We start from the raw sequence: 56,709 nt of genomic DNA, 5'->3' as shown, positions 1-56,709 counted from the left end.
CCCGGTGCTGGATGTCGACGGTGCGCGGCAGGTCGGCGAGCACGGTCTGCAGCCGGTCGGCGTCGGCGGCGGCGAAGTACCGGCCGCCGGTGGTGTCGGCGACCTGCTGCAACGATCCCTCGTCGGCGACGAGGTAGCCGCGCCCACCGCCGCCGCCACCACCGCTGCCGCCGCTGGGACCCGCGTAGCCGCCGAAGCCCCCGAACGCGCCGTCCGAGCTGCGCCCCAGCTGCGCGGCCGAACACACCATCGACGACGGCTCATCGGTGCCGAAGCCGATCGGGTACACGCGCACCCCGCGCTCGGCGGCCGTCTTCGCCGCGTCCTCCGGGGTGACGCCGGTGGTGTTGGCGCCGTCGGTGAGCAGCACGACGATCTCGGGCGCGTAGGTGCCGGGCGCCCGCGGTGGCGGCGGCACCGTGCCGGGGGCGGGATCGGACGGCGCGACATCGGGGTCGATCTCGGAGATCGCGTCGACGGACTTGAGGATCGCGGAGCCGACCGTCGTGCCGCGGCCGGTCGTGAGGCCGTCGAGCGCCCGGGTGATCGCGTCGCGGTCGGTCGTGGGTGCCACGGCGAGCTCCGCAAACCCGGAGAACACGACGAGCCCGATGCGGGTGCCGGAGTCCTGCTCCTCGACGAAGCGGCGGACCGCCTCCTGCGCCGCGGCCAGCCGGTTCGGTACGACGTCGGTCGAGCACATCGAGCCCGAGACGTCGAGCGCGACGATGACGGCCGACTGCGACACCGGCACGTCGACCCCGACGGTCGGCCGCGCGGCCCCCAGGCCGAGGAACGCGAGCGCGGCCAGCACGAGGGCCAGCGCGGCGTGCCGCTTCCAGCCCGCCCGGCGCGGCGCGGCGGCCCGCACGAGCGCGAGGCTGGAGTAGCGGACCGCCTGGCGGCGCCGCCTGCGCAGCTGCCACAGGTACAGCGCGAGCAGGAGCGGGACGAGCACGAGCGTCGTCAGCAACCAGGGCCACTGCAGACTCACGTCACACCACCCGCCCGGTCCAGGCCAGCGACAGCCCCGCGCCGGCGACCGCGAGGAGCACGGCGGCGAGCGCGAACAGCGCGGTCACCTCGATGTGCTCGGCCTGCACCGTCCACTCCAGCTCGACGGCGTCGTACACCGCGGCGAGCGCGGCCGGGTCGGACGCGGCGAAGTACCTGCCGTCGGTCCGGTCGGCGATCTGCTGCAGCAGCGGCTCGTCGAGCCTCGTCGCGATCTGGAAGCCGTCGATCTGCAGCACCGTGCCCGCGGGGCTGCCCAGCCCGATCGGGTAGACCTTCACCCCGGCCGTCGAGGCGATGTCGGCGACCTGCAGCGGATCGGGCTGCGCCGTGTTCTCCCCGTCGGTGAGCAGCACGACGGCCGCGGACCCGTGGTAGCCCAGGTCCGGGCCGGACGGCTCGGGGCCGCCGCCCGGGTCCGACCCGGGCACGACGACCGGTTTGCCGACGATCGCGCCGAGCGCCGTCTGCAGGCCGCCGCCGAGCGCGGTCCCGCCCTGCGGGCTCAGCCGGTCGATCGCGGCGACGACGCTCGCGCGGTCGGACGTCGGCTGCTGGGTGACCAGGCCCGTGGCCCCGAAGGCGACGATCCCGATGCGCACCGCCGCGGGCTGCCGTTGCACGAACCCGCGCGCCGCCGCCTTCGCGGCCTCGAGCCGGGTCGGCGCGATGTCGGTGGCGGCCATGCTCCCCGACACGTCGAAGGCGAGCACGACGGTGCCCTCCCGGCGCGGCTGCGGCACCGTCGCCTCGGGACGGGCGAACCCGACCAGCAGCACGACGAGGGCGAGCAGGAACAGCAGGACGGGGACCCGGCGTCGCCACGGCGACCGCGGCGCGGGCGCGACGAGCCCGACCTCGGCCAGCGCCGCCCGCCGCGACGCCCGCGCCTGCTGCTGCCGCAGGTACGCGACGACGACGAGCGGCACGAGCAGCAGCCCGAGCAGCGCCCACGGCCAGGCGAAGGTCATCCCCGACATCAGCGTCGCCGCCTGCGCAGCTGGGCGATCCGGAACATCGCGCGGACGAGGTCCTCGTCGGTGCCGACGGTGTGCAGGTCCAGACCGGCCGAGCGCAGGTCGGCGGCCAGCGCGGCCTGCCGTTGCTCGGCGACGGCGCGCAGCCGGGCCTGGAACTCCGCGTCTCCGGTGTCGACGAGGATGACCTCACCGGTCTCGGCGTCCTCGACGTAGACCATCCCGGCCGCGGGCAGCTCGAACTCGCGCGGGTCGACGACCTGCACGGCCACCACGTCGTGGCGCCGGGCGAGCAGGCCGAGCGGGCGCTGCCAGCCGTCGTCGGCGAGGAAGTCGGAGACGACGACGACCAGGCTCCGCCGCCGCAGGATCCCGGTCGCGGCCCGCAGCGCGCCCGCCAAGTCGGTCCCGTCCGGTGCGCCGTCGTGCGGCCGCAGCAGCCGGGACAGGATGCGCAGCACCTGGTTGCGCCCGCTCCCCGGTGGGATCGTCTCGCGCAACGCGCTGTCGAAGAGCAGGGCGCCGACGCGGTTCCCGCCGCGCGAGAGCAGCTGCGCGAGGACCGTCGCCACCTCGGTGAGCACGAGGTGCTTGCGCCGCTCGATCGGCCCGAACTCCATCGAGGCCGAGCCGTCGAGCACCAACCAGGCGGTGACCTCGCGGTCCTCCAGGTACTCGCGGACGTGCGTCACGTCGGTGCGGGCGGTGACGTTCCAGTCGATGTGGCGCAGGTCGTCGCCGAGCTGGTACTCGCGCAGGTCGGCGACGTCGATCCCGGTGCCGCGGAAGGCGGTCCGATGGTCACCCTGCAGCCGCCCGTCGAGCCGGCGCAGCACCCGCCACTCCAGCCTGCGCAGCACGCGCTCGGGGGTGAGCGGGCGAGGGCTCGTCACGGCGCCGGGGCCGTGCGCCGCACGGGCTCGACCTCCGGCTGCTCGACGGCGGCCAGTACCCGGTCGAGCAGGTCGTCCGCGGAGACGTCGTCGGCCAGCGCCTCGTAGGAGAGCACGATGCGGTGGCGCAGCACGTCGCGCGCGAGCTCCCGGACGTCGCCGGGCAGCGCGTAGTCACGCCCGCGCAGGAACGCCAGCGCCTTCGCCCCCAGCACCATGTTGATCGACGCCCGCGGGCTCGCCCCGAAGGAGACGTAGCGCGCGAGCTCACCGAGCCCGGCTGCGGACAGGTCGCGGGTGGCCGCGGCGAGCGTCACCGCGTACTCGATGATCTGCGGGTCGACGTAGACGGCCTCGGTCGCGCGCTGGTGGGCGCGCAGCGTGTCCAGATCGAGCACCGCGGTGGTGGACACGGGCGGCGTCGTCATCCGCTCGACGACGACGAACTCCTCCGTCGCGCTCGGGTAACCGACGAGGACCTTGAGCATGAAGCGGTCGAGCTGGGCCTCCGGCAGCGGGTAGGTGCCCTCGGACTCGATCGGGTTCTGGGTGGCCATCACGAGGAACGGGTCGGGAGCGGGGAAGCTCTCCCGTCCGATGGTGACCTGTCGTTCCTGCATGACCTCCAGCAGCGCGCTCTGCACCTTGGCCGGAGCGCGGTTGATCTCGTCGGCGAGCAGCAGGTTGGTGAACACCGGCCCGAACGAGACCTCGAACCCGCCCTCGCGCTGGTTGAAGATCCGGGTGCCGACGACGTCGGCCGGCACCAGGTCGGACGTGAACTGGATCCGCTGGAACTCCCCGCCGACGGCGTTGGCCAGCGCCTTGACCGCCATCGTCTTGGCGAGGCCCGGGACGCCCTCGACGAGCAGGTGGCCGCGGGCGAGCAGCGCGACGAGCATGCGTTCGAGCAGCGCGTCCTGCCCGACGATGGTCTTCTTGACCTCGTAGAGCGTCTGCTCCAGCGGCCCGCTCGTCTCCTCCGGCACGGCTCCCCCTATTGCTGCGGTCCGCCGGCGCCCCCGGCGGCGGTGGCGATCGGGACGGCGAACCCGATCCCGACGAAGAAGTCCTGGTCGGACGGGTTGGCGAGCCCGGTGACGATGCCGACGACCTGCCCCGCCCGGTTCACCAGCGGCCCCCCGCTGTTGCCCGGGTTGACCGCGGCGTCGAACTGGATGAGGTTCGTCAGCGTGACCCCGCCGGGTGCGGTGATCGTCCGGCCGAGCGCGGAGACCACACCCGCGGACAGACTGTCCTGGAGCCCGAGCGGGTTCCCCACCGCGAACACGGCCTCGCCGACGTCGGGCGTCCCCGCGAGCACCGCGGGCACGATCACCTGCGGGAGCTGGGCCACCGCCAGCACCGCGATGTCGTTCTCGGGCTGGGCCGACGCGACCGCGGCGTCGGACTTCGTGCCGTCGGCGAACGTGACCTGCACGCGCGAGGCCCCCTCGACGACGTGCAGGGCCGTCAGCACCTGGCCCTTCGCGGAGACGACGACGCCGGTGCCCAGCAGGCCCTCGACGGACGCCGGGCCCGGCCGCTCGGAGGTCACGACGACCAGCGACGGGCCGATGGTCCGGTAGGCGATCGAGGCGTCGGCGGGCGCGGCGGCGGCGTCCTGCTGGGCCTTGGTGAGCCCGTTCTGCACGGCCTGGTCGACGTCGGCCCTGGTCAGCGGCGGTGGCCCGGCCGGGACGAGCCACCAGGCCAGCAGCGCGGCCACGACGACGAGCACCACTGCCGCACCCGCGTACCACCAGCGCCGACGTGATGATCTTCCAGCCGTGGGCGTGGGTGTGTCGTCGATCGGGGTCGGGGGCTCGACCGGCGGCACTTCACACAGGGTACGCGGCGAATCCCCTGGTGGATGCGACGTTCGGGCGACGTCCGGGCGCTCCGGGACAGCGGTCCGGACCGGCGGGGAGATCCCCCGCCGGCCCGGAACCCGGCCGTCACCTGCAGGTTGATCTTCAGGCGGCGTGAGCGTCTCCGGCTCCCCCGAGCTGTCGGCGCGGGCGATCACGTCGATGTGCACGTCGTTGCCGCAGTGGTACCGGCCCGGCGGGCCGATCACCCCCGCGGAGATCGGGCGTCGCTACGCGCGGATGGCGCTGGACATGCTCCGGACGACCGACGCCGACGCGCTCCTGGCCCGGCTGCACTCCGCGGGCTGAGCCCGAGGAGCCCGCGGGTCCGGACCGCTCAGCCGGCCGGGGACCAGCCCAGCGCCGGACCGAGCTTGGTCGCCATGTCGGTGAGGATCTGGACGTAGTCCTCGGGCTCGAAGCTGAACGGCAGGGCGAACACGACCTCGTCGACGAGCTGGAAGGCCGCGTGCGCCTGCAGCTGCTCGGCGATCCACTCCGACGGGCCGACGACGTCCCGGGCGAACAGCATTCCCGCCGGCCCCTGCGGGCGCGCCGTGCGCGGGGTCCGCGCCGCGGCGTACGCCTCGTACTTCGCGCGCTGCTCGGACGTCGCCGAGTCGGTCGGGACGACGACGAGCCCCTGCGACACCCGCGCGGCCTCGCCGTCGGGATGCGCCTGGCGGAACGCCTCGATCTGGCTCCGCTGGATGGCCGCGAACCCCGCCGCCTCGTTGCCCTCCGCACGGACGACGCTGCTGGTCAACAGGTTCATCCGCAGCCCGCCGGCCCTGCGTGCCGAGCCGAGGCTCGCCGCGCCGTACCACATCCGCGACCGCAGCCCGGGCGAGTGCGGCTCGACCCGCTCGGAGTAGACCTCGAACCCCTCGGTGCCGGAGAACGTGCTCGCGCGCTCGCCCGCGACGAGCCGGAGCAGCCGGACGAGACGCGCGTCGCCGAAGTCCTCGTCGACCCCCGGGTACAGCGCCTCGCGGACCGCGTCGAGGTTGCGCGGCGGGCCGACGCTCACCCCCGGGTTCAGCCGACCGCCCGAGAGCAGGTCGACCGTCGCCAGGTCCTCCGCGAGCCGCAGCGGGTTCTCCCAGCCCAGCGGCGTCACCGCGGTCCCGAACTCGATCCGCCGGGTGCGCTGTGACGCCGCCGCGAGGACGGCGACGGGCGAGGAGATCCCGTACTGCAGATGACGGTGCCGGAGCCAGGCGCTGTCGAACCCGAGCTGCTCGCCCAGCTCGATCGTCCGCAGCGTGTTCTCGTGTCCCGGCCCCGGGTCGGCGCCGTCGAAGAGGCCGATGGTGAGGAAGCCGAGCCTCGCCAGCGGCCCTCGTGACTCAGTCGTCGCCCTTTCCTTCCTGCAGGCCGGCCGAGATCAGGTCCATGACCGACGAGTCCGCGAGCGTCGTGACGTCGCCGACCTCACGATTCTCCGCCACGTCACGCAGCAGCCTACGCATGATCTTGCCGGACCGGGTCTTGGGCAGCTCCTCGACGACCATGATCTGGCGCGGCTTGGCGATCGGCCCGATCTCCTTGGACACGTGGTCGCGCAGCGCCTTGATGGCGTCGGCCCCCTTCGCCTCGTCCTGGGCGACCCCGCCGCGCAGGATGACGAACGCGACGATGCCCTGGCCCGTCGTCGGGTCCGACGCACCGACGACCGCCGCCTCCGCCACCGTCGGGTGGGAGACCAGCGCGGACTCGACCTCCGTCGTCGAGATGCGGTGTCCGGAGACGTTCATGACGTCGTCGACGCGGCCGAGCAGCCAGATCGCGCCGTCGTCGTCGTACTTCGCGCCGTCGCCCGCGAAGTAGTAGCCCTGCTTCGCGAACCGCGACCAGTAGGTCTCGCGGTAGCGCTCCTCGTCGCCCCAGATGCCGCGCAGCATCGCCGGCCACGGCTTGTCGAGCACCAGGTACCCACCGCCGCCGGGCCCGACCGGCTCGGCCTCCTCGGTGACGACCTCGGCGCTGATGCCCGGCAGCGGGCGCATCGCCGAGCCCGGCTTCGCCGCGGTGACGCCCGGGAGCGGCGAGATCATGATCGCCCCGGTCTCGGTCTGCCACCAGGTGTCGACGATCGGGCAATTGTTGCGGCCCACGTTCTCCCGGTACCAGATCCAGGCCTCGGGGTTGATCGGCTCGCCGACGCTGCCCAGCACCCTGAGCGAGGAGAGGTCGTACTTCTCCGGGATCTCCTTGCCCCACTTCATGAACGTGCGGATCAACGTGGGCGCGGTGTAGTAGATCGTGACGCCGTACTTCTGCACGATCTCCCAGTGCCGGCCCTCGTGCGGGGTGTTCGGCGTGCCCTCGTACATCACCGACGTCGCCCGGTTGGCCAGCGGCCCGTAGACGATGTAGCTGTGCCCGGTCACCCAGCCGATGTCGGCCGTGCACCAGTACACGCTCTCGCCCGGCTTGTGGTCGAACACGACGTGGTGGGTGTAGGCCGCCTGGGTGAGGTAGCCGCCCGAGGTGTGCAGGATGCCCTTCGGCTTCCCCGTCGTCCCCGACGTGTAGAGGATGTAGAGCGGGTGCTCGGAGTCGAACGACTCGTACTCGTGGGTGTCGGGCTGCCGGTCGACGATGTCGTGCCACCACACGTCGCGGCCCTCGGTCCACGGCACGTCGGTCTCGGTCCGCTTCACGACGAGCACGTGCTCGATCGTCGGGGTGTCGGCGACCGCCTGGTCGGTGTTCTCCTTCATCGGCGCCGGCTTGCCGCGGCGGTACTGGCCGTCGGAGGTGATGAGCAGCTTCGCCTCGGCGTCCTCGATGCGCGAGCGCAGCGCGCTCGGCGAGAACCCGCCGAAGACGACGCTGTGCAGCGCGCCCAGCCGCGCGCAGGCCAGCATCGCGAACGCGGCCTCGGGGATCATCGGCAGCTGGATCGCGACCCGGTCGCCCTTGCCCACGCCCAGCTCGGTGAGCGCGTTGGCCGTCCTGCAGACCTCGCGCTGCAGGTCCGCGTAGGTGATCGTGCGGGTGTCGCCCGGCTCGCCCTCCCAATGGAACGCGACCTGGTCGCCGTGACCGTCCTCGACGTGCCGGTCGACGCAGTTGTAGGCGACGTTGAGCTGTCCGCCGACGAACCACTTCGCGAACGGGGCGTCCCACTCCAGGACGGAGTCCCACTTCTTCGACCACGTCAGCCGGTCGGCCTGCTCCGCCCAGAAGGCCTCGCGGTCCGCGTCGGCCCGGTCGTACCACTCCGCCGTCGCATTCGCCTGGGCGGCGAACTCCTCGCTCGGCGGGAAGGTGCGGTCCTCGTGGGAAAGGTTGCTCAACGTGGCGCCGGACTCGGCCATTTCCTCAGGTCCTCCTCGTGGCTCCGGGCGTCGCTCCGGGCGCAGCGGGCCGCGGACGACGTCACCGTCATCGGGCCGAACGGTAGTGCGCGCGGGCGCGCGACGCACCGTCGGTTACGACAGGGGCGCACTGCCCGTCGGGACAGGGACCCGCACCGCGTGACCCGTTCGGCCCGGGCCGGGTGACAGCATGTGCCGGTGGCACCGTCCCCGACCGCCGACCCGCTGGCCCCCTTCGTCACCCTGCCGGGTGTCTCCGACGCCGTCGGCCGGGTCCGCGACGCCGTCGTCGCCGTGCACAACCATCCTGCCAACCGGCGGGGTTTCCCCGCGAACGCCGCCGAGGGCGCGCTGCGCGGGGCGCGGGCGTCGGCGGCGATCGACGGGGCGCCGCTGACGCCGACGACCTCCGACCTGGTATCCGACCCGTTGCTCGCCGGGGCCGTTCGGGTGGCCGACGAGCACGCCCGGCTCGTACCGGTGTGGAAGTCCTCCCCGTTGCAGGCGCTCGCCCGGCTGCACGTCCTGGCCGCCGCCGACCTGGTCCCCGTGCCGCGGCATCCCGATGAGCTCGGCAGGCCGCGCCCCGGGACCGGTGACCGGCTGTCGCTGCTGGCCGACCTCGTGACGGGTGCGACGGCCGTGCCCGCGCCCGTCCTCGTCGCCGTCGTGCACGGCGAGCTGCTCGCACTCGCGCCCTTCGGTACCGCCGACGGGGTGGTCGCCCGGGCCGCCGCGCGGCTGGCCGCCACCGCGTCGGGGCTGGACCCCAAGTCCCTCGTGGTGCCGGAGGTCGGGCACCTGCGCCGGCTCGCGGAGTACCGGAGCGCCGCGGCCGCGTTCGCCGCAGGCGGCGCCGAGGGCGTGGGAACCTGGGTGCTGCACTGCTGCGCGCAGTGGGAGGCGGGCGCGCGGGAAGCGACGTCCATCGCGGAGTCGCGGGCCTGAGACCCGGCACGGTCCGCCGGCCACGCACCGGTTCGGTCCGGTCCACCAGGCACCGGTCCGGTCCGCTGACCAGGCACTGGTCCGTCGGGGTCCGGACATGAGAAAGGCGGCACCCTCGCGGGTACCGCCCTCCTCGCACGACCATCCAGGATCCAGGCGTGCACTACGTGTCGTGCTCCGGCCTCGGCGTCCGGCGTCCCGGTACGCAGGCCCACGACGACATGCCTCCCGCGGCGTGCTGTGCGTGGAGTGCCCGGCGCTCGTGCCCGGAGCCCGTTCGGGGGGGACGGTTACTTCTCTGCCGTACCGCCCCTGGCCGACCGGGGTCCGTGACCTCATTTGTAGTGCGTGACGGCAGGCACATCAAGGGTCGGATCGGGTGCACCGTGAGACGAACTCCGGGTGACGAAAGGGGGTCCTACGGAACCCGGTTGGCGGCTGCACCGCACACGCTCCGGTCAGTATCAAGGTATGTTCGCGCTGTTCAGCGCCGGGTCCGCAGCCACGACCGGCGGCCGATCAGCCCGACTCCCGCGAGGGCGACCGCGCCGACCCCGACCGCCGCCACCGTCGTCGCGCGCGGCACCCGCAGCCGCGAGCCGAGCGTCACCGGATCGGCGAACGTCAGGATCGGCCAGCCACGTTCCTCCGCCTCCCGGCGCAGCGCCCGGTCGGGGTTCACGACGGTCGGATGGCCGACCGCGGCGAGGAGCGGGAGGTCGGTGATCGAGTCGGAGTAGGCCCGGCAGTCGGCCAGCCGGTACCCGCGCTCGGCGGCGATGGTCCGCGCCGCCTCGGCCTTGTGCTCGCCGTAGCAGTAGTAGTCGATCTCGCCCGTGTAGCGGCCGTTACGCACCGTCATCCTCGTCGCGAAGCAGCGGTCGGCCCCGACGAGCGCGGCGATGGGCTCCACGACCTCCAGCCCCGACGCCGAGAGGACGACGACCTCCTGGCCCGCCGCGTGGTGCTCCGCGATCAGGTCCGCCGCCTCGGCGTAGATCAGCGGCTCGACGATCTCGTGCAGGGTCTCGGCCACGATGGACCGCACCTGCTCGACCTCCCAGCCGGCGCACAGTGCGGTGATGCGCTTGCGCAGCATGTCCATCGTGTCGGCGTCCGCGCCCGACGCGAGCACCATCATCTGGGCGTAGACGCTGCGCAGGACGGCCCGCCTGCCGATGAGCCCGTGGCTGCGGAACGGCCGGCTGAACGCGAGCGCGCTCGATCCCGCGATGATCGTCTTGTCGAGGTCGAAGAAGGCCGCCGACGTCGGCACGTGAGGAGGCGGTCCCGGCACGTCGCGGGAGCTTGCCAGATGAACGTGACGACCCCGCGTCACGCCGCGCGGCACCGTCCGCCGACGGGGTGAAGCACATCCCCGAGAGGAACACACATCGGGGCCCGAATCCGGCTACGATTGACCCGGCCCGCGCGCCGGGCCCGTGGTTCAGCTCGACCCCCCGGGGCTGAACCCAACGACGACCCCCGCCACTCCCCCCTGGCGGGGGTCGTCCCATGTCCGGGCGAGCCGGCGCAGCGATCCCGTTGCGGCGCAGGCGGGGATCCGTGCACCGCGGTGTGGCGGGCCGCCCGGGCCGGTGGTCCCCGCGGCATCGTGCCAGGCGCCACCGACGATCCGCCCGTCCACACGCACCTCGCCGACGATCAGTCCACAACTCCACAGAGCTGTCCACAGTCGTCTGTGCATCGCCCCTCACGAGCCGTCGCGGCCGACACGCTTGGCGACGAACAGCGCGCCGCCACCCGACGGCGCCGACGGGAGGTGCGGAGCCATGGACGCGCGACGGGCACTGGTGATGGTCGACGATCCCGACCTGCTCGACGCCGTACTGCGGCTCGCGGCCGCTGCGGGTGCCGAGGTCCACCGCGCGATCGACCCGACCGACGCCCGCCGCCAGTGGGCCGCGGCCTCGATGGTCGTGGTCGATGTCGCCGCCGCGGAGCGGTGCGCCCGGTTCCCGTTCCCCCGCCGCGACGGCATCGTGCTGGTCACGGCCGGTACGCCGCCGCCGCACGCGTGGCAGCTCGGGTTGCGGGCGGGCGCGGCCAACATCGTCGAGCTGCCCGAGGGCGAGCTGTGGATGGTCACGGCGTTCACCGAGGCCTGCGAGGGCGGCGGGCCACCGGGAGCCGTGCTGGCCGTCACCGGCGGGTGCGGCGGCGCTGGCGCATCGACCCTCGCCGCGGCCGTCGCGTTGCGCGCCGCTCGCGACGGGCGCCGGACGTTGTTGCTCGACTGCGACCCGCTCGGCGGCGGTCTCGACCTGCTCCTCGGCGCCGAGGACGTGCTGGGGGTGCGCTGGCCCGAGCTGTCGGTGATGGACGGTCGGGTCCCCGCCGCCGCGCTGCACGAGGCGCTCCCCGCGATGGGCGACCGCACCCTGTCGGTGCTCTCGTGCGACCGGACCGGGCCCGGCCCCGGAGCCGCCGGGCTGCGTGCGGTGATCGACGCAGGCCGGCGCGCGGGCGACACCGTGGTGTGCGACGTGCCGCGCCAGCCCACCGAGGCCGGCGCGACCGCCCTGGCCAGGGCCGACCTCACCGTGCTCGTCGTCCCGGCCGACGTGCGGGCCTGCGCCGCGGCGTCCCGCGTCACGGCGGTGCTCGCGGAGCACGCCTGCGCGGTCGGCCTGGTCGTGCGCGGCCCGAGCCAGGGCATCACCCCCGACGACGTCGCCCGCACCCTCGACGTACCGCTCCTGGTCGCGATGCGGACGCAGAACGACCTGGACCGCCGCCTCGAGCGCGGGCTCCCACCCGCCGACCGGGGCCCGCTCGCCGACGCCGCCGCCGTCCTGCTCGCCGAGCTGCAGGACCGTGCCCGGCTCAGCCGCAGCGGGTGGACGTCGTGACCGCGCTGGTCGACCGCGTCCGGTCCCGGCTCGCCGAGGCGGGAGGTGAGCCCACGGCCGCGGCCGTGGCCGCCGCGATCCGGGCCGAGGCCGGTGGTGTCGTCTCCGACCTCGACACCCTCGCCGCCCTGCGCACGCTGCGCCAGGAGTTCGTCGGCGTCGGCCCGCTCGACGGTCTGCTCCGCGATCCCCGCACCACCGACGTGCTGGTCAGCGGCGGCGCCGTCTGGGTCGACCGGGGCACCGGGCTGGAGCGCAGCCCGATCACGTTCCCCGACGAGGCGGCCGTCCGGCGGCTGGCCCAACGCCTGGCGCTCGCCGCCGGCCGCCGGCTCGACGACGCCAGCCCCTGCGTCGACGGCTGGCTGCCCGACGCGGGGGTCCGGTTGCACGCGGTGCTCGCGCCCGTCGCCGCCGACGGGACGTGCCTGTCGCTGCGGGTCCTGCGGCCCGCTGCCCACGATCTCGGCTCGCTCGCGTCGCTGGGCACCTTCGACGCGACCGGCGAGGCGCTGCTGCGCTCGGTGGTCGCGGCCCGGCTGGCGATGCTGGTCTCCGGCGGGACGGGCAGCGGCAAGACGACGATCCTCGCCGCCCTGCTCGCCGCGGCCGATCCCGCGGAACGGCTGGTCACCGTCGAGGACGCGGAGGAGCTGCGGCCGCGGCATCCGCACGTGGTGCGGCTCGTCGCGCGGCCCGCGAACATCGAGGGCGCGGGTGGGGTCGCGCTGCGCGACCTCGTGCGCCAGGCGCTGCGGATGCGCCCCGACAGGCTGGTCGTCGGCGAGGTGCGCGGCGCGGAGGTCTGTGAGCTGCTCGCGGCACTCAACACCGGGCACGACGGCGGCGCCGGCACCGTGCACGCCAACTCCGCCGCGGAGGTGCCGGCGCGGATCGAGGCGCTCGCCGCGCTGGGTGGGATGAGCCCGCCGACCGCGCACAGCCAGCTGGGTGCGGCGGTGCAGGTCGTGCTGCACATGAGCCGCCGCGACGGGCGCCGGGTCCTCGACGGTGTCGGCGTGCTCGACCGTCGCGACGGCCTCGTCGCGCTGTCCCCGGCGTGGACCCGAGCTGCGGGCTGGGGTGAGGGACGCGCCCGGCTGGGCGCGTTGCTGGCCGAACGCGGGACGGTGCCGCCGTGGTGAGCGCGGCGCTCGCCGCACTCGCGGCCGCCGCCGCGGTGCTGCCGTCCGAGCACCCGACGGCCCGGCTGCGTCACGTGCTCGGCGGTTCGTCGCAGACGGTGGGCCGACGGCTGCCGCGGCCCACCCCCGCGCTGTGGGCCGTCGTCGCCGCGGCGGTCGTCGCCGGTGTCGTCGCAGGCCCCGGCGGCGCGCTCGCGGGGACGGTCGCGGGCTCGACCTGGCTGCGCAGGCGCAGCCGCCGACGTGCCGACGCGGCGGCCGCCGTCGCCGGGCTCGAGCTGGCCGAGGCGTTGGCCCGCATCTGCGACGAGCTCAGGGCCGGAGCCCATCCGGGCGCCGCGCTCGCCGGGATCGACGCCGACGGTGCCGCCGCCCGCGCGGCGCTGCGGCCCGCCCTCGGCGCGGCCGAGCTGGGTGAGACGGTGCCGACCGCGCTGGCCCGCGCGGCCGCGCCCGCCGGGCTCGCCGCGGACGTCGACCGGGTCACCGCGGCGTGGACGCTCTCCGACCGGCACGGCGTCCCGCTCGCCACGGTGCTCGCGGCGGTGGCCGCCGACCTGCGGTGGCGCGTCGAGTTCGGCAACCGGGTGCGTGCCGAGCTCGCCGGCCCGCGTGCGACGGCGACGGTGCTGACCCTGCTGCCGCTGCTCGGGTTGGCATTCGGCCAGCTCATGGGGGCCGACCCGCTCGGCGTCCTGCGCGACGGTCTCCTGGGCACCCTGCTGCTCGGCTGCGGAACTCTGCTGACGGCCGCCGGCGTGGCGTGGTCGGAACACATCCTGCGGGCGGCGGTGCCCCGATGACCGCGCTCGTCGCCGTCGCGCTGCTGGTCGGCGCGGCAGCCCTCGTCGCCACCGACCCGCATGTCGGCCGCGCGCGGCTGCGCGCGCTGGGGCGACGCGATCCCGTGCTGCGCACCGCGCCGTCGCCCGCGCCGCTGCGCCTGCGCTGGGCCGTCGCCGGGAGCGTCTCGGCGGGCGCGGCGGGCCTGCTCGTCGGCGGTGCGGTCGCCGGAGCCGTGGTGGCGCTCACCGTCGGGACCGGGCTGGTGGTCTTCGCCCGGCGCAGCGGCGCGCCCGCGGCCGACGAGAGCGCCTCCGCACTCGCCGCCGGCTGGGAGCTGCTCGCCGTGTGCCTGGAAGCCGGGATGCCCGTGTCGACGGCCGTCGAGGCCGGGGCCGCGCAGCTGGACGGACCGAGCGGGCGTGCCCTGCGTCGGGTCGCGGGACTGCTGGAGCTGGGCGCCGATCCGGCTGAGGCCTGGCAGGCCGTCGACGGCAGACCTGCCCTCGTCGCCTTCGCCCGCGCGGCCCGGCGGTCCGCCGCGACCGGCGCCGGCATCGCGCACGTCGCGCGGACCGAGGCACAGCGGCTGCGCGCCGAGACCGTCGACTCCGCCCGCGCCCGCGCCCAACGTGCCGCGGTGACGATCACGGGCCCGCTGGGGCTGTGCTTCCTGCCCGCGTTCCTCGTGCTCGGCATCGCCCCCGTCGTCGTGGGGCTCGCCGGCGACGCCCTGGCCCGGTGGTGAGCCGTGCACACGCCCGACCCGTCCGGTCGGTTCCACACCCGAGAAGGAGAACACCATGTCCCGACTGATGTCCCGCGCGATGTCCCGCATGCTGCCGCCCCCGCGGGTTCCCGTGCGGTTCCGGACCGCCCTGCTGCGCCGGGCCCGTCGGCTGCTCGCCGACGACGCCGGGATGAGCACGGTCGAGTACGCGATCGGCACCTTGGCCGCGGCGGCGTTCGCCGCGGTGCTCTACAGCGTCGTGAGCGGGGAGAACGTCGTGACCGCGCTGACCGGCCTCGTCGAACGCGCGCTGTCGACGACGGTCTGACCGGCCGCAGACCCCCGGACGACCATGGTGCGGTGACGGTCGAGGCCGCGCTCGTGCTGGGGGTTCTCGTCCTGGTGACGCTCGCGGCCGTCGGTGCCGTCCTCACCGTCGTGGCGGCGGTGCGCTGCACCGACGCCGCTCGTGAGGCCGCCCGGTTGGCCGCACGTGGCGAGCCCGAACGGGGTCGCGCCGTGGCGGGCCGGCTGGCTCCGCCGGGAGCCGCCGTCGAGATCACGACCTCCGGCGACGAGATCCTCGTCGTCGTGACCGCGGCGCCCGTCCGGCCGCTCCCGCTGCAGGTCGGCGGCCGGGCGGTCGCGGTCGCCGAGCCGGAGTCCGGTCCCGTGCCCGGCCCCGCCGGCGACGAGGAACCGCCGGCCGCGGGCTCCGGCGGAGCCGACGCGGTGCCCGGTCCGAACCCGAGCGGTGCGGGACGCGAGGCGGGCGCAGGCCTGCTGATCCTCTCCGGCACCGGCCTGCGTCGGCCGCGTCGACGGCGTCGGATCGCGCGACGGGCCACGCGGCGGGCCCCGCGACGTCAGGCGGTCGGGACCGGGACGAACCCGGCGCCGCGGCGGCCACGAGACGACGCCCACGCCGCCCGGCGGGCCGTGGGCTGCGCACCCGGCGGCGTCGGCCGCGGCCGCCCCGGCGTCCCGGCCGACGACTCCGGCGTCGCGACCGTCTGGGGCGCGGCCGTCGCGGCGTTGCTCCTTGCGATCGCGGCGGTCGGGGTCGACGTCGGATCGGCCGTCCTCGCCCGGCATCGGGCCGAGGCCGCCGCCGACCTGTCCGCGCTCGCCGCAGCCACCGACGCCGCGCTCGGCGAACGGTCGGCCTGTCCCCGCGCGGAGGCGGTCGCCGCCGCGATGGGCTCGACGGTGCGCCGGTGCACCCTCGACGGGTGGGACGCGGTCGTGGAGGTGACCGTGACCAGGGCGTTCTCCCTGTTCGGTGGCTCCGAGGCACACGCGCGCGCCCGCGCCGGTCCCGTCGAGCGCCCGGACGGTGGGCTGTGACGCCGCTGTCCGTGACCGGCATCCGGCCCAGCGCCCGAGGTCGGTGGCGTCCGTTTCGCCGCGCTCCGGTCGGCGGAAGCACGCCCACCGACAGGGCCAAGGCGCGCGCCGAGCGGTCGACCGCTCCGGACGAGCGGGGGCCCCGGACCGGTACGCGCGCCGTTATCCCACGTCCGGCGCCGGATTGCCACCCGGCGACACAGGAAGCGGCGCTCGTCGTTGCACGTGCACCGATCGGCGACGACGGGTGGCGACGACCCGGTCCGGCTGACCTACTAGACCACGTCAGGGTGACGGCACGTCGCCGGAACCCCGACGCCGAGCACGCTCCCCAGACCGCGGTGGGGCCGGAGCGCCTTAGAGCCGACCCCCATTCGGCTCCACCGCATACAGGGCCGCTGCCGGCCGGTCCGGCCCCCGACGGGTCGGCCGGCGGCGGCCGTCACGCTCGGCGGTGGTCCCGGCCGGGTCGCCGGGCGTGCTCAGCCCCGCAGGGCGCCCAGCACCAGGTCCAGCACGACGACCGCCCCCGCCTTGTCCAGCGGGTTGTTGCCGTTCCCGCACTTCGGGGACTGGACGCAGGACGGGCAGCCGGTCCGGCACTCGCACTCGGCGATCGCGGCCCGGGTGGCGGCGAGCCACCGCTGCATGACGCCGTGCCCGCGCTCCGCGAGTCCCGCGCCACCGGGATGCCCGTCGTGGACGAACACGGTCGGCAGCCCGGTCTGGGGGTGCAGGGCCGTCGACATGCCGCCGATGTCCCACCGGTCGCAGATCGCGAAGAGCGGGAGCAGCCCGATCGCGGCGTGCTCGGCGGCGTGCAGCGCCCCCGGGATCCGTGCAGGGACGATCCCGGCGTCGGCGAGGGCCGCGTCGTCGATCGTGTACCAGACCGCGCGGGTGTCCAGGGTCTGCTCGGGCATGTCGAGCGGCACCGTCTCCAGCACCCGGCCGTCGAGGGCCCGCCGCTGGTAGCCGACGACCTGCGTGGTCACCCGGGTCTCGCCGTAGCTCACGCCGACCGGCCCGTGCTCGGACCGGCACAGCTCGGCGACGATCTCGACGTCGGCGGTGGACCGGGCGTCGGTACGCCAGTCGGGGTTGTCGGGGTGGACGAGCGCGAGCCCGGCGTCGAGGTCCAGCGAGTCGACGACGTAGCTCTCCCCACGGTGCAGGTACACCGCGCCGGGGTGTGCGGTGGCGGGGGCGGAGCCGGCGTCGACGGTGCCCAGCATCCGCCCGGTCCCGGCCTCGACGAGCGCGATCTGCCCGAGCCCGGACCCCCGGATGTCGACCGACGACGCAGGCCACTCGCTGGCCGACGGCCAGAACCAGCCGGTGGGCCGCCTGCGCAGGACACCGTCGTCGACCAGCGCGTCGAGGACCGCCTCGGCGGGCGTGCCGGCGAAGACACCGTCGAGGTCGGCCGCCGTGAGCGGGAGCTCGGCCGCCGCACAGGCCAGGTGCGGCGCCAGGACGTAGGGGTTGGCGGGGTCGAGCACGCACCGTTCGACGGGCGCACCGAGCAGCGCGTCAGGGTGGTGGACGAGGTAGGTGTCCATCGGGTCGTCGCGGGCCACGAGGACGACGAGGGCCTCCTCCGCCGCCCGCCCGGCACGCCCCGCCTGCTGCCAGAACGACGCTCGCGTCCCCGGGAACCCGGCGACGACGACCGCGTCGAGCCCGGCGATGTCCATCCCCAGCTCGAGCGCGTTGGTCGAGGCGACGCCGAGCAGCCGGCCACCGGCCAGGGCGGCCTCCAGCTCGCGACGCTCCTCGGGCAGGTAGCCGCTGCGGTAGGACTCAACGCGGCCGACCAGCTCGGGCGCGGCCTCGGCGAGCAGCCGCCGCGCCCCCATCGCCGTCAGCTCCGCACCGCGCCGCGACCGGACGAACGCCAGGGTCCGGGCGCCCTCGACGACGAGGTCGGCCAGCATCCGCGCGGCTTCGGTCCCGGCGGCGCGGCGCACCGGCGCCGCGTTCTCCCCCGACAGTTCGGGCAGCAGCGGCGGTTCCCAGAGCGCGACGGTCCGCGCGGAGCGGGGCGAGCCGTCGTCGGTCACGGCGGCGACGTCGCGGCCGGTGAGCACCGTCGCGAACGGCCCGGGATCGGCGACGGTCGCGGAGGCGAGCACGATCGTCGGCCGCGCGCCGTAGCGGGCGGCGACCCGCAGCAGCCGGCGCAGCAGCAGCGCCACGTGCGAGCCGAAGACCCCGCGGTAGGTGTGGCACTCGTCGACCACGACGTAGCTGAGCCGGCGCAGGAAGGTCGCCCAGCTCGCGTGCCGGGGCAGGATCGACCGGTGCAGCATGTCGGGGTTGCTGTATATCCAGCGCGCGTTGCGCCGGGCCCAGTCGCGCTCCTCGGCCGGGGTGTCGCCGTCGACGGTCGTCGCCCGCACATCGGGCACGTCGAGCGCCTCGAGGGCGCGCAGCTGGTCGGCGGCCAGCGCCTTGGTGGGCGAGAGGTACAGCGCGGTCGCGCGGCGGTCGGCGACGAACCGGGTGAGCACGGGCAGCTGGTAGACCAGCGACTTCCCCGACGCCGTCCCGGTGGCGACGACGACGTCCCGGCCCGCGTGGGCGAGCTCGGCCCCCTCGACCTGGTGCGTCCACGGCCGGTCGATGCCGTGGGCGCGCAGGGCGTCGACGACGACGGCCGGCACCCACCCGGGCCACGCCGCCGGCCTGCCGGGACGCGCGGGCAGCTGCACGCTGTGCCGCAGCGGCGAGACGACGTCCCCGACGTCGGACCCGGCGAGGACCCGCGCGAGCAGCCGGTCGCCCCGCCCCGTGCCGGCTCCCACGGCGCGCGACGCGTCCGTCACCGACACGGCATGCTCCTCCCACCACTGCGACCCCGAGGGCACGACATCCGCCGAGCCTGACACACCGCACCGACAGTCGGACGCGCGCTCCTGACCGCGAGTTCTCGATCATGAACCCGGCGAACTCGTGATCGAACCGTTACCACAGGTGCGATACGGACAACCCTTCGCGGTGCACGTGACAGGTCACACCTACACTCTGAACGCCCGTCGTCGCTGTCACCAGGGACGACGAGCATGACGCCAGGGATGTCGTCAACGTTTCCCTGGTACCTAGAGTCCGCACGAACCAGGAGAACGCATGCCCTCGTCCACCCTCGCAGCGGGCCTCGAGCTCGGCGCGAGCGACCGCGTCGTCGTCGGCGTGGTCGCGGTGGTCGCACTCGCTGCCCTGGCCATCGGCTACGTACTGCTCCGGGAGGTTCTGGCCGCAGGCCAGGGCACCGAGAAGATGCAGGACATCGGCCGAGCGGTCCAGGAAGGTGCCGCGGCTTACCTCAACAGACAGTTCCGCACGCTCGGCATTTTCGTCGTGATCGTGTTCCTTCTGCTCTTCGCGCTCCCCGCGGACGGCATCGGCGAGCGCATCGGTCGCTCGATCTTCTTCATCGTCGGCGCGGTCTTCTCCGCGACGATCGGCTATCTCGGCATGTGGCTCGCCACCCGCGCCAACATCCGCGTCGCCGCGGCCTCGCGCGAGGCGGGCGGCCGCGAGAAGGCCACCCGGATCGCGTTCCGCACCGGCGGCGTGGTCGGCATGTTCACCGTCGGCCTCGGCCTGTTCGGCGCCTCGCTCGTCGTGTTGTCCTACGCCGGTGAGGCCCCCAAGGTCCTCGAGGGCTTCGGGTTCGGCGCCGCGCTGCTCGCGATGTTCATGCGTGTCGGCGGCGGCATCTTCACCAAGGCCGCCGACGTCGGTGCCGACCTGGTCGGCAAGGTCGAACAGGGCATCCCCGAGGACGACCCGCGCAACGCCGCGACGATCGCCGACAACGTCGGTGACAACGTCGGCGACTGTGCGGGCATGGCCGCCGACCTGTTCGAGTCCTACGCGGTGACGCTGGTCGCGGCCCTCATCCTGGGCAGCGCGGCGTTCGGCCTGCAGGGCCTGCTGTTCCCGCTGATCGTCCCCGCGATCGGCGTGATCACCGCGGTCATCGGCGTCTACATCACCAGGGCCCGTCCCAACGAGGGCGGCCTCAAGGCGATCAACCGCAGCTTCTACATCTCGGCGCTGATCTCGGCCGTGCTGTGCGTCGTCGCGGCGTACCTGTACCTGCCGGGTTCGTTCGGCCAGCTGGGCAACAACGGCCAGAGCACCCCGACCGACACGACCGTCGTCGCGGCCATGGGCGGGGCCGACCCGCGCATGATCGCGTCGATCGCGGTGATCATCGGCATCGTGCTCGCCGGCGTCATCCTGTGGCTGACCGGCTACTTCACCGGAACCGAGGACAAGCCGGTCAAGACGGTCGGCCAGTCGTCGCTGACCGGGTCGGCGACGGTCATCCTCGCCGGCATCTCGATCGGTTTCGAGTCGGCCGTCTACACGGCGATCGTCATCGGCGCGGCCGTGTTCGGCGCGTTCGCGCTGGCGACGGCGTCGATCACCGTGGCGCTGTTCGCCGTGGCACTCGCGGGCACCGGCCTGCTGACCACGGTCGGCGTCATCGTCGCGATGGACACCTTCGGCCCGGTCTCCGACAACGCGCAGGGCATCGCGGAGATGTCGGGCGACGTCGAGGGCGACGGCGTCGGCATCCTCACCGAGCTCGACGCGGTCGGGAACACGACCAAGGCCATCACCAAGGGCATCGCGATCGCGACGGCGGTGCTCGCCGCCACCGCGCTGTTCGGGTCCTACCGCGACGCGATCACCCAGGCGCTGTCGAAGGCCGGCGCCGCGGCGTCCGACGTGGGCACCGCGTTCGCCTTCGAGGTGTTCTCGCCGAACACCCTCGTCGGTGTGATCATCGGTGCCGCGGTCGTGTTCATGTTCTCGGGCCTGGCGATCAACGCCGTGACCCGCGCCGCGGGCGCGATCGTGTTCGAGGTCCGGCGGCAGTTCCGCAGCGACCCCGGGATCATGGCGGGCACGACGCGTCCGGAGTACGGCCGCGTCGTCGACATCTGCACCCGTGACTCGCTTCGCGAGCTGGCCACCCCCGGTCTGCTCGCGATCTTCGCCCCGATCGCGGTCGGCTTCGGCCTCGGTGTCGGCCCGCTGGCCGGCTACCTGGCCGGCGCCATCGCGGCGGGCACCCTGATGGCGATCTTCCTCGCCAACTCCGGTGGCGCCTGGGACAACGCGAAGAAGCTCGTCGAGGACGGCAACCACGGCGGCAAGGGCTCGCCCGCCCACGAGGCGACGATCATCGGCGACACCGTCGGTGACCCGTTCAAGGACACCGCAGGCCCGTCCATCAACCCGCTGATCAAGGTCATGAACCTGGTCTCGGTGCTGATCGCCCCGGCCATCGTGGTGTTCTCGGTCGGCGACTCGGCGTCGGGTCCGCTGCGCGTCGTCATCGCGCTGGTCGCGGTCGCGATCATCGTCGCGGCGGTCGTGGTCTCGAAGCGCCGCTCCACGGCCATCGCGGACACCCCTGTGGAGGACCCGGTCGGCTGATCGCCGAGGGCGTCGTCGTCCGTTGACGGGACGGCGTCGCCGCAGGTCACGACGGAGGCCATCCACCCCCTTTCGGGTGGGTGGCCTTCGTCGTGTCCGGAAGTCCCAGTAATGTCCGCTGCCCGCGGCGCGCCCGGGCGTCGGAGCTCCCCCGGAGGACGTGATGCGCACGAGACCGAGCAGCTCGGTCCCTGCCGCGCGCGTCCGTGGCCGTGGCAGGTCGCCGCGGCACCGTCGCCGACCGCCGCCGCCCCATCCCCCGAGACCCGAGAGAACGGAGCATCCCGTGCGCCGTACCCCCCGATCCCTGCGCGTCGCGGCGGTCGCCGTCGCGGCGGCGCTGGCCACGGTCGTCGGCGGCTGCAGCAGTGGCCCGAGCGACGCCGACGTCGCCTGGGCCGACGGACTCTGCAGCTCGATCCTGACCTTCACCGACGCGGTCAAGACGCAGCCGAACATCGACAGCTCGAACCCCGACAAGGCCATCCAGGGGCTGAGCGACTACCTCGGTACGGCGAGCACCGCGGTGCAGGGCTCGATCGACTCGATGGGGAAGCTCGGACCCTCGCCGATCGACGGTGGCGACGCCGTCGTCACCCAGCTGAAGTCGACGCTGACCTCGGTCAAGTCCTCGTTCGACCAGGCCCGCCAGCAGCTGCAGAACGTCGACACCAACGACCCGTCGGCGCTGACGGGCGCGCTGACCGATGCGTTGAGCCCGTTGCAGCAGCTGTCGAAGCTCGACACCAGCGGCCTCAACGGCAACGCCGACATCAACGCTGCCGCCGCCAAGGCCGCGAACTGCCAGAAACTGCAGCAGACCGGCTGACGCACGGGCACGACCGTCGACGGGCGGGCCGCGGACGCTCGCGGCCCGCCCGTTCCCGGGTGCGGGAGACTGGGCCCGGATGCCCGCACCAGCCCACCGGGGGAGTTCCCGAATGCCGCGCCGTTCCCGCCCGCTGACCACCGTCGTCGCCACCGTGGCGTTGGCGTTCACGGTGCTGCTGGGCGGGTGCTCGAGCGTCGTGTCGGGGACGGCGGCGGCCGATCCGTCGCCGCAGCCGACCCAGGGCCCGGGCGCCGACCCGGTGGCGTGGGTCGACAAGGTGTGCGGCTCGCTGATCCCCATGCTCGACGCGGCGCAGAAGACACCGAACCTCGCCGGCGTCAACGACCTGCCGACGATCAAGAAGTCGTTCAGCGACTACCTCGGGGCGGTCCTTTCCGGCGTGCAGCAGGGCCGCAGCCAGCTCGGCTCGGTCGGCAGCTCACCGGTCGCCGGCGGCAACGAGACGGTCACCAGGATCGACGGCCTGCTCACCCAGTTCGAGCAGAGTCTGGGCGAGGCCAAGTCCCGCGTCGACGGCGTCGACCCCAACGACGTCAACGCCTTCCAGGGCGCCCTGACCGACGCCACGACGTCGCTGGGCAAGCTCTCGACGAGCGGGGCGAGCCTGGGCGACACGAGCGGCTACGTCCGGCTGAACAAGGCGGCGGAGGCGGCCCCGAACTGCCAGCGGCTCGGCAGGTGAGCACCGACCGCTGACCGGGTGCGGCGGGCCCGTCCGGCGCGCCGACCATCGAAAGATCGAACGCATGTTCTACCGTGCGCCCCGTGGCTCAGCTGTCGCTGTTCTCCGCGGAGGCCCGCCCGGTGCGGCGGGCCGATCTCGCCGGCCTGCTGTGCGGGCCCGGGCGCATCGCGCGCTTCGGCAGCGGGACGACGGCCCGGCTGAGCCTCCAGGTCGCCGACGCGGGGCGCGCCCGCGCCGTGCGCGCCGCCGCCGCGGCCACCGGCGTCCGGCTGGAGGCCACCCCGGCCGACGACGGGACCGTCGCCCTCCGCTCGGCCTTCCGGTGCGACCTGGTCGCGCTGGCGAAGGCCTGGGCGGGTTCCGACGCCGCCGGCGGCGCCGCCGCCGCCGCCGACCGCAAGGTCGTCCCCGACGACTTCCAGCTCGACGGCTCCCTGCTTCGGTTGTGGGCACTGGCCGCGGGCCGGGCGGACGAGCGCGGCGGCTACCTGCTCGCCCTCGACCCGCTCGCCCCGCACACGCACCGACCGCTGGCCGCGGCCGCGTACCGGGCGGGCATCTCCCCGGCCCGCGTCGGCGGCGACGACCATCCGGCTCTGCGCATCTCGGGAGCTGCCCGGGTTCGCAGGCTGGTGGATCTCGTCGGCCCGGTCCCCGACCCCGTCCCGGTGGGCGACTGGCCGCGGTGGTGGGGCCGGGCCTCGTGATCGGTGTTGACGGCCTGGTTACGCTGCCGTCCGTCGTCACGCATCCGGACGTGACAGATGCAACACGCCGGGTGAGTGTGCGAACGTGGCGAACAGTGCCGGTGTTGTAGGGATACTGGCGAACCCGACCCGCTCATGTGTCGGGTGATCGAATGGCCGCAGCGTCGGCCGACGGTCGGACCGCGCTCGGCGGTACGGCCGGTGACGATGGAGTAGGACCAAGGTGGCAACCCGAACGACGCGTTCGAAGGCAGGAGCCGACGACGGCTCGGCCCCCGCCGCGGCCGGCAGCCGTCGCAACGGCACCCCGACGGCGACGACGACGGGTCGTCCGACCCGGCGGCTCGTGATCGTCGAGTCGCCGACCAAGGCCAAGAAGATCGCGCCCTATCTGGGCAAGGACTACGTCGTCGAGTCGTCGGTCGGACACATCCGCGACCTGCCGCGCGGCGCCGCGGACGTCCCCGCCAAGTACAAGGGCGAGTCGTGGGCGCGGCTGGGTGTCGACGTCGACAACGAGTTCCAGCCGCTCTACATCGTGACGCCGGAGAAGAAGGGCAAGGTCTCCGAGCTGCGCGACGCGCTCAAGTCGGTCGACGAGCTGCTGCTCGCGACGGACCCCGACCGCGAGGGCGAGGCCATCGCCTGGCACCTGCTCGACACGCTCAAGCCGAAGGTCCCGGTCCGCCGGATGGTCTTCCACGAGATCACCGAGCCCGCGATCCGCGCCGCCGCCGAGAACCTGCGCGACCTCGACCAGGACCTGGTCGACGCGCAGGAGACGCGCCGCATCCTCGACCGGCTCTACGGCTACGAGGTCTCCCCCGTGCTGTGGAGGAAGGTCATGCCGAAGCTGTCGGCGGGCCGGGTGCAGTCGGTGGCCACGCGGCTGATCGTGCAGCGCGAGCGGGAGCGGATGGCGTTCGTCTCCGCCTCGTACTGGGACATCGCGGCCACGCTCGACGCCGGCGCCGAGGCGAGCCCGCGGACGTTCGGGGCGCGGCTGGTGGCCGTCGACGGCAACCGGGTCGCCACGGGCCGCGACTTCGGCGCGGACGGACAGCTGAAATCCGACGCGGTCGCGCTCGACGAGGCCGGCGCGCGCCGGCTGGCCGAGGCGCTCGACGGGGTCGATCTGACGGTCTCGTCGGTCGAGTCCAAGCCGTACACCCGCAAGCCGTACGCCCCGTTCATGACCTCGACGCTGCAGCAGGAGGCGGGCCGCAAGCTGCGGTTCTCCGCCGAGCGCACGATGCGCACCGCGCAGCGCCTGTACGAGAACGGCTACATCACCTACATGCGTACCGACTCCACGACGTTGTCGGAGTCGGCGATCAACGCGGCCCGCACGCAGGCCCGCGAGCTCTACGGCGACTCGTACGTCTCGCCGCAGCCGCGCCAGTACACCCGCAAGGTCAAGAACGCGCAGGAGGCCCACGAGGCGATCCGGCCCGCCGGTGAGACATTTCGCACACCGGGCGAGGTCGCGCGCGAGGTCGACGGCGACGACTTCCGTCTCTACGAGCTGATCTGGCAGCGCACCGTCGCGTCGCAGATGGCCGACGCGCGCGGGACGACGATGAGCGTCCGCATCGTCGGTACGGCCGCAACGGGCGAGGAGGCCACGTTCGCCGCCTCCGGCCGCACGATCACCTTCCCCGGCTTCCTCAAGGCCTACGTCGAGACGGTCGAGGAGGGCACCGACGGGCAGGCCGACGACGCCGAGTCCCGGCTGCCGAACCTCGCCGAGGGCGCGGCGGTCACCGCGACCGAGCTGAACCCCGACGGCCACTCGACCAACCCGCCGGCCCGCTACACCGAGCCGAGCCTGGTCAAGCAGCTCGAGGAGCTGGGGATCGGCCGGCCGTCGACGTACGCGTCGATCATCAAGACGATCCAGGACCGCGGCTACGTCTGGAAGAAGGGCTCCGCCCTGGTCCCGTCGTGGGTGGCGTTCTCGGTGATCGGCCTGCTGGAGCACCACTTCGGCCGGCTCGTCGACTACGACTTCACCGCCGCGATGGAGGACGAGCTCGACGCGATCGCGTCCGGCAACTACTCCCGCACCGACTGGCTCACGAGCTTCTACTTCGGGGCCGACGAGGGCACCGAAGGCTCCGTCGCCCGCGCCGGCGGGCTGAAGAAGCTGGTCGGGGTGAACCTCGAGGAGATCGACGCCCGCGAGGTCAACTCGATCCCGATGTTCACCGACGCCGAGGGCCGCGACGTCGTCGTCCGCGTCGGTCGGTACGGACCGTACCTGGAGCGGCTGGTCGAGGGCGCCTCGCAGCGCGCGAACCTGCCCGACGACCTCCCGCCCGACGAGCTGACCGCGGAGATCGCCGAGAAGCTCTTCTCGGTGCCGCAGGAAGGCCGCTCGCTGGGCACCGACCCGGTGACCGGGCACGAGATCGTCGCCAAGGAGGGCCGCTTCGGGCCCTACGTGACGGAGATCCTGCCCGAGCCGGAGGCTCCCGCCGAGGGCACGACCACACGCAAGAAGGCCCCGGCCAAGCCGAAGCCGCGCACGGGCTCGCTGCTCAAGTCGATGACGGTCGAGTCGGTGACGCTCGACGACGCCCTGCGGCTGCTGTCGCTGCCGCGACTGGTCGGCACCGACCCGGAGAGCGGTGAGGAGATCACCGCGCAGAACGGCCGGTACGGCCCGTACCTGAAGAAGGGGACGGACTCGCGCTCGCTCACCGACGAGGAGCAGATGTTCACCGTCACCCTCGACGAGGCGCTGGAGATCTACAAGCAGCCCAAGCAGCGGGGACGTCGCACGGCCGCGGCGACCCCACCCCTGCGCGAGCTGGGCGAGGACTCCGCCACCGGCAAGAAGATGGTCATCAAGGACGGCCGCTTCGGCCCCTACGTCACCGACGGCGAGACCAACGCGTCGCTGCGCAAGGGCGACAGCGTCGAGGAGATCACCGACGAGCGGGCCTCCGAGCTGCTGGCCGACCGTCGGTCCAAGGCCCCGGTCAAGAAGGCCCCGGCACGGCGCAAGACGGCCGCGGCCTCGAAGACGACGACCACCAAGAAGGCCGCGGCGCGGCGCACGACCCCGGTCGAGTCCTGAGGTTCGGGCGGCTCGGCCGGCCGCTCAGGCGAGCAGGGCCTTCACGGCGGCGGCCACCCGGCCGCCGTCGGCCCGGCCCGCCGCGGCGGCGTTGGCCTTCTTCATGACCTGGCCCATCTGCCGCGGCCCGGGCTTCGCGCCCAGCTCGGCCTCGGTCTCGTCGACGGCCGAGCGGGCGATGACGGCGAGCTCGTCGTCGGTGAGCTGCGTCGGCAGGTAGCGGGCCAGCACGTCGGCCTCGGCGAGCTCCTGCGCGGCGAGCTCGGCGCGGCCCCCCGCGGTGAACGCCTCGGCCGACTCCGCGCGCTTCTTCGCCTCCTTGGCGATGACCTTGAGCACCTCGTCGTCGCTGAGCTCGCGGGCCTCGGTGCCGGCGACCTCGGCGTTGCCGATCGCGGTCAACGTCATCCGAAGGGTGCTCTTGACCAGCTCGTCGCGAGCCTTCATGGCGGCCGTCAGGTCGTCACGGAGGCGCTGCTTGAGTTCGCTCACGCGCGTGAACGTACCCTGCATCGTGTGAAGAGCTGGGCGCGAGTCGCACTCGGGGCGACGACGACCGGGGCCGCCGGCCTCGCCTACGCGGCGGGTGTCGAGCGGCGACGTTGGACGCTGCGCGAGGCCACGTTGCCGGTGCTCACGCCCGGTGCGCGACCGATCCGGATCCTGCACGTCTCGGATCTGCACATGATGCCGGGCCAGACGTCCAAGCAGCGCTGGGTCGCGGAGCTCGCCGAGCTCGAGCCGGACCTGGTCGTCGACACCGGCGACAACCTGGCCCACGAGAAGGCCGTGCCGAGCGTGCTGGCCGCGCTGGGCCCGCTGCTCGAACGGCCGGGGCTGTTCGTCTTCGGCAGCAACGACTACTTCGGCCCCTCGCCCAAGAACCCGGCCCGCTACCTCGGCCGCAACGAGAAGCGCAGCCACGGCGACCCGCTGCCGTGGCGCGACCTGCGCGCGGCACTCGTCGAACGCGGCTGGGCCGACGCGACGCACTCCCGCGTGTCGCTGGACGTCGACGGCGTCCGCGTCAGCGCCGCGGGTGTCGACGACCCGCACCTCGGCCTCGACCGTTACCCGCGCATCGCCGGCCGGGTCCACGACGCCGACCTCCGGCTGGGCCTCACCCACTCCCCCGAGCCCCGGGTGCTCGACGGTTTCGCCGCCGACGGCACCGACCTCGTCCTCGCCGGCCACACCCACGGCGGCCAGCTGCGGATGCCGGGCTACGGCGCCATCGTCACCAACTGCGGGATCGACCGCTCGCGGGCCCGCGGGGCCTCGCGCTGGGGCGTCCACACCTGGCTGCACGTCTCGGCCGGGCTGGGCACCTCGCCGTGGGCGCCGGTGCGTTTCGCGTGCCCCCCGGAGGCCTCGTTGCTGACGCTCGTGCCCCGTCCGGTCGCTCACGTTGCCCCGCAGGGAACCCCCGCGTCGGCGGCTGTGGACGTCGGGTAGAGTTCACGACGGCTCGCGAGACAGCGGCGGGCACTCGGGGTGTGGCGCAGCTTGGTAGCGCGCTTCGTTCGGGACGAAGAGGTCGCAGGTTCAAATCCTGTCACCCCGACTTCGCAAACGGCCAGGTCAGAGCATCGTAGGATGCTCGCGGACCTGGCCGTTCGTCGTGGGTCGGGTGTGTCCGACGTGGGGCGTCAGCGGCCGGGAGCGACCTCCAGAGCGAGGTCGGCCGGCGTCGGCTCCGCGTAGCGGAAGTCGCCGTCGGGCAGGTGCCAGACCGCGGCAGTACCCGAGCGACCGTGAGCCGCATGCGGAACAGCCGCGCCACCTCGAGCGGAGTTGTACTGCCAGGCATCGACCGCCATCCACGGCTGGTCCGGGCGGCGCCGCAGCCGGCCGGTGAAGTGCGCCCGCAGCGACCAGGGTCGCGGCCGCCCGACGACACCCATCGTCGTGAGGTGGCGGACCGCGGCCGCGGGCAGTCCGGCCAGGTCGGCGTCGGTCACCGGTTCCGCACGGGCCGGCGCGCCCGGGAGCCCCGCGGCCGCCACCCGGCGCCGGAACGCCCGGGGTGGCCGCCGCGACGGACCCCCAACGGTCACGATGCGCGGCGCGCGGCATCCGTGGCGATGGTGGCGAGGGCGGCGCGCATGATGTGGCCGACGAACGGGCGCACGAGCGTCCAGTACCGGGCGAACCGGTGCGCGCTGTCCGGGTCGCCGACCGAGGTGCGGGCCTCGTACGAGACGAGCGAGCGCGAGGTTCCGTAGGACCGGAGCGAGAAGTTCGCGGCGATCCTGCCCCAGTTCGGCTCCGCGAAGGCCGCGAACGCCTCCGGGGTCATCCCGGAGACGTCGTACCACTCGATCTGCGGCTGCCAGAACCTGCCGACGGCGCCCAGCACGATCTCGCGTTCGGCGATCTCGCCGAGGAACAGCCACCCCGGCAGCGACGGCCCGCCGCGCAGGGGCAGGTGCACCGGCGGTGGGGCGGCGGCCGGGCGCCCGCGGAGCCGACCGAACCGGTCGGGCAGCCCCCGCACGGCCATCGCCGCGTCCATGAGCGGCGAGTGCACCTGCGCGAGGTCCAGCGCGCACAGCGCCTCCCAGGTCGCGGCGCGGTCGGCCTCGACGACGGTGTGCTCGACGATCGTCCAGTCGAAGCTCGGCAGGTACCGGTCGATGAGCATCTCGGTGGTCGATGTGGACGTGGTCGTGGTCACTGTGGGTCTCCCTCCCCGGCGAGCCTCGAGGACCCTCGACGAACCTTGACGAGGCTCGACGGTCCTCCGCGGACCCACGGCGACGTAGGGTCCTTGGTCTCCCCTCGGGGGATCCTCGGGCCCGCCGCCGCGACCCGCGCCGGTCAGCACAACGGGAGCGGCGCGAACGTGTGGTCGCGCCAGATCCGCTGCGACTCCGTCTCCGGGTACGGCACGACGGCAGGTTCGACGTCGAACAACTGGACGAGTCCGTCGTCGAAGGTGGGCCAGCCCGGGTCGCCGGTCGTCGCGAACGCGATCCAGGCGGCCCGCATCCGGACCGACACGGCCTCGGCGGCCGCGACGTCGCCGACCAGCGCGGCCGGCTGCCCGCTCGTCAGGTTGCCGAAGACGAGCGGCACGTCGAGACCGTGGCAGGCGCCCAGCACTCCGTCCAGCGTCAGCTCGTAGAAGTAGGTGCCGGGGTTGCCCGAGCCCAGGTGCAGCGACGGCATCCGGAAGAGCCAGTCGCCGAGGACCCACTCGTGGAGCGCGACGGGGTCGTCGACCGCCGGGTAGGGCAGGGGCGCGAACACGTCCGCCGCGGCGGCGGCCTGCTCCGGCGACGGCGGGTCGAGCGCGGTGAACAGGCGGTGCTCGTCACGGGTGTGGCCGACGAGGAGGGCGACGTCGTGCCGTGCCTCCCACGGCGTGGTGGGCAGGACCTCGCCGTCGACGACCGGCGCGTAGAGGATCGACCGGTGCGCGGCCGCGCCCCACCTGTCGACGCGGGTGCCGATGTCGGCGGTCACCGCATCGCCCGCCGCCGCGAACAGCTCGGGGTCCACCGTCGTCAGGTCGGCGACCGTCGCCTCCATGCCGAGCTCGGCGGCGCAGGCTCCGGCCATGTCGCGCGCGAGCTCCGGGGTGAAGAAGGTCCCGGGCATGCTCTGCACGATCGCTCGTCGGAACAGACCCGCCGCCCGCGGCATCGCCAGCAGCGCCGCGACCGATCCGCCGCCCGCCGACTGCCCGAAGACGGTGACCCGCCCCGGGTCACCACCGAACCCGCGGATGTTGTCCTGCACCCATTCCAGCGCGGCGACCTGGTCGAGCAGGCCGCGGTTGGCCGGCGCCCCGTCGACCTGACCGAACCCCTCGAGCCCGACGCGGTGGTTGAACGTCACGAGCACGACGCCGTCGCGGGCCAGCCGGGTGCCGTCGTACTCGGGCAGACCGGACGTGCCGATCGCGTAGCCGCCACCGTGGATCCACACCATGACGGGCAGGCCCGCGTCGCGGCCGGGGTCGGGCGAGAAGACGTTGAGCGTGAGCCAGTCCTCGCCGCCGGTCAGCTCCTGCATCCCGAAGGCCCCGGCCTGCGGCGGCGACGGACCGAACCGCACCGCGTCGCGTATCCCGTCCCAGGCCGCGGGTGGTGCGGGGGCCGCCAGGCGCAGATCGCCGACGGGCGGTGCCGCGAACGGGATCCCGCGGAACACCGCCACCGCCGACCCGACGGGGCCACGCAGCCGTCCGCCGGTCGTCCGGACCTCGATCACGCGTCGCGACGCTAGCGGGACCCGCCCGGCCACCCCAGCGAATTTCGGCCGGTCCCGGCCGGGACCGCCGGGTGCGGCATGGCGTGATCAGTGGGGTACCGGTCGTTGACGCCACGAACCGCGGCGGGCGACCGTGGGGACGTGCCCGCCCACCGGATCGTCGTCCCGCTCTTCGACGGCATCCAGCCGCTCGACGTCACGGGCCCCTACGAGGTCTTCATGGGCGCGACCGAGTGGCTGCGGGTCCGTGACCGGGCGCCCGGCTACCGGGTCGTGCTCGTCGGGGCCGACGGCGCACCGGTCCGCGCCGAGAGCGGCATGCGCCTGCTGGCCGACGAGCAGCTTCCGGCTCCCGGCCGGGTCGACACGCTGCTGGTCCCGGGAGGTCGCGGCGCGCGGACGACGCCCGCCGACGACGCGCTCGTCACGTGGATCCGCGCCGCGGCGCCGCGCGCCGAGCGCGTGCTCTCGGTGTGCACGGGAGCGTTCCTGCTGGCCAGGGCCGGCCTGCTGGCCGGACACACCGTCACGACGCACTGGCGGTACGCCCGTGCCCTGGCCGCGGTCGACCCTGCGGTCGAGGTCCACGCCGACGCCATCCACCTCCGCAGCGGCCGGGTGTGGACATCCGCGGGCGTGACGGCCGGCATCGACCTCGCGCTGGCCGTCGTCGAGGCCGACCACGGCCCGGACGTCGCGCAGGCTGTGGCCCGCGAGATGGTCGTGTTCCTGCGCAGGCCGGGCGGGCAGAGCCAGTTCGCCGGCCCGGTGTGGACGGCGCCCGCGGGTCGTCCGACCATCCGCGCCGCCCAGGACCTCATCCACGGCGACCCGACCGCCGACCTGCGTGTGCCCACCCTCGCCCGCCGCGTCGGGATGAGCGAGCGGCACTTCAGCCGCGAGTTCACCCGAGAGCTCGGCAGCCCACCGGGCGGCTACGTCGAGCAGGTCCGCGTCGAGGCCGCGCGCGGCTTCCTGGAGACGGGGTCCGCGCCGGTCGCGGCCGTCGCCGCACGCGCGGGCTTCGGTTCGGCCGAGTCGATGCGCAAGGCGTTCCTGCGGCGCGTCGGCGTCGCCCCCGACCACTACCGACGACGCTTCACCACCGTCCACTGAGCAAGGTCCCACCATGCAGGTCGCCGTCCCGCTCTTCCCCCGCATGACCGCGCTCGACGCCATCGGCCCCTACGAGGTCCTGCAGCGCGTCCCCGACATCGACGTCGTCTTCGTCGGCGAACGTCGCGGCGAGGTCCGCACCGAGAACGGGATGCTCGGCCTGAGCGTCGACGCCACCTTCGCCGACATCCCGTCGCCCGACGTGGTGGTCGTCCCGGGCGGGATCGGCAGCCGGGCGCTGCTCGCGGGCGGGCCGCTCGTCGACTGGGTGCGCGCAGCCCATCCCGGCACCCGCTTCACGACGTCGGTCTGCAGCGGCGCGCTCGTCCTCGGCGCGGCCGGCCTGCTCGACGGGCTGACCGCCACCACCCATTGGGGGGCGTTCGACGTGCTGGCCCGGTTCGGCGCGACGCCCGTGACCCAGCGCGTCGTCGAGCACCTGCCCGAGCGGATCGTGACGGCCGCGGGGGTGTCGGCGGGCATCGACATGGCGCTGCGCCTGCTCGAGCTGCTGGTCGACGACGTCGCGGCGCAGGCCGCGCAGGTGTTCATCGAGTACGACCCGCAGCCCCCGTTCGACGCCGGGCACCCGAGCAAGGTCTCCGACGAGGTCCGGGCGCGGCTCGCGGAGTACCGCACCGTCCGCTCCTGAGCCGGGGCCGGGCGTTCGGCCCTGGCCGGGCTGCGCCGCGACGCCGTACGGTCGGGCTCAGGGCGCCGCTGCGGCGCCCGGCTGTTCCGCGAGCGTCGTTGCCTCCGACGCGCAAGCCGGCCAGGGGGTCGACATGAGAGTCGGGGTTCTCGATGTCCTGGGGCCGCCCGCCCGACGGCCGGTCGACGTCGGCTACCAGGTGCTGATCACCAAGCAGTACGCGAGCATCACCCCACAGGCGATCTCGGTGTGGTGCAGGCGGATGGGCCACAGCGTGCACTACGCCACCTACTACGGCGTGGGCCGGCCGGACCGGTTGCTCCCCGACGACCTCGACGTCGTCTTCGTCTCCTGCTACACGCAGGTCAGCCATCTCGCGTACGCGTTGGCGAAGATCTACCGCGCGGCCGGGGTCCGGACGGTCATCGGCGGCCCGCACGCCAGGGCGTTCCCGGTCGACTGCCTCCGGTTCTTCGACCTGGTCGTCGGGGAATGCGATCCGGAGCTGATCGCCGACATCATCGCCGGGCAGTTCGACCCGGGCTCGATCGTCACGTCGGAACAGCCGTTCGACGACGTGCCGACCGTCGAGGAACGGATGCCCGAGATCCGGGCGTCGGCGTTCTTCCTGGGCCGCAGGCCGCTGATGCTGTCGGCGGTGCCGATGCTCGCGAGCACGGGCTGCCCGTACCGCTGCGACTTCTGCATCGACTGGAACAGCACCTACCGACCGCTGTCGGCCGACCGGCTCGCCGCCGACCTGCGCTATCTCTCGACGCACCTGCCGGGGCGGCTCGTCGTGTTCCACGACCCGAACTTCGCGGTGAAGTTCGACGAGGTCTTCGCGACGTTGGAGGCCCAGCCCGCCGCGGGGCGGCCGCCCTACATCATCGAGAGCTCGCTGACCGTGCTGCGCGGCGACCGGCCACGGCGGCTGCGGGAGACGAACTGCGCCATGGTGGCGCCGGGCGTCGAGTCCTGGACCGACTACTCCAACAAGGCCGGCGTCGGGCGCACGGCCGGGATGGAGAAGGTCGAGAAGGTCGCCGCGCACTTCGCCGAACTGGCGGAGAACGTGCCGTACCTGCAGGCGAACTTCATGTTCGGGCTCGACACCGACCAGGGCGACGAACCCGTCGAGCTGACGAAGCGGTTCATGGACCTGGCGCCGTTCGCGTTCCCGACGATCAACATCCCGGTGCCGTTCGGTGGCACCCCCCTGCACCGGGACCTGACCTCGAGCGGCCGGATCCTCACCGAGATGCCGTTCAGCTTCTACTACGCGCCGTACCTGGTGACGACGATCAAGAACTACGACCCGGTCACCTACTACGAGAAGCTCGTCGACCTCTACTCGCACGCCTCGTCGCCGCAGATGCTGCGCCGACGGCTGGCAGGCACGACGCACCGCGCGATCCGGTACGTCCACCGGGCCCGCACGGCGGGGTTCCGCGCCGACGTCCGGAGCTTCCGGCACATCCTCGGGATGCTGCGGTCCGATCCGGCGTTCCTGGCGTTCCACGAGGGCCGCTCGTCGAGCCTGCCGGAGTACTACCGCCACCTCGGTGACCGCATGCTCGGCCGCTACACCGAGCTGCTCTCTCCCGCCGACCGGACGCCCGACCTGTCCCCGGCCCCCACCCCGCAGGCCGCGACGATCCCGCTGACGATCGAGCCGCGGGCGACTCAGTTGTCGCCGTTCCCGCCGCCGGACTTGTCCGGCAGGTAGGGCTCGATGGCGGCGGCGAGCTTGGCGGCCGTCATCGACTGCAGCCAGACGTGCCCCGGCCCGTGGATCTCGGCCATCATCAGCGCGTCGCCGAAGAACTTGTTCTTGATGCCCTTCACCGTCGCGAACTGCAGGTCCATGCCCGCGGTGAACAGCGCGAGATGACCGGGATGGACGATCATCGACTGCCCCTGCGCGAGGTCGTACTCGACGATCTCACCCGAGAGCTCGACCCACGCCCTGCCGTGGCCCGCCAGCTTCTGGAAGACCAGGCCCGCGCCGCCGAAGATGCCGGCGCCCAACCGCTTCTGCAACGCCACGGAGACCTCGACGTCGGTCGTGCTCGCGATGTAGCTGCCGGACTGGACCATGAACTCGTCGGCGGGGTCGATCGTCAGCTCCCGGATCACCCCGGGCATCCGCGCGGCGAACGCGACCATCCCGCCCGTCGGCGCGGTGTACTCGGTCAGGAAGAGCTGACCGCCGCCGAGCGCCCGTTTCAGCCCACTCATGAACCCGCCGCGGCCGCCGGAACCGAACCGTGTCGACGTCTCCAGCTGCATGCCCGGGGTGTACCAGGACACCTCGCCGCCCTCGGCCGTCACGCGCTCACCCGGCCCGAGCATGATCTCGAGGACCGGCATCGTCGTTCCCACCGTGCGTGTCTGCACTGCAGTCCCCTTGTCGGGCCGGTCGCGGGTCAGGTGCCTGGCCGCAACGTCGCCAGCATCGCGAAGAACGGGGCGACGTAGGCGTCGTCGTAGCCGATGAACGGACCGTAGATCGACCCGGCGGGCGGCGTCCATGCCACCAGCTCGGCGACCACCGATCCGGCGAGCGCGTCGTCGACGTCGTCGCGTGCGATGACGACGGGCGGGCACAGCCCGTCGACGCGACCGACGATCCGGGTGCGCCCGGCGTTGTCGGGGTTCGCGGTCCACACGTCCTCGAGCACCGACGTGCAGCGGGTCCGGCCGTCGACGACGGCGTCGATCTGCGGCTGCCACGGCGGAACGAGGACCGGCCGGAAGTACTCCTCGATGGACGCATCCTGTTGCCGGGCGAGCAGCGCCGGGGCGTACCACGACGACGAGCACGACGTGTTGACGTAGCCGAGCGTCGCGCCGGAGAGGTCGTCGACGTGGCGGGCGGGGTCGTCGGCACGCACGACGAGGACCGCGGACTGCGTCGGCTCACCGGTCCGCGACGAGGTGGCGACGGCCAGCCCGCGGTAGGCGGGGTCGTCGGCGAACCCGTGGTAGTCGGCGGCGGGGACGTACCCGAGGTCGGCCCGGTGCCGGCCGAGGATGCGGTCGATCGCCGCGAGGTCCGTCGACGGCTCGGCGATGATCCCGTGCTCGGCCAGGTAGCGGGCCCACGTCGCATCGGCGACGGTGAGTCCCAGGTTGGCGTCGAGGACGAACGTCAGTGGCCCGCTCATGAATGCGCCCCCCGAGTGGCGACGGTGATCACCGGCACGTCCGAACTCGTCCGCCGGGCGCGGTGCGTTACGTCCCGGCTCCACCGCGTAGGGCCCGCACCGTCGGCCGGTGGGCATCCGCGGCTCCGAGTGGCCGACGAGCGACGTCCCGAGGCCGAATGCGGGCCGGCGGCGAAATCGTCCGATCAGTATGTCCGAGGAAGCGCGAGAAAAGGACGTTCGACCGTCGACAAGGAATACCGCGGTCAGTACCGTTCGTGCCCGTTCGGTCAGTTTCTCGCCCGCACAGCGCAAGGAGCCAGCCATGGAAGCCGAACAACAGGCCGAGGGCGAAGTGCAGCTGCTCGTCATCCCCAAGGGCAAGATGGAGGCGGCCGAGCAGGCAATTCGCAAGCTCTTCGACGACGAGGGCAACGGCGACAACACCGGGCCCGAGCCCGATGCCACCTTCGTTCCCGACACCAGCAGCGCCACCGGATGCCGGCGGACCACTCACCACGACATCCACTGCAGTGACGACACATAGCCGCCCGCAGCACACCGGAATTCTTCACCGAACGCCGTCGAGGTGACGTCGGAGTTCGGTCGCCGCGCTGTCCCGTTCGTGGTGCGGGTGGCTGCGGAATGGATCGAATTCGCGGACGCCGACGACGAGGACGACGGGGCGATCGCATTCCGCGACCGGGCTTCGCTCACGGGCGCGCTCGCCGTCACGTCCGACGGCCGGGACGTCGAGGTGTCCGATCTCGGCCTGGCCCGATGATCCTCGTCCTCTCCTCACCCCAGGACCTCCATGTCACGCCCGTCGTCGCGGAGCTCGACCGGCGCGGCGTCGAGTCACGGGTGTTCGACCTGTCCGCCTATCCGGGGGCGTCCACGCTGACCGTCGACAGCACCCCTTCCGGGGTTCACGGCGCTCTGAGCTGGGGCAGGTCGGAGCTCGACCTGCGGGCGGTCGACGCCGTCTGGTACCGGCGGCCCGGCCGCTTCGCGCTCCCGTCCGACCTCGAACCGGGTGAGACGGAGTGGCTGCGTGCCGAGTGCAACCACCTCTTCCGCGGGCTGTGGAACACCCTCGACGCCCGCTGGGTCAGCGACCCCGGCGCGGTGCGCCGGGCCGGCCTCAAGCTGGTGCAGCTCGACCTCGCGACGACGCTGGGCTTCGCCGTGCCACGGTTCACCGTCACCAACAGCCCCGACCACGCAGCGGCGTTCGTCGGGTCCTGTCCCGGCGGAACGATCGTGAAGGTGCTGTCGAGCCCACTGATCCGGTACCCCGAGCGGGCGGCGACGCTCTACACCCACCTGGTCACCGACGAGGACCTCGACGAGCTCGGCTCCGTCCGGTTCGGCCCGACGTTGCTGCAGGAGTTCGTCCACAAGGCGATGGACGTGCGGGTGACGGTCATCGGCGAGCGCGTGTTCGCGGTGGGGATCACGCCGACGAGTGCCGACGCACGCGTCGACTTCCGGCGGGCGGAGATCTACGACCTGCCCCACGTGCCGCTCGACCTCCCACCCGTCCTCGAGGCCCGCTGCGTCGAGCTGGTGACGCGCCTCGGGCTCCGGTTCGGGGCCATCGACCTGCTCCTGACGCCGGACGGTGAGTACGTGTTCCTGGAGATCAACCCGAACGGCCAGTGGTACTGGCTCGAATGGGTCACCGGGATTCCGTTGACGAGCGCGCTGTGCGATCTCCTGACGCGGGAATGACCCGGGTCCGGTCGTCAACCGTCCTGTTCGGAGTCGGACTCGAGATCCTGCTCGACGTCGCCGATGTGCACGATCAGCTCACCGTGCCGGCGCCGGATCCACACCCGCGTCCCGGACAGCCGCGCCGCCGACTCACGGCTCGGGTCCAGCAGGTAGGACCCGACCGCGGGCGGGACCTGCAGCGTCTGCGGTCCGATGGGGACGACGACCGATCCCGGCTCGGCAGCCGTCGTCGCCGGGAGGCGGTCGTTCGGGTCGGACGTCACGAGACTCCCTCCGCATCGGCTCCGCGGCCGCGACGGCGGACGGCGGCCCGTCCGGACTCGTCCGCCGAGCCGCGTCCGTTACGACCGCCCGGCTCGCGCGGCTCCGGTGGCTCGCGTGGACGGCGGCCCGGAACGCGCTCAGCCGCGCACGAACCGCAGGTGCGCGACGGTGTCCGACGCGCTGACCCCCGTGCACGTGTAGCCGTCGGGCGAGAGGCCGTCGAGCAGACGCTCCCCGCTCCCGAGCAGCACGGGCACGACGGCGAGGTCCATCTCGTCGACGAGCCGGGCGCGCAGGCACTCGCGGACCGTGGACACCCCGCCACCGAGCCGGACGTCCCGGTCCCCGGCCGCGGCGCGGGCCAGGGCGAGCGCGTCGTCGATCCCGGTCGTGACGAACCGGAAGGTGGTGCCGCCCTTCATCCCGATCGGCTCCCGGTCGTGGTGGGTCAGGACGAAGACGTCGTGCCCGAACGGGGGCGTGTCACCCCACCAGCCCGTCCACGACAGGTCCCACTCGCCACGGCCGGGGCTGAACATGTTGCGCCCCATGACCGTCGCACCGACGCCCGCGTCGGCCGCGGCGATGACGTCGTCGTCGACGCCGGTGGAGCCGCCTTCCCTGCCGAACTTCTCGCGGAAGGAGCGCGTCGCGAGCGCCCACTCGTGCAGCCGCTCGCCGCCGATCCCGAGCGGGTTCTCGAGGCTCTGGCCGGGGCCCGCCATGTAGCCGTCGATCGAGACGGAGACGCTCACTCGCAGCTTGCCGGTCATCGTGTCCTCCTGGTGGGTTCCGGTCCGTCACCGGCCGGTCGGAGCCGCGGCGCCCGTCTCGACACGGATCGGCGGGAAGATCCGCCGCGGCGGCACGTCGAGACGGCGCGGTCGGCTCCGACCATGCTGTGTGACGCGCCCCGACGGGGGTGCGGCCGACGCGAGGGAGCGATCGTCGTGAAGTACATGCTGCTCATCCACAACCGCCCCGGCTTCGTCGACGACCTGACCGAGGAGGAGCGGACCGCGCTGTTCGCCGATGTCGACCAGATCATGGGCGAGCTGACGAGGTCCGGCGAGTTCGTCGGCGGACAGGCGCTCGCCGACCCGTCGACGGCCCGGACGGTGCGTGGCGTCGACGGCAGGCCCGCGGTCACCGACGGGCCGTTCGCCGAGAGCAAGGAGCAGTTCGCGGGCTACGTCGAGGTCGACTGCGAGTCCGTCGAACGGGCCGTCGAGATCGCTGCAAGCTGGCCCGACGTCCGCTTCGGCGGCGCGATGGAGGTGCGTGCGGTGATGCACGACGGCGGGGCGGAGATGTGACGACGGGTGTCGAGGACCTGCTGCGGTCGGCCGCGCCGCAGGTCCTCGGCACGCTCGTGCGCCGCCACGGGCAGTTCGACGCGTGCGAGGACGCCGTGCAGGAGGCGCTGCTCGCGGCGGCGACGCAGTGGCCGGTCGACGGGGTGCCCGAGAGGCCGCACGCGTGGCTGCTCACGGTCGCCGGGCGGCGGCTGACCGACGAGTGGCGCAGCGAGAGCGCGCGCCGCCTGCGGGAGGTCGCGGTCGTCGCGCAGGAGCCGGAGGTCGTCGAGCCCGATCCCGGGGACCGCGTGGCCGCCGACCACGGTCCGGACGGCGACGACACGCTGCGCCTGCTGTTCCTGTGCTGCCACCCGGCACTCACGGGCCCGTCGCAGGTGGCGCTGACGTTGCGCGCCGTCGGCGGTCTGACGACGGCCGAGATCGCCGCGGCGTTCCTGGTCCCCGAGGCGACGATGGCGCAGCGGATCAGCCGCGGGAAACAGCGGATCCGGTCGGCCGGGGCGCGGTTCACGATGCCGCCGCCCGACGAGCGCCCGGCGCGGCTCGCCGCCGTCCTGCAGGTGCTCTACCTCGTGTTCAACGAGGGCTACACCGCATCGGCGGGCGCCGACCTGCAGCGCACCGACCTCACCGCCGAGGCGATCCGGCTGGCCCGCGAGCTGCACCGGCTCACCCCGGACGAGGGCGAGCCCGCGGGCCTGCTCGCCCTGATGCTGCTCACCGACGCCCGCCGCGCCGCGCGGACCGGGCCCGACGGCGCGCTCGTCCCGCTCGGCGAGCAGGACCGCACACGCTGGGACCGCGCGATGATCGACGAGGGCGTCGCGCTCGTGACCGACGGGCTGGCCCGGTGGCCGGCCGGGCCGTACCTGATCCAGGCGGCGATCGCGGCCGTCCACGACGAGGCGGCGCGCGCGGAGGACACCGACTGGCGCCAGATCGTCGCGCTCTACCGGCTGCTCGGGCGCATCGAGGACAACCCGATGGTCACGCTCAACCGGGCCGTCGCCGTCGCGATGGCCGAGGGCGCGCAGGCCGGCCTCGAGGTGCTCGAGCCGCTGCGCAGCGACGACCGCACGGCCGACCACCACCGGCTGCACGCCGTGCACGCGCACCTGCTGGAGATGGCCGGCGAACGCGACGAGGCCCGGGCCGCCTACCGCCGGGCCGCCCGGCTCACGACGAGCCTGCCCGAGCGTCGGCACCTGGAGTCGCGGGCAGCGGCACTGGGCTGATCGACCCGGGCCGGGCCGCAGCAGGCACGGCCGGACCCGCTGTGATCTCGTCGTCGCCCGCTTCGGTCATGTACGGCCGTCTAGGACGGACGTTAGGATGATCATGTGGGTCATCGTGACGAGCTCCTCGCGGGCGCCAGGGAGTGCCTGCACGACAAGGGATGGAGCCGCACGTCGGCGCGCGACGTGGTCGCCGCCTCGGGCACGAACCTCGCGTCCATCGGTTACCACTTCGGATCGAAGGACGCGCTGCTCGCCGCCGCGCTCGTCGCCATGACCCGCGACTGTGCCGCCGCCGTCGACGCCGCCCTCACCGAGGCGGTCACCGAGGAGTCCCCGGCGCCCGCGCCGACGCCGCTCGACCGGTTCGAGCGGACCTGGGACCGCGTCGTCGACCGGGTCGCGCAGGACGAGCGGATGGTCACCGCGACGGTGGAGGCGCTCGCGCAGGCACCCCGGGTGCCCGAGGTTCGTGACGCGCTCGCCGCAGCCGCGGACCTCACGCGCGAGGACCTGGCGCTGACCTTCCACGCCGACGAGGACGACGGGCGCACCCGCGCGCTCGGCGCCTTCTACCAGGCATTGCTGATCGGGACGCTCGTGCAGTGGGCCGTCGACCCGGCGTCCGCGCCGTCGGGCCGCGACCTGGCCGACGCGCTGCGCGTCGTCGTCGCGGACGCCGCCGGGCACTGAACCGCAGCGCGCCGGTCGCCGCGGGTCGACGGGATCACGGGGACGGCGGCGGTCCGACGATCTCGACGCCGTGTCGGGCGGCAGCATGCCCCAGCCGCGCCGGGTCGACCGGGCCGGGCTCGGGCAAGCGGCGCTCGGTGGCGGCTTCGCCGGCCTCCGCCGCGAAGTGCTCGAAGCCGGCGGGCGTGGTGAGCTGGAGGGCACGCAGCGACACGTCGGGCCCGACGACGAACGTGTGCGGCCGGTCCACGGGCAGCAGCACGAAGTCACCCGGCCCGGCCTCGAACTCGTCAGCGCCGCAGTGGAACCGGGCGTATCCCGAGAGGATGTAGAAGGCCTCGTCCTCCTGCAGGTGACGGTGCAGCGGCGGCGCGAAGCCCGGCGGGTTGAGGAACTCCGCGACGGTCAGCGCTCCACGCGTCTGGTCGGCGCCGGCCTTGATCGTGGCGAGGTTGCCCAGGAACCACAGGGCCTCTCCTTCGTCGGCGCGCAGCACGTAGGGCGGAGCCGGGAGCGAGGACATCCTCGCACCTCCATTGACTGGACGCTGTCTATTGAATAGAGACGGTACGGTCGACCCGTGCCGGAGGTCAAGGGACAGCGACGGGACTACCGCTCGCCCCTGCGGGAGGAGGCGGCCCGCCGGACCCGTCGGGCCGTGGTCGCCGCGGCGACCACGCTGTTCACCGAGCGCGGCTACACCGGCGCGTCGCTGCGGGACGTCGCCGAGCTGGCGGGCGTCGCGAGGCCGACCGCGGCTGCGGTGTTCGGATCGAAGCCGGCGCTCCTGCGGCAGGTGCTCGACGAGGCGCTCGCCGGTGACGACGAGCCGGTGCCGGTCGCACGGCGCCCGTGGTTCGCGCCCGTGTGGGAGGCGACCCACCCGGCCGACGTGCTGCGCGCCTACAGCGAGGTGTGCCTGGTGATCGCCCGGCGGGCGGGGCGGCTGTTCGAGGTGACCCGGCGTGCCGCCGACGAGTCCGCCGAGATCGGACAGCTGTGGGTGACGCTCGTGCAGAACCGTCGGGCGGGCGCGGAGATGGTCGTTCGCAAGGTGCGCGAGACCGGCCCCCTGCGCCGGGACCTGGACCTCGACCGCGCGATCGACGCGCTGTGGGTCCTCAACGACCCCGCGCACTACATGGCACTCGTCGTCGAGCGCGGCTGGAGCGACGCGGAGTTCACCGCCTGGCTGACCACCCAGATGACCGCGGCCCTGCTCGACGCGTCGGTGCCGTAGCGCGACCCGGCCGGGCGCGGCCGGGCGTCAGCGGTCGTCGTGCGACCGGCCGATCCCGGACGCGTACAGGACGGCGAGCACGACCAGCGGGATCAGCGTCCACACGAACCACGGGTAGATCAGGTCGAAGTTGGTGACGCTGACGATGCCCCACACGAGCACGTTCACGGCGACGATGCTCGAGAAGACGATCGTCAGCACGCGCATCGCGGTGCCGCCCCCGGTGTCGGAGAAGACCTTCTTCGGCCGGGCCGGCGCGGGGCGGACCGGATCCCGACCGGCGGGCGGGGCGGGCGGGATGTCGGGCAGGTCGGCGGTGACCCGGGCGAGGTCGCCGCGGGTCTTGCCGTTCCACACGGCCTGGACGCGCTCGTCGTACTCGCCGATGTCGAGCAGGCCCTCGCCCTGGGCACGCAGCAGCATGTCCTGCACGGCTCGACGTTCGGCGTCGGACACCCGGATCCGGTCGGCGGGGACGGGCTCGCTCACGACCACATCGTGCCACGGCCCGGCGACGGCGGGCGCCCGCACGTGCGGCGTCGCGCGCGGACCGGGACCGCCGCGGCGGGCGAACGGGACCGCCCGGCAGGATCGGGGCGTGCATCCCGACGCCGCCGTCCCCGACCGGCTCTTCGACGACGACGACCGCGAGCGCCGCTGGCGGGCCCGGTTCACCGCGACCCGCATGTCACGTCCGCACTGGGCCAAGGACGTCCCGGACCGCTGCGTCTACACCTCCAACGAGGGCGGTACCACCGAGGTCCACACCTGGGACCGGGCCACCGGCCTGCACCGCCAGGTCACCAGTCGCGCCGCCGGCACCCATACCGCGACCCTGCCGCCCGACGGCGAGCACGTGTGGTGGTTCGACGACACCGACGGCGACGAGTTCGGCCGCTGGGTCGCCGAGCCGTTCGCGGGGCTGCCCGCAGGCGAACGGCCCGCCGACGCACTGCCCGGCGTCGAGGACGGATACCCCGCCGGGCTCGAGATCGGCCGGACGCTCGTCGCGGCGGGGACGTCGACCGACGACGGCAGCCGGATCTGGGTGCGGCGCGACGGGGCCGACACCGAGATGATCTACGAGCACGCCGAGGACGCCGGCGTCGGTGCCCTGTCCGAGGACGAGACCCTGCTCGCGATCAGCCATTCCGAGCACGGCGACTCCCGGCATCCCGACGTCCGCGTGGTGCGGACGGCCGACGCGTCGACCGTCGCGGAGAAGTCCGACGGCCCGGGCCGCGGACTGACCCCGCTCGTGTTCAGCCCAGTGGCGGGCGACCAGCGACTGCTGCTGCTGCACGAGCGCCGTGGCCGTGAGGAGCTGCTGATCTGGGACGTGGCCACCGACACCGAGACCGAGGTCCTGCTCGACCTGCCCGGCGAGCTCGTCGCCGACTTCTATCCCGACGCGACCGCGCTGCTGGTCTGGCACACGCACGCCGGGCGCGTCCGGCTGTACCGGCACGACCTTCGCGACGGCACGCTCACCGAGCTGCCGACGGCGCCCGGCACCGTCGGATCGGCCGAGGTCCGGCCCGACGGGACCGTCGAGTACACGGCGTCCTCGGCGGCGGCGCCGGTCTCGATCCGCGCCCTGCACCCCGACGGCACCGACCGGGTGCTGGTCGCCCCGCCCGGCGAGCCCGCGCCCGGCTCGGTCGCGGTGCGCGACGTGTGGGTCGACGGTCCCGGCGGGACGGTGCACGCGCTCGTCGCCGAGCCCGCGGGCGAGGGCCCGCACCCGACGGTCTTCAGCCTGCACGGCGGCCCGCACGCCGCCGACGAGGACCGGTTCAGCGCCGTCCGCGCGGCGTGGGTCGACGCCGGTTTCGCAGTCGTCGAGGTCAACTACCGCGGCTCGACGGGCTACGGCTCGACCTGGCGCGACGCCATCGAGGGCCGCCCGGGCCTGACCGAGCTGGAGGACGTCGCCGCCGTCCACGACTGGGCGGTGTCGTCGGGGCTGGCCGATCCGGCACGGATCGTCGTCGAGGGCTGGTCGTGGGGCGGATACCTCGCGCTGCTGGCCGCGGGCACCCAGCCGGACCGGTGGGCCGCGGCGATCGGCGGTGTGCCCGTGGCCGACTACCTCGCCGCCTACGCCGACGAGATGGAGCAGCTGCGCGCCTTCGACCGGGCGCTGTTCGGCGGGTCGCCCGACGAGATCCCGGACGTCTACGCGACGGCGTCGCCGCTCACCTACGTCGGCGACGTCCGGGCGCCGGTGCTCGTGCTGGCCGGGGAGAACGACCCGCGCTGCCCCATCCGGCAGGTGGACAACTACCTCGACGCGCTCGCCGCGCGCGGCGACCTGCCCTACGAGGTCAGCCGGTTCGACGCCGGACACGGGTCGCTCGTCGTCGAGGAGACGATTCGGCACGTCGCGACGGAGATCGACTTCGCGCGACGCAGCGTGACGGGGGGTGCAGTCGGCGGCTGAACGTGGTGCCATGGTGGTCGTCGGGAGGGAGGCCGCCATGTGGCTCGTCCGGGGCGTCGACGAGGAGCACCGCTTCCGTGAGTGGCACGAGGCCGTCGAATACCACCGGCTGATGGTGCGCGACTGGGCCGAGCGCCACGGCGACGCCGCCGGCGCCGCCCGGACCGTCGACGACCTGGCGGTGGGCGCGAGCTCGACCGTCGAGTTCCCCGACCCCGAGTGCGGGACCGTCGTGTTCACGCTGGTCTGGGAACGGGCCTGGGTCGGGCTCGAGGGCATCGGCGCCTGCTGAGGGCCACGACGCGCGCCTGCCGCGGCGACGTGGCCGTCGCCACGTGTGGCGTCACAACGACGTAGCGCCACCGCAACATCCGCCCGACACGATGGGTCCGTCGGAGGGGGTGGGCGACGTGTCGCTGTGGCGCGTGCACGTGGAGCTGGAGGACCGGCCGGGCAGACTCGGCGAGTTGGCGACGGTCGTCGGCAAGGCCGGCTGCGACATCGTGTCGCTGCACGTCGTCGGCGAGCCGTCCGACGACGGCGCCGTCACCGACGAGTTGCTCGTCCGCGTCCCCGACGACGTCGACGCCGGGACGCTGGTCGACGCGATCGGCTCGGCGGGCATCCCCTGCACGCTGTTGGTGCGGGCGGACGCGGCCGAGCTGTCGGACGCGGCGACGACGGCGCTCGCCCTGGCGCGCATGGTGGCCGCGGACCCCGGCAGCGCACCGCGCGCCGTGGCGACGATGTTGCGGGCCCGGCTCGTCGCCGCCGAGGCTCCCGCCCATCCGCACTCGCACACCCTCCGGGTCGGCGCCCAGCAGGTGCGGCTCGGCCGGGCCTGGCCGTTCACCGCCACGGAGCTGTCCCGGGCCGCGGCGCTGCTGGAGCTGTCCGCGCAGCTCGGCCTGTCCGCACCCCGCCGGGCCGCGCCCTGCGACGACCGCATCCTGCTGCTGCACGACGGCTCCGAGGTCCGGCTGCGCCCGGCGACCGTCGACGACGCGCTGCTCGTCGCGGCGCTGCACGCCCGCTGCTCGCCGGAGACCCGGCTGGCCCGGTTCGGCAGCCCGACGCCGCGCCTCGCGCCCGGCCTGCTGCAGGCCGTGCTCGCCGGGGAGAACGGCGGCCAGGCCGTGCTCGCGTCGACCGCCGAGGGCGGCAGCGCCGTCGGGCTCGTGACGCTGCAGGACCGGCAGGACGACACACTGATGCTGACGGTCGTCGTCGAGGACGCGTGGCAGGGCCGCGGGCTCGGTACCGCGCTGGTGCGCCGCGCCGTCGACCTCGCGCTCACCGCGGGGGCCGAGGCGATCGCGGCGTCGTCGGCCGTGGGCGGGGACATGCGGCTGGCCCGGCTGCTGCGCCGGGCCGGGCTGCGCCCCACCGCACGGCTGATCGGCGACTCGGTCGTCGTGCGCGCGCCGCTCGTGACGGCAGCGGTCGCGGGCTGAGCCCGGCCGCTCAGCCCAGCAGGTCCAGCACCTTCTCCGGCGGCCTGCCGACCACGGCCCGATCCCCCACGACGACGATCGGACGCTCGACGAGGATCGGGTTGGCGGCCATGGCGTCGAGCAGGGCGTCCCGGTCGGCGTCGGCGAGCCCGAGCTCCTTGTAGCGGGCCTCACCGGTCCGCACGATCGCCCGCGGGTCGTCGGTGCCGAGCTTGCGCAGGACGTCCTCGAGGTCGGCACGGGTCGGGGCGTCGTCGAGGTAGCGGACGATCTCCGGATCGACGCCGCGCTCGGCGAGCAGGGCCAGCGCACCGCGGCTCTTCGAGCAGCGCGGGTTGTGCCAGACGACGGGACGGTCTTCGGTGGTCACGCCCGGATCGTAGGCGCATGATCGCGGCATGGACGTCCTCGCCGGCACGCTCGTCTTCGACGGCGACTGCGGGTTCTGCACCCGCAGCCTCGGCTGGCTGCGGCTGCTCGACGCGCACGCCCGCATCGCCACCGTCCCGTTCCAGCGCCCGGACGCCGCCGCGCTGGTCGACGCCACCCCACAGCAGTGCCGCGCGGAGGTGCGGTGGAAGGGTGCCGACGGCGCCACGGCGGGCGGGTCCGCGGCTGTCGCCGCGGCGCTGTCGGTGGCGCTGCAGCGCGGCTGGCCCCGCGCGCTGCACGCCCGCACCGCGCGGGCCCAGGACGCGGTCTACCGCTGGGTGGCCCGCCACCGCTCACGCCTGCCGGGCACGACCCCCTGGTGCATCCGCCATCCGGCGGACTGTGGGCGCGGCTGACGGGCGACGGCCGTCAGCCAGGGTCCGGCGCCGCTCAGCGCCGCAACCGGGCCCATGAGCGGTTCCGTCCGGACCGCTCGGCGGCCGGGCGACACCTCGCGCACACGCCGTGGAAGACGATCTCGACCTCGTCGACGGCGTAGCCCGCGTCGTCGACCAGATCCGGGCACGTGCCGGCCACCGACCGATCCCCGAGATCGGACCTGCTCCCGCACGCCCGGCACACGAGCGACACCGTTCGACCTGCCACCCGTTCGGCTTACCAGGTGACGCGACGCACAGTCCCCGGCCGTCTCACATCGATACGTCGCGGGGCTCAGTCCTGGCTGTCGACCTCCTGCAGGACGAACGACTCGATGTCGAGCACGAAGCCCCGCACCCGCGTGTCCGGGTGCAGGAACGGGTCGTGCCGCAGCTGCGCGAGGTCGCGGCGCACGCTCACCATCGGATCGCGGAACGCGTGGGTCCGCCACGGCGGCCGCATCCCCGTCTCGACGGCCAGCTCCTCGGAGAAGTCGTCGTCGGTGAAGGTCGCCAGACCACAACCGCTGTGCTGGACGAGCAGGATGTCCCTGGTCCCGAGCTTGCGCTGGCTGATCGTCAGCGAGCGGATCACGTCGTCGGTGACGACGCCACCCGCGTTCCGCAGCACGTGCACCTCCCCCAGCTTGAGCCCGAAGAGGGTGAACGTGTCGATCCGGGAGTCCATGCACGTGACCAGAGCGGTCTTCAGGGCCGGGGGGACCGCGAGGCCCTCGGCGGCGGCAGCGGCGAGGTGGCCGCCGCCGGCCTCGTAACGACGGATCAGTTCTTCGTTGCTCACGCGGCAGAACGTTATCGGCGCCGCGACGATCTCGCGTTACCGTTGTGACCTGCTCGGGCGGTACGGAACGGACGGGGGGAGGCGCGGTGAGCGCGACCGACACCCCGGTCGCGACGCCCGATCCCGCGCGCCGGGCCGCCCTCGTCGCCGCGCTCGCGCCCGCGGGCGTCTATCTGGCGATCCGGGTCGTCGGCGTCCTGGTGCTGGTATGGCTGTCCTACGCCCACGGCCTCGACCCGGTCGCCCGGCTCCGCGCATGGGACGGCGACTGGATGATCGCCATCGCCGAGCACGGCTACTCCGGCATCCCCGACACGATGCTCGACGGGCACGGCCGGCACACACCGTTCACCGCGCTCGCGTTCTTCCCCGGCTATCCCGCGACGATCGCCGTGTTCGCGCCGCTGCTCGGGGGCAACGAGGTCGCGGCGGCGCTCGTCGTGTCACTGCTGGCGGGCGTCGCGTGCGCTTACGCGCTGACCCGGCTGGGCGAGCTCGTCCCCGGTGGATCACGGCGTGTGGGGCTGCTGCTGACGGCCCTCTTCGCCGCCGCACCGATGGCCGTCACGCTGAACATGGCCTACACCGAGGCGCTGTTCTGCGCGCTCGCGGCATGGTCGCTCGTCGGCCTCCTGGAACGACGCTGGCTGCTCGCCGGCGCGGCCTGCGCGCTGGCGGGCCTCGTCCGCCCGACGGCGGAGGCGCTGGTGCTGGCCGTCGTCGCCGTCGCCGCGGTCGCGCTCGTCGGCCGACGCGACGGGTGGCGGCCACTGGGCGCCGCGCTGCTGGCCGCGAGCGGCATCGGCGGCTACCTGGTCTACGTGGCGGTGCGGACGGGCGAGCTCGGCGGCTGGTTCACCGTGCAGAGCACGGGCTGGGACGGCGGCGTCGACGGCGGCGTCGCCGTCGTCCGGCAGCTCGGGGAGACGCTCGCCGGCCGGCACGGGACCGTCTACGACATCGCGATCCTCGTCGTGCTCGTCGGCGCGGTCGTCCTGCTCGCGCTGTGCGTCCCGGCGCGGGTGCCGTGGCCGCTGGTGCTCTACGGCGCCGCCGTCGTCGCGACGGTGTGGCTGTCGTCGGGCGTCATGGCCTCGAAGGTGCGGCTGCTGCTGCCCGCGTTCGTGTTGCTGCTGCCGATGGCGCTCGGCCTGGCCCGGCGCCGCCCCGCGACGGCGTGGGCCGTCCTCGCGGTGGCGACGCTGGCCTCGGCCTGGTTCGGCGCCTACTCCCTCACGATCTGGAAGTACGCGATCTGACGTCCCGTGAGCGTCTCAGAGCGACGCGGCGACCGTCTCGGCGATCTCGTAGGTGTTCAGCGCGGCACCCTTGCGCAGGTTGTCCCCGCACACGAACAGCTCCAGGGTGTTCGGGAAGTCCAGCGCCTGCCGGATCCGCCCCACCCAGGTCGGGTCGTCGCCGACGACGTCGGCCGGGGTCGGCCACCGGCCCGCGGCCGGGTCGTCGGCCAGCACGATCGTCGGCTGCTCGGAGAGCACCTTGCGGGCGCCCTCGACGGTCACCTCGCGCCCGAACGTCGCGTGCACCGCCAGCGCGTGGGTGGTGACGACGGGAACGCGCACGCACGTCGCCGACACCTTCAGGTCGGGGATGCCGAGGATCTTGCGCGACTCGTTGCGGACCTTCAGCTCCTCCGACGACCAGCCATCGTCCTTGAGCGAGCCCGCCCACGGGACGACGTTGAGCGCCAGCGGCGCGGGGAACGGCGAGTCGGTGCCGAGACCGGCCTCGGCGAGCGCCGCCGCGACGTCGCCACCGTGCTGCCCGACGTTCTTGCCTGCGACGGCCGACAGCTCGGCCTGCAGGCGGTCGATGCCGGGCTGACCGGCACCCGAGGCCGCCTGGTACGACGCCACGACGAGCGCCTCCAGACCGAACTCGCGGTGCAGCGCACCCATCGCGGCCATCATCGACAGTGTCGTGCAGTTGGGGTTGGCGATGATGCCCTTGGGCCGGTCGGCGGCCTTGTCCGCGTTGACCTCCGGCACCACCAGCGGCACGTCGGGGTCCATCCGGAACGCGCCGGAGTTGTCGACGGCGACCGCGCCCCGCGCCGCGGCGATCGGCGCCCACTCGGCGCTGATCTCGTCGGGGACGTCGAACAGCGCGATGTCGACGCCGTCGAAGACCTCCGGCTCGAGCAGCCGGACGGTGACGTCCTCGCCGCGGACCTTCAGCACCTTGCCCGCCGAGCGGGCCGACGCGACGAGCCGGATCTCGCTCCACGGCACGGACTCGCGCGCGTCGATGATGTCGATCATCGTGGTGCCGACGGCACCGGTGGCGCCGACGATCGCGACGACCGGCCCGTTCCCGGCGGCGGTCATCGTCCGGTCCCTGCGTACACGACGGCCTCCTCGTCGCCACCCAGGTCGAACGCGTCGTGCAGGGCACGGACGGCACCGTCGAGCTGGTCGGCGCGGCAGATCACCGAGATGCGGATCTCGGAGGTGTTCATGGTCTCGATGTTCACGCCGGCGCTGGACAGCGCCTCACAGAAGGTGGCGGTGACGCCGGGGTGGTTGCGCATGCCCGCGCCGACCAGCGACACCTTGCCGACCTCGGGGTCGTACACGACCTCGTCGAACCCGATGTCGTTCTTGGCCCCCTCCAGCGCGGCGACGGCGCGCGGGCCGTCGGCGCGGGGCAGCGTGAACGTGATGTCGGTGGTGCCGACGGACTCGTGGGAGATGTTCTGCAGCACCATGTCGATGTTGATCTCGGCATCGGCGACGGTGCGGAAGATCCGGGCCGCCATGCCGGGCGTGTCGGGCACACCCGTGACGGTGATCTTGGCCTCGGAACGGTCGTGCGCGACCCCGGTCAGGATCGGGTTCTCCAACGGAATCTCCTCGATCGAACCGGCGACCAGGGTCCCCGGCTTGTCGTTGTACGAGCTGCGCACCCGCAGCGGCACGTTGTAACGGCGGGCGTACTCGACGGCGCGCAGGTGCAGGACCTTCGCGCCGGAGGCCGCCATCTCCAGCATCTCCTCGTACGTCACGGTGTCGAGGTGCTGCGCGTCGGGCACGATCCGCGGGTCGGCGGAGAAGATGCCGTCGACGTCGGTGTAGATCTCGCAGACGTCGGCCTCGAGCGCCGCGGCCAGCGCGACGGCGGTCGTGTCCGACCCGCCGCGGCCCAGCGTCGTGATGTCCTTGGAGTCCTCGCTCATCCCCTGGAAGCCGGCGACGAGGACGATCGAGCCCTCGTCGAGCGCGCTGCGCAGCCGACCCGGGTTGACCTGCACGATCCGGGCGTCGCCGTGCTTGGACGTGGTGAGCATCCCGGCCTGCGAACCGGTGAACGAGCGGGCCTCGGCACCCAGGGCGTGGATCGCCATCGCGACCAGCGCGTTGGAGATCCGCTCACCCGCGGTGAGCAGCATGTCCATCTCACGGGCGGGCGGGGCGGGCGAGATCTGCTCGGCGAGGTCGGTCAGCTCGTCGGTCGTGTCCCCCATCGCGGAGACGACGACCACGACGTCGTGGCCCTCTTTGCGGGTCCGGACGATCCGTTCCGCGACCTTCTTGATGCGGTCCGCGTCCTGAACCGACGATCCGCCGTACTTCTGCACGACGAGGGCCACTCCGACCTCCTGTCTCACGCCGCGGCCGGGTGCCGGCGACGTCTTCGGTCTGTCCTCCGCGACGGATCGACAACGACGAGAGGTCCCCACGACCGCCTGCCGGCACGCCGACCACTCTCGAGGAGCTGGTCGGGAGCCCAGCCTACCGGCGCCGAGCAGCGCCGTTAACCTCGATGACCGATGCCACAGACACCGACGGCGCCCCGCCCCCGCTCGCGGGGTGTGCCGGGGGCCGGCGTGAGTCCGGACACGTCGCCCGCGCGGGCGCGCCGGGGGGTCACGACGATCCCCCTTCCCGCGCTGCCCGCCGGTCCCGTGCTGCGGTCCGCGCTCGCCCCCGCCGGGGTCTACCTGCTCGTGCGGGCGGTCGGGACGGCCCTGCTCGCGCTGCTCACCGGGGCCAACGGCGAGCACCTCGGCGACCGGCTCGGATCGTGGGACGGGCACTGGTTCCTCGGCATCGCCCAGGGCGGCTACGGCGGCGTGCCGCGGGGACTCGTCGACGCCGAGGGCGTGCGCTCGGCCGCCACCCCGCTCGCGTTCTTCCCCGGCTACCCCGCTCTCGTCGCGACGACGCGCTTCCTCACCGGCCTGCCCATGCTGGCGGCGGCCGTCGTCGTGACGCTGGCGGCCGGGGTCGTCGCCGCGTACGCCGTCGCGCGGATCGGCCGGGCCGTCCCGGGCGGGTCGGCGCGGGCAGGGCTGGTGCTCGTCGCGCTGTTCGGCGCGGCCCCGATGTCGGTCGTGCTGTCGATGGCCTACTCCGAGGCGCTGTTCTGCGCCTGCGCGGCCTGGACGCTCGTGTTCGTCCTCGAGCGCCGCTGGGCCGCCGCCGGTCTCGGCTGCCTCGCCGCGGGCCTCGTCCGCCCGACCGCCGCGGCGCTGCTGATCGTGGTGCTCGTGTCGGCGGGCGCGGCGCTGCACCGTCGCGACGACGGCGGCCGGCCGTGGGCCGCCGTCGCGATCGCCCCGCTCGGGCTGCTCGGCTACCTGGCGTGGGTGGGCGCGCGGACCGGCTCGCCGACGGGCTGGTTCGCCGTGCAGTCCCGCGGCTGGGGGTCGCGTTTCGACGGCGGCGCCTCGACCCTGCACTTCGCCGGGACGGTGCTGGCGTCGGCGCCGTCGCTGCTGGAGGTGGGGACGGTGGTCGCGCTGGTGGTGGCGGTCGTACTCCTCGGCGTGTGCCTGCGCGACGCCGCCGCGGGCACCCTGCCCTGGCCGCTGTTCTGCTACGGGCTGCTCGTCGTCGCGATGGACGTCGGGAGCGCGGGGGTGATGGCGTCGAAGGCCCGGCTGCTCCTCCCGGCGTTCACGCTGGTGGTGCCGGTGGCCGTCGGGCTGGCGCGGCTGGCCGGCCGGCACCGCGTCGCGGCGGCCGGGATCCTCGCGGGGGTGGTGCTGGCCTCGGCGTGGTTCGGCGCCTACGCGGTCGCCATCTGGCCGGCGGCGATCTGACCGGCCGCCGCGCCCCGGCCTGCGGCGATCCGCGCTCCCACGCTCAGGAGACCCGGCGCACCAGCCGGACGACGACCGCCGTGATCAGCCACCAGACGATCGCGGCCACCCCGTAGTTCAGCGTCACGCGCAGCTTGGGCTCGTCGGGCAGGAAGAGGTCGTCGAGCCCCAGGGTGAAGCGGCTCGAGACGTCGGCGACGAACGTCGTCAGCCCGTTGGCCGGGTTCGCGTCGAGCAGCGTCAGCACGATGTGCAGCACCAGGAACGCGACGATGACCATCCCGACGATCCGCAGCGCCGTCGCCAGCATTCCCACGCCGCGACGTGCCGAGGTGCGCACGCTCATGGACCCTCCGCTCGCTCGCTCCGGCTGGTCGTCCCGGGCCGCCATCCTGACACGGCCGGGCGCCGTCGACAGGTCGGCACGGCCGACCGATCGGGTACGTCGGTCCCGCACGGTCCGAGATCCGGATCCCGCCATCCGGGAGCCGGTTGCCAACGTGTGGGCGCAGGGGGCTACAGTCGACGCCATGGCGCGCCTGCTCCTTCGCCGCCGCGGCGGGGTCTGACCGACCGGCCCCTCGTCGCGGTGTGTGGTGTGCCCGCCGGTCACCACAGCCCGGCCGCACCGAGGAGCACCCCGCAATGAGCATCTCCCCCGACGCGTATACCTCGTCGTCGACGAGCCGCGTACGGACCCCGTCGAATCCCGCGCCCGCGGACCAGCCGCCGTGGAACCCGCAGCGCGGCTCGCACCTGCCCTTCCACCGCTACCGCCCGTTCCACGAGATGGTCGAGCCGGTGTCGCTGCCCGACCGCACGTGGCCCGACACGCGGATCACCAAGGCGCCGTTGTGGTGCGCGGTCGACCTGCGCGACGGCAACCAGGCCCTGATCGACCCGATGAGCCCGGCCCGCAAGCGCCGGATGTTCGAGCTGCTGGTCCGCATGGGCTACAAGGAGATCGAGGTCGGCTTCCCGGCCGCGAGCCAGACCGACTTCGACTTCGTCCGCGAGATCATCGAGGGCGACGCGATCCCCGACGACGTCACGATCCAGGTGCTGACCCAGGCCCGCCCCGAGCTCATCGAGCGGACGTACGAGGCCTGTGAGGGCGCGCCGCGCGCGATCGTCCACCTGTACAACTCGACGTCGATCCTGCAGCGTCGCGTCGTCTTCCGCTCCGACCGCACGGGCATCACCAAGATCGCCACCGACGGCGCCGAGGACGTGCTGCGGTTCTCGGAGAAGTACCCGAACACCGACTGGCGCTTCGAGTACTCCCCCGAGTCCTACACCGGCACCGAGCTGCAGTACGCCGTCGACATCTGCAACGCGGTCAGCGAGATCTGGCAGCCGACGCCCGAGGCGCCGATGATCGTCAACCTGCCGGCGACGGTCGAGATGGCCACGCCCAACGTCTACGCCGACTCCATCGAGTGGATGCACCGCAACCTGGCGCGGCGCGAGGGCATCGTCCTGTCGCTGCACCCGCACAACGACCGCGGCACCGGCGTCGCCGCGGCCGAGCTGGGCTACCAGGCGGGCGCCGACCGCATCGAGGGCTGCCTGTTCGGCAACGGCGAGCGCACCGGCAACGTCGACCTGGTGACGTTGGGGATGAACCTGTTCACCCAGGGCATCGACCCGCAGATCGACTTCTCCGACATCGACGAGATCCGGCGCACCGTCGAGTACTGCAACCAGCTGCCCGTCGCCGAACGCCACCCCTGGGGCGGCGACCTGGTCTACACGGCCTTCTCCGGCAGCCACCAGGACGCGATCAACAAGGGCTTCCAGGCGATGGAGGCCGACGCGACCGAGGCCGGCGTCGCCGTCGACGACTTCCGCTGGGAGGTCCCGTACCTGCCCGTCGACCCGAAGGACATCGGCCGCACCTACGAGGCCGTCATCCGGGTGAACTCGCAGTCCGGCAAGGGCGGCGTCGCCTACATCATGAAGGCCGAGCACCAGCTCGACCTGCCGCGCCGGCTGCAGATGGAGTTCTCCAAGGTCATCCAGAACTACACCGACACCGAGGGCGGCGAGGTCACGCCCAAGGAGATGCGCGACGCGTTCGACGTGGAGTACCTCGACCGCGTCACGCCGCTGAAGCTGCTGCGCCACACGCTCTCCAGCGACGGCGAGGGCCGCGACGAGATCACCGCGACCGTGCGCGTCGAGAACGAGGTGCACGAGATCTCCGGCAGCGGCAACGGGCCGATCGCGGCCTTCGTGGACGCGTTGGCGGGCATCGGGTTCGACGTACGGGTGCTCGACTACCACGAGCACGCCCTCTCGTCGGGCGACGACGCCCGTGCCGCCGCCTATGTCGAGTGCACGATCGAGGACAAGGTGCTCTGGGGCGTCGGCGTCGACAGCTCCATCGTCAGCGCGTCGCTCAAGGCGGTCGTCTCGGCCGTGAACCGCGCGATGCGCTGACCCGAAGAACGTGGCCACCGCCCCGCGCGATCCGCGGGGCGGGTGGTCCCTCACGGCCGCACGCGCAGTGACGATCTCACCCGCGACGGCCGACGGCCCGGGAGGGGCGGACGATCGGTCCGCCCTCCCGGGCCGCTGTGTCTGATTACTCCGCGTGACGCTCGGGGTGGCGTCAGGCGGGGTCGAACTCTCCGGCCTTGACCCCGGCGACGAATGCTTCCCATTCCTCGCGGGTGAACGTCAGAGCACCCTGGTCGCGGTCCTTGCTGTCGCGCACCAGCATCGTGCCCTCGGGGCCGCGCCCGATCTCGACACAGTCGCCGTAATTGCAGAAAGAACTCGTGACGAACTCGATCACAGCCCACCCTCCCCTGATTCGTAGCGGTGAAGATACTCACGGATCAACGCCTCCGACGCGGGGGGTGGTAACGCTTTGGACACCACGTCGGCGTAGACCTCTTTGTACAGCTTCACGTCCTCGGTCGACTCCAGGTAGGAGTCCCCGCCGTGCCCCTCGATGTAGACGAGGTCGTCGAGCGGTTCCCGCAGTTCCAGCACCGTGAACTGGCCGAGGTGCGCCCGGTGGAACCCGGCATCGAAGGCGAGGACCCGCACGTCGACAGTGGACATGGCCGCCTTCTCGAGTACGACCGCCAGCTGTTCGCGCATCAGTTCGGGACCGCCGACGACACGCCGGAGCAACGCCTCGTCGAGCACCGCGGACAACTGCAGCGGCGCCTCGTCGCGGGTGAGCGCCCGCTGCCGTTCCATCCGGAGCTCGACGAGCCTGTCGATCTCGGCCGACAGGTGGTGCGGGAGCAGCGCGGCGAGCATCTCGCGCGCGTACGCGGCCGTCTGCAACAGGCCGGGGAGGATCATCCCGGTGAACAGCCGGACGGCGATCGCCTCGGTCTCGAGGGCGGGGTAGCGGCCGGGTGAGTCGAGGACGAACCTCTCAGCCTGGACACCCTCCGTGTACGGCTCCCACCACCCCTGCTGTCGGCCTTCACGGGCCAGTCGCAGGAGCATGTCACGCTCCGTGCCGGCGGTGACGCCGTAGATGCGCATCAGTTCGCGGACGTCGGGCAGCTTCGGGATGCCCTTGCCGTTCTCCAGCCGGGAGATCTTCGAGGTCGAGCACGTCATCTCGCGGGCGACGTCCTCGAGGTGCAGACCCGCCTTGCTCCGCAGCCGCCGGAGCTCGGCGCCTAGGCGTCGCCTGGGGCCGGCGGGACCGTGCGCTTCGGCCATCTCGTCTTCCTGACAGCTGCGGGGGGCTGGGCCGGTTGCGGGGCGTGGAGCCCCGGAAGCCTACGGGATGTGAATGCCTCGTGCAATCTCATCAATTTGCAATTGCATGACGGGCTGTCATCGGGCATT

General features: G+C 73.5%; 58 protein-coding genes and 1 tRNA gene (1 of these 59 only partly in view). 32 read left to right on the top strand and 27 right to left on the bottom strand.

Going from position 1 to position 56,709, the window contains the following annotated elements; all coding sequences use genetic code 11:
* The 5 genes in view from PSED_RS02150 to PSED_RS02130 are tightly spaced (at most 8 nt apart) and all read right to left on the bottom strand, a layout consistent with a single transcriptional unit that may run on beyond the window.
* A protein-coding gene (locus PSED_RS02150; protein WP_013672625.1) for a vWA domain-containing protein crosses the window boundary here: on the bottom strand, positions 1–994 show its 5' portion. 95 nt of this gene lie to the left of the window's left edge; only the first 994 of its 1,089 coding nucleotides appear in the window; its start codon is at positions 992–994; its stop codon lies beyond the left edge, outside the window.
* Between the two features lies 1 nt (position 995).
* Positions 996–1,985, bottom strand: coding sequence for a vWA domain-containing protein (locus tag PSED_RS02145; protein ID WP_041760320.1), 990 nt, complete (start codon positions 1,983–1,985; stop codon positions 996–998).
* An 8-nt stretch (positions 1,986–1,993) separates the two neighbouring features.
* A complete protein-coding gene (locus PSED_RS02140) occupies positions 1,994–2,884 on the bottom strand; it encodes a DUF58 domain-containing protein (protein WP_013672623.1) in 891 nt (296 codons plus the stop codon).
* Positions 2,881–3,873, bottom strand: coding sequence for an AAA family ATPase (locus tag PSED_RS02135; RefSeq protein ID WP_013672622.1), 993 nt, complete (start codon positions 3,871–3,873; stop codon positions 2,881–2,883). Before PSED_RS02135 ends, PSED_RS02140 begins: the two co-directional genes overlap by 4 nt.
* Positions 3,874–3,881: 8 nt before the next feature.
* Complete coding sequence (locus PSED_RS02130; protein WP_202946343.1) at positions 3,882–4,628, bottom strand: S1C family serine protease; 747 nt, start codon at positions 4,626–4,628, stop codon at positions 3,882–3,884.
* A 241-nt stretch (positions 4,629–4,869) separates the two neighbouring features.
* Between PSED_RS02130 and PSED_RS02125 the strand changes: the two genes are divergently transcribed.
* Positions 4,870–5,064: a TetR-type transcription factor C-terminal domain-containing protein gene (locus tag PSED_RS02125; RefSeq protein WP_041759197.1), complete on the top strand. Its 195-nt coding sequence runs from the start codon at positions 4,870–4,872 to the stop codon at positions 5,062–5,064.
* 28 nt (positions 5,065–5,092) lie between these two features.
* On the opposite strand, the gene PSED_RS02120 is transcribed toward PSED_RS02125, so the two are convergent.
* Positions 5,093–6,091 (bottom strand): LLM class flavin-dependent oxidoreductase, encoded by a 999-nt coding sequence (locus PSED_RS02120; RefSeq protein WP_041759195.1) that lies wholly within the window; start codon positions 6,089–6,091, stop codon positions 5,093–5,095.
* Between the two features lie 13 nt (positions 6,092–6,104).
* Positions 6,105–8,081 (bottom strand): acetate--CoA ligase, encoded by a 1,977-nt coding sequence (acs, locus tag PSED_RS02115; protein WP_013672620.1) that lies wholly within the window; start codon positions 8,079–8,081, stop codon positions 6,105–6,107.
* A 192-nt stretch (positions 8,082–8,273) separates the two neighbouring features.
* Here acs and PSED_RS02110 point away from each other — a divergent pair, with 192 nt between their 5' ends.
* Positions 8,274–9,029: a hypothetical protein gene (locus PSED_RS02110; RefSeq protein ID WP_013672619.1), complete on the top strand. Its 756-nt coding sequence runs from the start codon at positions 8,274–8,276 to the stop codon at positions 9,027–9,029.
* A 484-nt stretch (positions 9,030–9,513) separates the two neighbouring features.
* On the opposite strand, the gene PSED_RS02105 is transcribed toward PSED_RS02110, so the two are convergent.
* A complete protein-coding gene (locus tag PSED_RS02105) occupies positions 9,514–10,326 on the bottom strand; it encodes an HAD family hydrolase (RefSeq protein ID WP_013672618.1) in 813 nt (270 codons plus the stop codon).
* A 496-nt stretch (positions 10,327–10,822) separates the two neighbouring features.
* On the opposite strand from PSED_RS02105, the gene ssd reads away from it, so the two are divergent.
* Genes ssd through PSED_RS02075 form a run of 6 tightly spaced genes read left to right on the top strand, consistent with a single transcriptional unit; the run spans position 10,823 to position 15,907 of the window.
* The gene (gene ssd, locus PSED_RS02100) at positions 10,823–11,902 is read left to right on the top strand and encodes a septum site-determining protein Ssd (protein WP_013672617.1); all 1,080 of its coding nucleotides are present in this window, start codon (positions 10,823–10,825) and stop codon (positions 11,900–11,902) included.
* Entirely contained in the window at positions 11,899–13,047 is a 1,149-nt protein-coding gene (locus PSED_RS02095; protein ID WP_013672616.1) for a TadA family conjugal transfer-associated ATPase, read from the top strand. Before ssd ends, PSED_RS02095 begins: the two co-directional genes overlap by 4 nt.
* Positions 13,041–13,850: a type II secretion system F domain-containing protein gene (locus tag PSED_RS02090; RefSeq protein ID WP_013672615.1), complete on the top strand. Its 810-nt coding sequence runs from the start codon at positions 13,041–13,043 to the stop codon at positions 13,848–13,850. The genes PSED_RS02095 and PSED_RS02090 overlap by 7 nt, the downstream gene beginning before the upstream one ends.
* Positions 13,847–14,578 (top strand): type II secretion system F family protein, encoded by a 732-nt coding sequence (locus tag PSED_RS02085; RefSeq protein ID WP_013672614.1) that lies wholly within the window; start codon positions 13,847–13,849, stop codon positions 14,576–14,578. Before PSED_RS02090 ends, PSED_RS02085 begins: the two co-directional genes overlap by 4 nt.
* A 55-nt stretch (positions 14,579–14,633) precedes the next feature.
* Entirely contained in the window at positions 14,634–14,888 is a 255-nt protein-coding gene (locus PSED_RS35240) for a DUF4244 domain-containing protein (protein ID WP_013672613.1), read from the top strand.
* 32 nt (positions 14,889–14,920) lie between these two features.
* The gene (locus PSED_RS02075) at positions 14,921–15,907 is read left to right on the top strand and encodes an Rv3654c family TadE-like protein (RefSeq protein ID WP_013672612.1); all 987 of its coding nucleotides are present in this window, start codon (positions 14,921–14,923) and stop codon (positions 15,905–15,907) included.
* Positions 15,908–16,389: 482 nt separating this feature from the next.
* Here the strand turns inward: PSED_RS02075 and PSED_RS02070 are convergent, their stop codons facing one another.
* Positions 16,390–18,741 (bottom strand): DEAD/DEAH box helicase, encoded by a 2,352-nt coding sequence (locus tag PSED_RS02070; RefSeq protein ID WP_013672611.1) that lies wholly within the window; start codon positions 18,739–18,741, stop codon positions 16,390–16,392.
* A 295-nt stretch (positions 18,742–19,036) separates the two neighbouring features.
* Between PSED_RS02070 and PSED_RS02065 the strand changes: the two genes are divergently transcribed.
* The 5 genes from PSED_RS02065 to topA all read left to right on the top strand — a co-directional run bounded on the left by PSED_RS02065 (position 19,037) and on the right by topA (position 26,691).
* On the top strand, positions 19,037–21,364 hold the full coding sequence (locus tag PSED_RS02065; RefSeq protein WP_013672610.1) for a sodium-translocating pyrophosphatase: 2,328 nt from the start codon (positions 19,037–19,039) through the stop codon (positions 21,362–21,364).
* Positions 21,365–21,650: 286 nt separating this feature from the next.
* Entirely contained in the window at positions 21,651–22,193 is a 543-nt protein-coding gene (locus tag PSED_RS02060; RefSeq protein ID WP_013672609.1) for a hypothetical protein, read from the top strand.
* Positions 22,194–22,305: 112 nt separating this feature from the next.
* Entirely contained in the window at positions 22,306–22,899 is a 594-nt protein-coding gene (locus tag PSED_RS02055; RefSeq protein ID WP_013672608.1) for a hypothetical protein, read from the top strand.
* An 83-nt stretch (positions 22,900–22,982) separates the two neighbouring features.
* Positions 22,983–23,609, top strand: coding sequence for a hypothetical protein (locus PSED_RS02050; protein WP_041760313.1), 627 nt, complete (start codon positions 22,983–22,985; stop codon positions 23,607–23,609).
* Between the two features lie 223 nt (positions 23,610–23,832).
* Entirely contained in the window at positions 23,833–26,691 is a 2,859-nt protein-coding gene (gene topA, locus PSED_RS02045; RefSeq protein WP_013672606.1) for a type I DNA topoisomerase, read from the top strand.
* 24 nt (positions 26,692–26,715) lie between these two features.
* On the opposite strand, the gene PSED_RS02040 is transcribed toward topA, so the two are convergent.
* Positions 26,716–27,183, bottom strand: a complete 468-nt coding sequence (locus PSED_RS02040) for a GatB/YqeY domain-containing protein (protein WP_041759190.1) — start codon at positions 27,181–27,183, stop codon at positions 26,716–26,718.
* Positions 27,184–27,207: 24 nt separating this feature from the next.
* Here PSED_RS02040 and PSED_RS02035 point away from each other — a divergent pair, with 24 nt between their 5' ends.
* Both PSED_RS02035 and PSED_RS02030 read left to right on the top strand, forming a co-directional pair.
* Positions 27,208–28,146: a metallophosphoesterase gene (locus PSED_RS02035; protein WP_013672604.1), complete on the top strand. Its 939-nt coding sequence runs from the start codon at positions 27,208–27,210 to the stop codon at positions 28,144–28,146.
* Between the two features lie 35 nt (positions 28,147–28,181).
* Positions 28,182–28,255, top strand: a tRNA-Pro gene (locus PSED_RS02030).
* Positions 28,256–28,340: 85 nt separating this feature from the next.
* Here PSED_RS02030 and PSED_RS02025 read toward each other — a convergent pair.
* The 3 genes from PSED_RS02025 to PSED_RS02015 all read right to left on the bottom strand — a co-directional run bounded on the left by PSED_RS02025 (position 28,341) and on the right by PSED_RS02015 (position 30,909).
* The gene (locus PSED_RS02025; protein WP_143770326.1) at positions 28,341–28,652 is read right to left on the bottom strand and encodes a DUF6544 family protein; all 312 of its coding nucleotides are present in this window, start codon (positions 28,650–28,652) and stop codon (positions 28,341–28,343) included.
* 92 nt (positions 28,653–28,744) lie between these two features.
* Complete coding sequence (locus PSED_RS02020; RefSeq protein WP_013672602.1) at positions 28,745–29,368, bottom strand: hypothetical protein; 624 nt, start codon at positions 29,366–29,368, stop codon at positions 28,745–28,747.
* A 143-nt stretch (positions 29,369–29,511) separates the two neighbouring features.
* Positions 29,512–30,909, bottom strand: a complete 1,398-nt coding sequence (locus PSED_RS02015) for a carboxylesterase/lipase family protein (RefSeq protein ID WP_013672601.1) — start codon at positions 30,907–30,909, stop codon at positions 29,512–29,514.
* Positions 30,910–31,050: 141 nt separating this feature from the next.
* Here PSED_RS02015 and PSED_RS02010 point away from each other — a divergent pair, with 141 nt between their 5' ends.
* The 3 genes from PSED_RS02010 to PSED_RS02000 all read left to right on the top strand — a co-directional run bounded on the left by PSED_RS02010 (position 31,051) and on the right by PSED_RS02000 (position 34,406).
* Entirely contained in the window at positions 31,051–32,025 is a 975-nt protein-coding gene (locus PSED_RS02010; protein WP_013672600.1) for a GlxA family transcriptional regulator, read from the top strand.
* A gap of 13 nt (positions 32,026–32,038) precedes the next feature.
* Positions 32,039–32,677, top strand: coding sequence for a DJ-1/PfpI family protein (locus PSED_RS02005; protein WP_013672599.1), 639 nt, complete (start codon positions 32,039–32,041; stop codon positions 32,675–32,677).
* A gap of 133 nt (positions 32,678–32,810) precedes the next feature.
* Positions 32,811–34,406, top strand: coding sequence for a B12-binding domain-containing radical SAM protein (locus PSED_RS02000; protein WP_013672598.1), 1,596 nt, complete (start codon positions 32,811–32,813; stop codon positions 34,404–34,406).
* Here the strand turns inward: PSED_RS02000 and PSED_RS01995 are convergent.
* Both PSED_RS01995 and PSED_RS01990 read right to left on the bottom strand, forming a co-directional pair.
* On the bottom strand, positions 34,364–35,077 hold the full coding sequence (locus PSED_RS01995) for a TIGR00266 family protein (protein ID WP_013672597.1): 714 nt from the start codon (positions 35,075–35,077) through the stop codon (positions 34,364–34,366). The genes PSED_RS02000 and PSED_RS01995 overlap by 43 nt on opposite strands.
* Positions 35,078–35,106: 29 nt before the next feature.
* Positions 35,107–35,847 carry a phosphate/phosphite/phosphonate ABC transporter substrate-binding protein gene (locus PSED_RS01990; RefSeq protein ID WP_013672596.1) on the bottom strand — a complete coding sequence of 247 codons (741 nt, stop codon included), beginning with the start codon at positions 35,845–35,847 and terminating at the stop codon, positions 35,107–35,109.
* Positions 35,848–36,151: 304 nt separating this feature from the next.
* Between PSED_RS01990 and PSED_RS01985 the strand changes: the two genes are divergently transcribed.
* The 3 genes from PSED_RS01985 to PSED_RS01975 are packed head-to-tail and all read left to right on the top strand — an operon-like array spanning position 36,152 to position 37,560.
* On the top strand, positions 36,152–36,373 hold the full coding sequence (locus PSED_RS01985) for a hypothetical protein (protein ID WP_013672595.1): 222 nt from the start codon (positions 36,152–36,154) through the stop codon (positions 36,371–36,373).
* Positions 36,374–36,415: 42 nt separating this feature from the next.
* The gene (locus PSED_RS01980; RefSeq protein ID WP_013672594.1) at positions 36,416–36,610 is read left to right on the top strand and encodes a hypothetical protein; all 195 of its coding nucleotides are present in this window, start codon (positions 36,416–36,418) and stop codon (positions 36,608–36,610) included.
* Positions 36,607–37,560 (top strand): MvdC/MvdD family ATP grasp protein, encoded by a 954-nt coding sequence (locus PSED_RS01975; RefSeq protein ID WP_013672593.1) that lies wholly within the window; start codon positions 36,607–36,609, stop codon positions 37,558–37,560. The genes PSED_RS01980 and PSED_RS01975 overlap by 4 nt, the downstream gene beginning before the upstream one ends.
* 14 nt (positions 37,561–37,574) lie before the next feature.
* Here PSED_RS01975 and PSED_RS01970 read toward each other — a convergent pair whose 3' ends face one another.
* Together PSED_RS01970 and PSED_RS01965 are read right to left on the bottom strand one after the other, a co-directional pair.
* Entirely contained in the window at positions 37,575–37,826 is a 252-nt protein-coding gene (locus PSED_RS01970; RefSeq protein ID WP_013672592.1) for a hypothetical protein, read from the bottom strand.
* 138 nt (positions 37,827–37,964) lie between these two features.
* Positions 37,965–38,600 carry a dihydrofolate reductase family protein gene (locus PSED_RS01965; protein ID WP_013672591.1) on the bottom strand — a complete coding sequence of 212 codons (636 nt, stop codon included), beginning with the start codon at positions 38,598–38,600 and terminating at the stop codon, positions 37,965–37,967.
* Positions 38,601–38,786: 186 nt separating this feature from the next.
* On the opposite strand from PSED_RS01965, the gene PSED_RS01960 reads away from it, so the two are divergent.
* From PSED_RS01960 to PSED_RS01950, 3 genes are all read left to right on the top strand, one after another.
* Complete coding sequence (locus tag PSED_RS01960; RefSeq protein ID WP_233899414.1) at positions 38,787–39,143, top strand: YciI family protein; 357 nt, start codon at positions 38,787–38,789, stop codon at positions 39,141–39,143.
* The gene (locus PSED_RS01955) at positions 39,140–40,381 is read left to right on the top strand and encodes an RNA polymerase sigma factor (protein ID WP_013672589.1); all 1,242 of its coding nucleotides are present in this window, start codon (positions 39,140–39,142) and stop codon (positions 40,379–40,381) included. Before PSED_RS01960 ends, PSED_RS01955 begins: the two co-directional genes overlap by 4 nt.
* 105 nt (positions 40,382–40,486) lie before the next feature.
* Positions 40,487–41,074: a TetR/AcrR family transcriptional regulator gene (locus tag PSED_RS01950; RefSeq protein ID WP_013672588.1), complete on the top strand. Its 588-nt coding sequence runs from the start codon at positions 40,487–40,489 to the stop codon at positions 41,072–41,074.
* Positions 41,075–41,108: 34 nt separating this feature from the next.
* On the opposite strand, the gene PSED_RS01945 is transcribed toward PSED_RS01950, so the two are convergent.
* The gene (locus PSED_RS01945; protein WP_013672587.1) at positions 41,109–41,597 is read right to left on the bottom strand and encodes a cupin domain-containing protein; all 489 of its coding nucleotides are present in this window, start codon (positions 41,595–41,597) and stop codon (positions 41,109–41,111) included.
* 57 nt (positions 41,598–41,654) lie between these two features.
* On the opposite strand from PSED_RS01945, the gene PSED_RS01940 reads away from it, so the two are divergent.
* Entirely contained in the window at positions 41,655–42,314 is a 660-nt protein-coding gene (locus PSED_RS01940) for a TetR/AcrR family transcriptional regulator (RefSeq protein WP_013672586.1), read from the top strand.
* A 27-nt stretch (positions 42,315–42,341) separates the two neighbouring features.
* Here PSED_RS01940 and PSED_RS01935 read toward each other — a convergent pair whose 3' ends face one another.
* A complete protein-coding gene (locus tag PSED_RS01935; RefSeq protein ID WP_233899273.1) occupies positions 42,342–42,803 on the bottom strand; it encodes a DUF1707 SHOCT-like domain-containing protein in 462 nt (153 codons plus the stop codon).
* Between the two features lie 109 nt (positions 42,804–42,912).
* On the opposite strand from PSED_RS01935, the gene PSED_RS01930 reads away from it, so the two are divergent.
* From PSED_RS01930 to PSED_RS01920, 3 genes are all read left to right on the top strand, one after another.
* Positions 42,913–44,757 (top strand): S9 family peptidase, encoded by a 1,845-nt coding sequence (locus tag PSED_RS01930; RefSeq protein WP_013672584.1) that lies wholly within the window; start codon positions 42,913–42,915, stop codon positions 44,755–44,757.
* 10 nt (positions 44,758–44,767) lie between these two features.
* Positions 44,768–45,049, top strand: coding sequence for a hypothetical protein (locus PSED_RS01925; protein WP_041759186.1), 282 nt, complete (start codon positions 44,768–44,770; stop codon positions 45,047–45,049).
* A 91-nt stretch (positions 45,050–45,140) separates the two neighbouring features.
* Entirely contained in the window at positions 45,141–46,211 is a 1,071-nt protein-coding gene (locus tag PSED_RS01920; protein ID WP_013672582.1) for a GNAT family N-acetyltransferase, read from the top strand.
* A 10-nt stretch (positions 46,212–46,221) separates the two neighbouring features.
* Here the strand turns inward: PSED_RS01920 and arsC are convergent, their stop codons facing one another.
* Entirely contained in the window at positions 46,222–46,581 is a 360-nt protein-coding gene (arsC, locus tag PSED_RS01915; RefSeq protein ID WP_013672581.1) for an arsenate reductase (glutaredoxin), read from the bottom strand.
* A 28-nt stretch (positions 46,582–46,609) separates the two neighbouring features.
* On the opposite strand from arsC, the gene PSED_RS01910 reads away from it, so the two are divergent.
* Positions 46,610–46,999 carry a DCC1-like thiol-disulfide oxidoreductase family protein gene (locus tag PSED_RS01910; RefSeq protein WP_013672580.1) on the top strand — a complete coding sequence of 130 codons (390 nt, stop codon included), beginning with the start codon at positions 46,610–46,612 and terminating at the stop codon, positions 46,997–46,999.
* 34 nt (positions 47,000–47,033) lie between these two features.
* Here the strand turns inward: PSED_RS01910 and PSED_RS01905 are convergent, their stop codons facing one another.
* Both PSED_RS01905 and PSED_RS01900 read right to left on the bottom strand, forming a co-directional pair.
* On the bottom strand, positions 47,034–47,180 hold the full coding sequence (locus tag PSED_RS01905) for a hypothetical protein (RefSeq protein ID WP_158511281.1): 147 nt from the start codon (positions 47,178–47,180) through the stop codon (positions 47,034–47,036).
* A 135-nt stretch (positions 47,181–47,315) separates the two neighbouring features.
* Positions 47,316–47,822, bottom strand: coding sequence for a beta-class carbonic anhydrase (locus PSED_RS01900; RefSeq protein WP_013672579.1), 507 nt, complete (start codon positions 47,820–47,822; stop codon positions 47,316–47,318).
* A gap of 86 nt (positions 47,823–47,908) precedes the next feature.
* Between PSED_RS01900 and PSED_RS01895 the strand changes: the two genes are divergently transcribed.
* A complete protein-coding gene (locus PSED_RS01895) occupies positions 47,909–49,081 on the top strand; it encodes a hypothetical protein (RefSeq protein WP_013672578.1) in 1,173 nt (390 codons plus the stop codon).
* A 15-nt stretch (positions 49,082–49,096) separates the two neighbouring features.
* Here PSED_RS01895 and PSED_RS01890 read toward each other — a convergent pair whose 3' ends face one another.
* Positions 49,097–50,170 carry an aspartate-semialdehyde dehydrogenase gene (locus tag PSED_RS01890; protein WP_013672577.1) on the bottom strand — a complete coding sequence of 358 codons (1,074 nt, stop codon included), beginning with the start codon at positions 50,168–50,170 and terminating at the stop codon, positions 49,097–49,099.
* Positions 50,167–51,432, bottom strand: a complete 1,266-nt coding sequence (locus PSED_RS01885; protein WP_013672576.1) for an aspartate kinase — start codon at positions 51,430–51,432, stop codon at positions 50,167–50,169. Before PSED_RS01885 ends, PSED_RS01890 begins: the two co-directional genes overlap by 4 nt.
* A 237-nt stretch (positions 51,433–51,669) precedes the next feature.
* On the opposite strand from PSED_RS01885, the gene PSED_RS01880 reads away from it, so the two are divergent.
* Positions 51,670–52,887, top strand: coding sequence for a hypothetical protein (locus PSED_RS01880; protein WP_013672575.1), 1,218 nt, complete (start codon positions 51,670–51,672; stop codon positions 52,885–52,887).
* A gap of 43 nt (positions 52,888–52,930) precedes the next feature.
* On the opposite strand, the gene PSED_RS01875 is transcribed toward PSED_RS01880, so the two are convergent.
* Positions 52,931–53,233: a hypothetical protein gene (locus PSED_RS01875; RefSeq protein WP_013672574.1), complete on the bottom strand. Its 303-nt coding sequence runs from the start codon at positions 53,231–53,233 to the stop codon at positions 52,931–52,933.
* 299 nt (positions 53,234–53,532) lie between these two features.
* Between PSED_RS01875 and leuA the strand changes: the two genes are divergently transcribed.
* Positions 53,533–55,329, top strand: a complete 1,797-nt coding sequence (gene leuA, locus PSED_RS01870) for a 2-isopropylmalate synthase (protein WP_013672573.1) — start codon at positions 53,533–53,535, stop codon at positions 55,327–55,329.
* A 172-nt stretch (positions 55,330–55,501) separates the two neighbouring features.
* Here leuA and PSED_RS01865 read toward each other — a convergent pair whose 3' ends face one another.
* The gene (locus PSED_RS01865; protein WP_013672572.1) at positions 55,502–55,687 is read right to left on the bottom strand and encodes a DUF397 domain-containing protein; all 186 of its coding nucleotides are present in this window, start codon (positions 55,685–55,687) and stop codon (positions 55,502–55,504) included.
* A complete protein-coding gene (locus tag PSED_RS01860; RefSeq protein WP_013672571.1) occupies positions 55,684–56,580 on the bottom strand; it encodes a helix-turn-helix domain-containing protein in 897 nt (298 codons plus the stop codon). Before PSED_RS01860 ends, PSED_RS01865 begins: the two co-directional genes overlap by 4 nt.
* Positions 56,581–56,709: the final 129 nt, after the last annotated feature.

The organism is Pseudonocardia benzenivorans CB1190 (assembly GCF_000196675.2).
GTDB lineage: Bacteria > Actinomycetota > Actinomycetes > Mycobacteriales > Pseudonocardiaceae > Pseudonocardia > Pseudonocardia benzenivorans.
This window is presented reverse-complemented; position numbering and strand designations above follow the sequence as displayed.

Bases quoted from the DNA above. Each gene is read 5' to 3' on its own strand.
- PSED_RS02055 (WP_013672608.1), top strand. From the start codon at position 22,306: ATGCCGCGCCGTTCCCGCCCGCTGACCACCGTCGTCGCCACCGTGGCG.
- PSED_RS01975 (WP_013672593.1), top strand. From the start codon at position 36,607: ATGATCCTCGTCCTCTCCTCACCCCAGGACCTCCATGTCACGCCCGTC.
- PSED_RS01925 (WP_041759186.1), top strand. From the start codon at position 44,768: ATGGTGGTCGTCGGGAGGGAGGCCGCCATGTGGCTCGTCCGGGGCGTC.
- PSED_RS01990 (WP_013672596.1), bottom strand. From the start codon at position 35,847: ATGAGCGGGCCACTGACGTTCGTCCTCGACGCCAACCTGGGACTCACC.
- PSED_RS01920 (WP_013672582.1), top strand. From the start codon at position 45,141: ATGGGTCCGTCGGAGGGGGTGGGCGACGTGTCGCTGTGGCGCGTGCAC.
- leuA (WP_013672573.1), top strand. From the start codon at position 53,533: ATGAGCATCTCCCCCGACGCGTATACCTCGTCGTCGACGAGCCGCGTA.
- PSED_RS02005 (WP_013672599.1), top strand. From the start codon at position 32,039: ATGCAGGTCGCCGTCCCGCTCTTCCCCCGCATGACCGCGCTCGACGCC.
- PSED_RS02085 (WP_013672614.1), top strand. From the start codon at position 13,847: ATGACCGCGCTCGTCGCCGTCGCGCTGCTGGTCGGCGCGGCAGCCCTC.
- PSED_RS02065 (WP_013672610.1), top strand. From the start codon at position 19,037: ATGCCCTCGTCCACCCTCGCAGCGGGCCTCGAGCTCGGCGCGAGCGAC.
- PSED_RS01875 (WP_013672574.1), bottom strand. From the start codon at position 53,233: ATGAGCGTGCGCACCTCGGCACGTCGCGGCGTGGGAATGCTGGCGACG.
- acs (WP_013672620.1), bottom strand. From the start codon at position 8,081: ATGGCCGAGTCCGGCGCCACGTTGAGCAACCTTTCCCACGAGGACCGC.
- PSED_RS01890 (WP_013672577.1), bottom strand. From the start codon at position 50,170: ATGACCGCCGCCGGGAACGGGCCGGTCGTCGCGATCGTCGGCGCCACC.
- ssd (WP_013672617.1), top strand. From the start codon at position 10,823: ATGGACGCGCGACGGGCACTGGTGATGGTCGACGATCCCGACCTGCTC.
- PSED_RS01860 (WP_013672571.1), bottom strand. From the start codon at position 56,580: ATGGCCGAAGCGCACGGTCCCGCCGGCCCCAGGCGACGCCTAGGCGCC.
- PSED_RS01960 (WP_233899414.1), top strand. From the start codon at position 38,787: ATGCTGCTCATCCACAACCGCCCCGGCTTCGTCGACGACCTGACCGAG.
- PSED_RS02000 (WP_013672598.1), top strand. From the start codon at position 32,811: ATGAGAGTCGGGGTTCTCGATGTCCTGGGGCCGCCCGCCCGACGGCCG.
- PSED_RS02145 (WP_041760320.1), bottom strand. From the start codon at position 1,985: ATGACCTTCGCCTGGCCGTGGGCGCTGCTCGGGCTGCTGCTCGTGCCG.
- PSED_RS01945 (WP_013672587.1), bottom strand. From the start codon at position 41,597: ATGTCCTCGCTCCCGGCTCCGCCCTACGTGCTGCGCGCCGACGAAGGA.
- PSED_RS01985 (WP_013672595.1), top strand. From the start codon at position 36,152: ATGGAAGCCGAACAACAGGCCGAGGGCGAAGTGCAGCTGCTCGTCATC.
- PSED_RS35240 (WP_013672613.1), top strand. From the start codon at position 14,634: ATGTCCCGACTGATGTCCCGCGCGATGTCCCGCATGCTGCCGCCCCCG.
- PSED_RS01910 (WP_013672580.1), top strand. From the start codon at position 46,610: ATGGACGTCCTCGCCGGCACGCTCGTCTTCGACGGCGACTGCGGGTTC.
- PSED_RS01965 (WP_013672591.1), bottom strand. From the start codon at position 38,600: ATGACCGGCAAGCTGCGAGTGAGCGTCTCCGTCTCGATCGACGGCTAC.